General features: G+C 30.3%; 54 protein-coding genes, 1 tRNA gene, 1 rRNA gene, 1 pseudogene and 1 other annotated feature. Of the genes and pseudogenes, 34 read left to right on the top strand and 23 right to left on the bottom strand.

Annotated features, from left to right (window positions below):
* The 7 genes from ACWOA3_RS07555 to dnaA form a co-directional block, all read right to left on the bottom strand.
* A 16S ribosomal RNA gene (locus tag ACWOA3_RS07555) occupies positions 1-64 on the bottom strand; the annotation flags it as partial.
* Between the two features lie 110 nt (positions 65-174).
* Positions 175-248: transfer RNA gene (locus ACWOA3_RS07550), tRNA-Gly, on the bottom strand.
* A gap of 348 nt (positions 249-596) precedes the next feature.
* Positions 597-1,637 carry a LacI family DNA-binding transcriptional regulator gene (locus ACWOA3_RS07545; RefSeq protein WP_442566798.1) on the bottom strand — a complete coding sequence of 347 codons (1,041 nt, stop codon included), beginning with the start codon at positions 1,635-1,637 and terminating at the stop codon, positions 597-599.
* Between the two features lie 257 nt (positions 1,638-1,894).
* On the bottom strand, positions 1,895-2,848 hold the full coding sequence (locus ACWOA3_RS07540; protein ID WP_003147419.1) for an L-lactate dehydrogenase: 954 nt from the start codon (positions 2,846-2,848) through the stop codon (positions 1,895-1,897).
* A gap of 573 nt (positions 2,849-3,421) precedes the next feature.
* The gene (locus ACWOA3_RS07535) at positions 3,422-4,612 is read right to left on the bottom strand and encodes a CynX/NimT family MFS transporter (RefSeq protein ID WP_003147420.1); all 1,191 of its coding nucleotides are present in this window, start codon (positions 4,610-4,612) and stop codon (positions 3,422-3,424) included.
* Positions 4,613-4,927: 315 nt separating this feature from the next.
* Positions 4,928-6,067: a DNA polymerase III subunit beta gene (dnaN, locus tag ACWOA3_RS07530; protein ID WP_003147421.1), complete on the bottom strand. Its 1,140-nt coding sequence runs from the start codon at positions 6,065-6,067 to the stop codon at positions 4,928-4,930.
* A 157-nt stretch (positions 6,068-6,224) separates the two neighbouring features.
* Complete coding sequence (gene dnaA, locus ACWOA3_RS07525; protein ID WP_442566795.1) at positions 6,225-7,709, bottom strand: chromosomal replication initiator protein DnaA; 1,485 nt, start codon at positions 7,707-7,709, stop codon at positions 6,225-6,227.
* 662 nt (positions 7,710-8,371) lie between these two features.
* Here dnaA and rpmH point away from each other — a divergent pair.
* The 11 genes from rpmH (at position 8,372) to ACWOA3_RS07470 (ending at position 15,161) form a co-directional block, all read left to right on the top strand.
* Positions 8,372-8,506, top strand: coding sequence for a 50S ribosomal protein L34 (gene rpmH, locus ACWOA3_RS07520; protein WP_003144116.1), 135 nt, complete (start codon positions 8,372-8,374; stop codon positions 8,504-8,506).
* 126 nt (positions 8,507-8,632) lie between these two features.
* On the top strand, positions 8,633-8,977 hold the full coding sequence (gene rnpA, locus ACWOA3_RS07515) for a ribonuclease P protein component (RefSeq protein ID WP_003147423.1): 345 nt from the start codon (positions 8,633-8,635) through the stop codon (positions 8,975-8,977).
* 2 nt (positions 8,978-8,979) lie between these two features.
* A complete protein-coding gene (gene jag, locus ACWOA3_RS07510; protein ID WP_456885105.1) occupies positions 8,980-9,849 on the top strand; it encodes an RNA-binding cell elongation regulator Jag/EloR in 870 nt (289 codons plus the stop codon).
* Between the two features lie 8 nt (positions 9,850-9,857).
* On the top strand, positions 9,858-10,247 hold the full coding sequence (locus ACWOA3_RS07505; RefSeq protein WP_442566793.1) for a response regulator: 390 nt from the start codon (positions 9,858-9,860) through the stop codon (positions 10,245-10,247).
* 353 nt (positions 10,248-10,600) lie between these two features.
* Positions 10,601-11,983, top strand: coding sequence for a tRNA uridine-5-carboxymethylaminomethyl(34) synthesis GTPase MnmE (gene mnmE / locus ACWOA3_RS07500; RefSeq protein ID WP_456885102.1), 1,383 nt, complete (start codon positions 10,601-10,603; stop codon positions 11,981-11,983).
* A 39-nt stretch (positions 11,984-12,022) separates the two neighbouring features.
* The gene (locus ACWOA3_RS07495) at positions 12,023-12,787 is read left to right on the top strand and encodes an exodeoxyribonuclease III (RefSeq protein WP_456885098.1); all 765 of its coding nucleotides are present in this window, start codon (positions 12,023-12,025) and stop codon (positions 12,785-12,787) included.
* A 208-nt stretch (positions 12,788-12,995) separates the two neighbouring features.
* On the top strand, positions 12,996-13,196 hold the full coding sequence (locus ACWOA3_RS07490) for a hypothetical protein (protein WP_456885094.1): 201 nt from the start codon (positions 12,996-12,998) through the stop codon (positions 13,194-13,196).
* A 155-nt stretch (positions 13,197-13,351) separates the two neighbouring features.
* Positions 13,352-13,477 carry a hypothetical protein gene (locus ACWOA3_RS07485; RefSeq protein ID WP_456885091.1) on the top strand — a complete coding sequence of 42 codons (126 nt, stop codon included), beginning with the start codon at positions 13,352-13,354 and terminating at the stop codon, positions 13,475-13,477.
* Between the two features lie 131 nt (positions 13,478-13,608).
* Positions 13,609-13,998, top strand: coding sequence for a GNAT family N-acetyltransferase (locus ACWOA3_RS07480; RefSeq protein ID WP_456885111.1), 390 nt, complete (start codon positions 13,609-13,611; stop codon positions 13,996-13,998).
* A gap of 78 nt (positions 13,999-14,076) precedes the next feature.
* On the top strand, positions 14,077-14,529 hold the full coding sequence (locus ACWOA3_RS07475; protein WP_442566599.1) for a DUF3290 family protein: 453 nt from the start codon (positions 14,077-14,079) through the stop codon (positions 14,527-14,529).
* A complete protein-coding gene (locus ACWOA3_RS07470) occupies positions 14,529-15,161 on the top strand; it encodes a DUF421 domain-containing protein (RefSeq protein WP_456885089.1) in 633 nt (210 codons plus the stop codon). Before ACWOA3_RS07475 ends, ACWOA3_RS07470 begins: the two co-directional genes overlap by 1 nt.
* 141 nt (positions 15,162-15,302) lie before the next feature.
* Here the strand turns inward: ACWOA3_RS07470 and ACWOA3_RS07465 are convergent, their stop codons facing one another.
* Positions 15,303-15,584 (bottom strand): GNAT family N-acetyltransferase, encoded by a 282-nt coding sequence (locus tag ACWOA3_RS07465; RefSeq protein ID WP_442566597.1) that lies wholly within the window; start codon positions 15,582-15,584, stop codon positions 15,303-15,305.
* 653 nt (positions 15,585-16,237) lie between these two features.
* Positions 16,238-16,475 (top strand) — a binding site (T-box leader).
* 75 nt (positions 16,476-16,550) lie between these two features.
* On the opposite strand from ACWOA3_RS07465, the gene ACWOA3_RS07460 reads away from it, so the two are divergent.
* Complete coding sequence (locus tag ACWOA3_RS07460; RefSeq protein WP_456885087.1) at positions 16,551-17,828, top strand: O-acetylhomoserine aminocarboxypropyltransferase/cysteine synthase family protein; 1,278 nt, start codon at positions 16,551-16,553, stop codon at positions 17,826-17,828.
* A gap of 371 nt (positions 17,829-18,199) precedes the next feature.
* Here the strand turns inward: ACWOA3_RS07460 and fabZ are convergent, their stop codons facing one another.
* Positions 18,200-18,661, bottom strand: coding sequence for a 3-hydroxyacyl-ACP dehydratase FabZ (gene fabZ, locus ACWOA3_RS07455; protein WP_003147436.1), 462 nt, complete (start codon positions 18,659-18,661; stop codon positions 18,200-18,202).
* A 677-nt stretch (positions 18,662-19,338) separates the two neighbouring features.
* Between fabZ and ACWOA3_RS07450 the strand changes: the two genes are divergently transcribed.
* The 5 genes from ACWOA3_RS07450 (at position 19,339) to ACWOA3_RS07430 (ending at position 25,856) form a co-directional block, all read left to right on the top strand.
* Positions 19,339-20,007, top strand: coding sequence for a response regulator transcription factor (locus ACWOA3_RS07450; protein ID WP_456885084.1), 669 nt, complete (start codon positions 19,339-19,341; stop codon positions 20,005-20,007).
* 80 nt (positions 20,008-20,087) lie between these two features.
* On the top strand, positions 20,088-20,993 hold the full coding sequence (locus tag ACWOA3_RS07445) for a sensor histidine kinase (RefSeq protein ID WP_254263176.1): 906 nt from the start codon (positions 20,088-20,090) through the stop codon (positions 20,991-20,993).
* A 273-nt stretch (positions 20,994-21,266) separates the two neighbouring features.
* Positions 21,267-22,874, top strand: coding sequence for an ATP-binding cassette domain-containing protein (locus ACWOA3_RS07440; protein WP_456885082.1), 1,608 nt, complete (start codon positions 21,267-21,269; stop codon positions 22,872-22,874).
* A gap of 215 nt (positions 22,875-23,089) precedes the next feature.
* A complete protein-coding gene (locus ACWOA3_RS07435; RefSeq protein ID WP_003147441.1) occupies positions 23,090-23,842 on the top strand; it encodes an ABC transporter ATP-binding protein in 753 nt (250 codons plus the stop codon).
* Between the two features lies 1 nt (position 23,843).
* Complete coding sequence (locus tag ACWOA3_RS07430) at positions 23,844-25,856, top strand: FtsX-like permease family protein (protein WP_456885080.1); 2,013 nt, start codon at positions 23,844-23,846, stop codon at positions 25,854-25,856.
* A gap of 67 nt (positions 25,857-25,923) precedes the next feature.
* Here the strand turns inward: ACWOA3_RS07430 and ACWOA3_RS07425 are convergent, their stop codons facing one another.
* Positions 25,924-26,799, bottom strand: a complete 876-nt coding sequence (locus ACWOA3_RS07425) for a helix-turn-helix domain-containing protein (protein WP_456885078.1) — start codon at positions 26,797-26,799, stop codon at positions 25,924-25,926.
* 231 nt (positions 26,800-27,030) lie between these two features.
* Between ACWOA3_RS07425 and ACWOA3_RS07420 the strand changes: the two genes are divergently transcribed.
* The 3 genes from ACWOA3_RS07420 (at position 27,031) to ACWOA3_RS07410 (ending at position 32,711) form a co-directional block, all read left to right on the top strand.
* Positions 27,031-28,602 (top strand): ATP-binding cassette domain-containing protein, encoded by a 1,572-nt coding sequence (locus tag ACWOA3_RS07420; protein ID WP_456885076.1) that lies wholly within the window; start codon positions 27,031-27,033, stop codon positions 28,600-28,602.
* A 777-nt stretch (positions 28,603-29,379) separates the two neighbouring features.
* Complete coding sequence (locus ACWOA3_RS07415) at positions 29,380-31,101, top strand: ABC transporter ATP-binding protein/permease (RefSeq protein ID WP_456885074.1); 1,722 nt, start codon at positions 29,380-29,382, stop codon at positions 31,099-31,101.
* Positions 31,101-32,711, top strand: coding sequence for an ABC transporter ATP-binding protein (locus ACWOA3_RS07410; RefSeq protein WP_456885073.1), 1,611 nt, complete (start codon positions 31,101-31,103; stop codon positions 32,709-32,711). The genes ACWOA3_RS07415 and ACWOA3_RS07410 overlap by 1 nt, the downstream gene beginning before the upstream one ends.
* A 43-nt stretch (positions 32,712-32,754) precedes the next feature.
* Here the strand turns inward: ACWOA3_RS07410 and ACWOA3_RS07405 are convergent, their stop codons facing one another.
* Genes ACWOA3_RS07405 through ACWOA3_RS07395 form a run of 3 tightly spaced genes read right to left on the bottom strand, consistent with a single transcriptional unit; the run spans position 32,755 to position 35,213 of the window.
* Positions 32,755-33,393, bottom strand: a complete 639-nt coding sequence (locus ACWOA3_RS07405) for a TetR family transcriptional regulator (protein WP_442566591.1) — start codon at positions 33,391-33,393, stop codon at positions 32,755-32,757.
* Between the two features lie 19 nt (positions 33,394-33,412).
* On the bottom strand, positions 33,413-34,495 hold the full coding sequence (locus ACWOA3_RS07400; RefSeq protein ID WP_456885070.1) for an ABC transporter permease: 1,083 nt from the start codon (positions 34,493-34,495) through the stop codon (positions 33,413-33,415).
* A 1-nt stretch (position 34,496) separates the two neighbouring features.
* Positions 34,497-35,213, bottom strand: a complete 717-nt coding sequence (locus ACWOA3_RS07395) for an ABC transporter ATP-binding protein (protein ID WP_456885068.1) — start codon at positions 35,211-35,213, stop codon at positions 34,497-34,499.
* A 530-nt stretch (positions 35,214-35,743) separates the two neighbouring features.
* On the opposite strand from ACWOA3_RS07395, the pseudogene ACWOA3_RS07390 reads away from it, so the two are divergent.
* From ACWOA3_RS07390 to ACWOA3_RS07375, 4 genes and pseudogenes are all read left to right on the top strand, one after another.
* A pseudogene (locus ACWOA3_RS07390) lies at positions 35,744-36,178 on the top strand (MepB family protein).
* A 149-nt stretch (positions 36,179-36,327) separates the two neighbouring features.
* Entirely contained in the window at positions 36,328-36,618 is a 291-nt protein-coding gene (locus tag ACWOA3_RS07385; RefSeq protein ID WP_456885066.1) for a PspC domain-containing protein, read from the top strand.
* A 113-nt stretch (positions 36,619-36,731) separates the two neighbouring features.
* A complete protein-coding gene (locus ACWOA3_RS07380) occupies positions 36,732-36,974 on the top strand; it encodes a type II toxin-antitoxin system Phd/YefM family antitoxin (RefSeq protein ID WP_456885064.1) in 243 nt (80 codons plus the stop codon).
* A complete protein-coding gene (locus ACWOA3_RS07375; protein ID WP_456885063.1) occupies positions 36,971-37,348 on the top strand; it encodes a type II toxin-antitoxin system death-on-curing family toxin in 378 nt (125 codons plus the stop codon). The genes ACWOA3_RS07380 and ACWOA3_RS07375 overlap by 4 nt, the downstream gene beginning before the upstream one ends.
* A 45-nt stretch (positions 37,349-37,393) precedes the next feature.
* On the opposite strand, the gene ACWOA3_RS07370 is transcribed toward ACWOA3_RS07375, so the two are convergent.
* The 4 genes from ACWOA3_RS07370 to ACWOA3_RS07355 form a co-directional block, all read right to left on the bottom strand.
* Complete coding sequence (locus tag ACWOA3_RS07370) at positions 37,394-38,092, bottom strand: N-acetylmannosamine-6-phosphate 2-epimerase (RefSeq protein WP_456885061.1); 699 nt, start codon at positions 38,090-38,092, stop codon at positions 37,394-37,396.
* A gap of 19 nt (positions 38,093-38,111) precedes the next feature.
* Positions 38,112-38,816: a GntR family transcriptional regulator gene (locus ACWOA3_RS07365; protein ID WP_456885059.1), complete on the bottom strand. Its 705-nt coding sequence runs from the start codon at positions 38,814-38,816 to the stop codon at positions 38,112-38,114.
* Between the two features lie 288 nt (positions 38,817-39,104).
* Entirely contained in the window at positions 39,105-39,287 is a 183-nt protein-coding gene (locus ACWOA3_RS07360; RefSeq protein WP_456885057.1) for a hypothetical protein, read from the bottom strand.
* Between the two features lie 118 nt (positions 39,288-39,405).
* Positions 39,406-40,269, bottom strand: a complete 864-nt coding sequence (locus tag ACWOA3_RS07355; protein ID WP_456885055.1) for an ROK family protein — start codon at positions 40,267-40,269, stop codon at positions 39,406-39,408.
* A 197-nt stretch (positions 40,270-40,466) separates the two neighbouring features.
* Here ACWOA3_RS07355 and manA point away from each other — a divergent pair, with 197 nt between their 5' ends.
* The 4 genes from manA to ACWOA3_RS07335 all read left to right on the top strand — a co-directional run bounded on the left by manA (position 40,467) and on the right by ACWOA3_RS07335 (position 45,433).
* Entirely contained in the window at positions 40,467-41,414 is a 948-nt protein-coding gene (gene manA, locus ACWOA3_RS07350) for a mannose-6-phosphate isomerase, class I (protein WP_456885053.1), read from the top strand.
* Between the two features lie 465 nt (positions 41,415-41,879).
* Entirely contained in the window at positions 41,880-42,758 is an 879-nt protein-coding gene (locus ACWOA3_RS07345) for an N-acetylneuraminate lyase (RefSeq protein WP_003147455.1), read from the top strand.
* A gap of 127 nt (positions 42,759-42,885) precedes the next feature.
* On the top strand, positions 42,886-44,439 hold the full coding sequence (locus ACWOA3_RS07340; protein WP_456885051.1) for a sodium:solute symporter: 1,554 nt from the start codon (positions 42,886-42,888) through the stop codon (positions 44,437-44,439).
* Positions 44,440-44,620: 181 nt separating this feature from the next.
* Positions 44,621-45,433, top strand: a complete 813-nt coding sequence (locus ACWOA3_RS07335; protein WP_456885049.1) for an acetylxylan esterase — start codon at positions 44,621-44,623, stop codon at positions 45,431-45,433.
* 114 nt (positions 45,434-45,547) lie between these two features.
* On the opposite strand, the gene ACWOA3_RS07330 is transcribed toward ACWOA3_RS07335, so the two are convergent.
* Together ACWOA3_RS07330 and ACWOA3_RS07325 are read right to left on the bottom strand one after the other, a co-directional pair.
* Positions 45,548-46,126, bottom strand: a complete 579-nt coding sequence (locus ACWOA3_RS07330) for a TlpA family protein disulfide reductase (RefSeq protein WP_456885048.1) — start codon at positions 46,124-46,126, stop codon at positions 45,548-45,550.
* A 29-nt stretch (positions 46,127-46,155) separates the two neighbouring features.
* Positions 46,156-46,884 carry a cytochrome c biogenesis CcdA family protein gene (locus ACWOA3_RS07325; protein ID WP_456885046.1) on the bottom strand — a complete coding sequence of 243 codons (729 nt, stop codon included), beginning with the start codon at positions 46,882-46,884 and terminating at the stop codon, positions 46,156-46,158.
* A gap of 345 nt (positions 46,885-47,229) precedes the next feature.
* Between ACWOA3_RS07325 and ACWOA3_RS07320 the strand changes: the two genes are divergently transcribed.
* Positions 47,230-48,306, top strand: a complete 1,077-nt coding sequence (locus ACWOA3_RS07320) for a LysM peptidoglycan-binding domain-containing protein (protein ID WP_456885044.1) — start codon at positions 47,230-47,232, stop codon at positions 48,304-48,306.
* A 152-nt stretch (positions 48,307-48,458) separates the two neighbouring features.
* Here the strand turns inward: ACWOA3_RS07320 and ACWOA3_RS07315 are convergent, their stop codons facing one another.
* From ACWOA3_RS07315 to ACWOA3_RS07300, 4 genes are read right to left on the bottom strand one after another with little or no spacing between them, the layout of a single operon-like run.
* Positions 48,459-49,133, bottom strand: a complete 675-nt coding sequence (locus tag ACWOA3_RS07315; RefSeq protein ID WP_003147461.1) for a CHAP domain-containing protein — start codon at positions 49,131-49,133, stop codon at positions 48,459-48,461.
* 23 nt (positions 49,134-49,156) lie between these two features.
* Positions 49,157-49,318, bottom strand: a complete 162-nt coding sequence (locus ACWOA3_RS07310; RefSeq protein WP_456885042.1) for a YvrJ family protein — start codon at positions 49,316-49,318, stop codon at positions 49,157-49,159.
* 40 nt (positions 49,319-49,358) lie between these two features.
* Positions 49,359-49,571, bottom strand: a complete 213-nt coding sequence (locus ACWOA3_RS07305) for a DUF2922 domain-containing protein (protein WP_456885041.1) — start codon at positions 49,569-49,571, stop codon at positions 49,359-49,361.
* A 20-nt stretch (positions 49,572-49,591) separates the two neighbouring features.
* Positions 49,592-49,786 (bottom strand): DUF1659 domain-containing protein, encoded by a 195-nt coding sequence (locus tag ACWOA3_RS07300; protein ID WP_271965472.1) that lies wholly within the window; start codon positions 49,784-49,786, stop codon positions 49,592-49,594.
* Between the two features lie 217 nt (positions 49,787-50,003).
* Between ACWOA3_RS07300 and ACWOA3_RS07295 the strand changes: the two genes are divergently transcribed.
* From ACWOA3_RS07295 to ACWOA3_RS07275, 5 genes are all read left to right on the top strand, one after another.
* Positions 50,004-50,585: a hypothetical protein gene (locus tag ACWOA3_RS07295; protein ID WP_456885039.1), complete on the top strand. Its 582-nt coding sequence runs from the start codon at positions 50,004-50,006 to the stop codon at positions 50,583-50,585.
* Positions 50,586-50,731: 146 nt separating this feature from the next.
* Complete coding sequence (locus ACWOA3_RS07290; RefSeq protein ID WP_456885037.1) at positions 50,732-51,331, top strand: sarcalumenin; 600 nt, start codon at positions 50,732-50,734, stop codon at positions 51,329-51,331.
* 94 nt (positions 51,332-51,425) lie between these two features.
* Positions 51,426-52,556: a tRNA(Met) cytidine acetate ligase gene (locus ACWOA3_RS07285; RefSeq protein ID WP_456885035.1), complete on the top strand. Its 1,131-nt coding sequence runs from the start codon at positions 51,426-51,428 to the stop codon at positions 52,554-52,556.
* Between the two features lie 591 nt (positions 52,557-53,147).
* On the top strand, positions 53,148-54,710 hold the full coding sequence (locus ACWOA3_RS07280) for a sialic acid-binding adhesin (protein ID WP_456885033.1): 1,563 nt from the start codon (positions 53,148-53,150) through the stop codon (positions 54,708-54,710).
* A gap of 173 nt (positions 54,711-54,883) precedes the next feature.
* Positions 54,884-56,516 (top strand): DUF1542 domain-containing protein (locus tag ACWOA3_RS07275; protein ID WP_456885031.1); only part of this gene is annotated, 1,633 nt, incomplete at its 3' end.

Here is a 56,516-nt window from a genome sequence, read left to right as displayed (position 1 = left end):
CGACTTGCATGTATTAGGCACGCCGCCAGCGTTCGTCCTGAGCCAGGATCAAACTCTCCAAATAAATTTGTTAGCTTGATTAGCTCATTAAAAAGTTTTATAGTTTCTTTTTAAAACTGTCCTTTTTGGAATTAACGTTGACTTAATTCGTTTAGTTTTCAATGTTCAAAATAATGGAGCGGGTGATGAGAATCGAACTCACAACATCAGTTTGGAAGACTGAGGTTTTACCACTAAACTACACCCGCATTATTTAATTTCTTTTTAAATGTTTGTTCAACACTTAAATTATTTTATCATTTTTAGAAGTTTTTGTCAAGAACTTTTTTTTATTTTTTTAAAAAGTTTTTTTTAGAACTTCTTATCTTTTTAAGACTTATTAATAATATCATTTCTTTTGTTTTTTGTCAAGATTTTTTTGAAATTTCTTAACATTTAATATTTTGAAATGTTTTATTGTTCGGCTTCTCTATCAGAAGACTTTTATTATTCTATCACCAGTTTTATATTATGTCAATAGAAAATGAAAAAAAAGTTTAGAAAATTTCATTTTTTCTATTTCTAAACTTTTTCTTCTATAGAATATGTTTTTTTATTTATTTTGTAGTTTGTCTATGAACTATTCTATAAGGTAGATTCATTTCATTTTCTTGTACATTAAATTCTTCTAATTCTACCTCATCTATTTCTTCACCTTTACGTTTTGCTTTTTCAATATCAATTATTTTTGTTAGTACACGCATTGATACTGCACCGATATCAAATATTGGTTGGAATACTGAAGAAATTTTCGGTCTTGTCATGTTTATTAGTTTTGTATTCTCTAATGAAAGGATTTGTAAATCACCTGGAATACTTACACCTAAATCTAGTGCTTGTTGCATTATAGCTAGCGCTACTTCATCAAACATAGTAATTACTACTTCTGAATCGATATTACTTAATGCTTTATATAGTTTATTACTTTCTTTATATGTTCTATATCCATCAATTATGTTTTGTGGTTTAAACTCTACTTTTTCTGAAGCAAGGGCATCTTTGTATCCTTTTATCAGTCTTTGAGTTTTTTGGCTTTCGTATTTATCTATTACTAATGAAATTTTTTTAGATCCTTTTGCTAAAAATTCTTTCGTTACATCGTATGCTGCTTTTTCATAATCAATGTTTACTGCATAGAAATCAGAATCTGTTCCTAGGTTACCTGCTAAAACTACTGGTATTTGAATATCTTGTAAGTAATTTTTTGAACTATCTGATAGTGAATGACCTAAGTAAATAATTCCATCTACTTGTTTACTTACAAATGAAGCGAAGATATTTTTTTCAATTTCTTTATCATCACATGAGTTTGCTAAAATAATGTTATATTTATACATATTAGCTACTGATTCTATACCACTAACTATTTCTGCAGAAGATAAATCTGCAATATCTGGTAATACTATACCAATAGTTGTTGTTTTTTTACTAGCTAGTCCTCTGGCAACAGCGTTAGGTGTATATCTTAATTTTTTGATAACCTCTTGTACACGTAGTCTTGTATCTTCTTTTACATTTGGATTATTATTAACAACCCTTGAAACTGTCGCCATCGATACTTTTGCTTCTTTTGCTACGTCATATATCGTTATTGTCATAGTTTTTCTCCTCTACTTTTTTATTTTAAATTTCTTTGATAACTTTAAAAACCTTTTCATCCGTATATATTGTACCAAATTTTTTTCTATAAGTCTAGTATTTGAAAACATTTTTTTCTATATTTATTTATTTTCAAAAAACGTTTACTTCCCTTTAATATTAATATTCATTTTATTGAAATAATAAAAAAAAGAAGAGTTAAATTCTCCTTAAAAATTTAAGATTAGAATCTAACTCTCCTATAATTTTCTTTAAATTATGCTTCTAAAGATGCGTATGCTTTTTCTAAAGTTTCTTTTAATACTTTAGCAGAGTGTTGCATTTTAGCTGTTTCTTCTTCAGTTAAGTCTAATTCTACTACTTCACGAACACCTTCGCGTCCAACGATAGCTGGAGTTCCGATATATAATCCGTCGATTCCGTAGTGTCCATCACAGTATCCACTTACTGCAAGCTCAACGTTTTCGTCACGTAATATAGCTTTAACGATTGTGAATAATGCAAGTCCGATTGCATAGTAAGTAGCACGTTTACGGTTGATTACTTCGTATGCAGCACGCATAACTTTTTCTTCTACATCAGCGAAATCTTCTTTAGTGTATTTAGAAGTTTCTAAGAATTTATCGAATTGTTTTCCGTAAACATTTACGTTACTCCATGCAGCAAGTTGAGTGTCTCCGTGTTCCCCAATGATATATCCACGAACACTGCTTGGTGCTAATCCTAATTTGTCTCCTAAGATGTAACGGAATCTTGAAGAGTCAAGAGTTGTACCAGATCCAACGATTCTGTTTCTTGGGAATCCAGTGAATTTTTGTAAAGCGTTAGTTAATACGTCTACTGGGTTAGATGCAATAACGATAACTCCATCGAATCCAGAAGCAACGATTTGTTCTGACATGTCTTTAACAACTTTAATGTTTTTGTCAACTAGGTCAAGACGAGTTTCACCTGGTTTTTGTGGAAGACCTCCAGCGATTACGATAACGTCTGCATCAGCACATTGTTCATATCCACCTGAAGTTACTTTAATAGGTGGTACTAAAGCTCCACCGTGGTTAAGGTCCATTGCTTCACCTTCAGCTTTTTCAGCGAAGAAGTCGATTAATCCTAGTTCTTCACAAAGTCCGCTTGAATATAATTGATAAGCAAAGCTCATCCCTACCATTCCTGCTCCTATTAAAACAACTTTTCTATTTTTCGCTTTCATAAGAAAACCTCCATTAATATATATATATAGTTTTAGATATTTTTTAAGTAATTATTTTTACTATTTTATTTTTATGGGATAAAATACTATAACAACTCTTATTAAAGTACGAATATCTCATTTCCCTTAGAATTATATCACACTATTGGAAAAAAAGAAAGTGTTTTTATTGCCTTTATTTATGCTATCTTGTTATTAATCTAAACAAATTTTCATATATTTTTTGAAATTTTTATAGTGTTTTATCTGCGAAAATTAAAGCGTTTTCCTTTTGTTGTCTTTGTTTATGCATACACTTTTAGTACAAGATAATTTTCTAATTTTATTATAATTAGTACATTTTTTAAGGTTAAATTTTTTAAAAAAATTTTATTTATTTTCTTTATTTTTCTACTTGTACTATTTATATTTAATTTTCTGTATTTATGTTACATTTAAGTGTATTAGTTATTTACTATTATTTTTCTACTCTGTAATATCACAGTTTTACGTTTTTCTTCTTATATTCTATATTTCTCTATTCATTTTCATAGATAAAAGAGGCTCAAATCATTTTTGAACCTCTTTCTTAAGTTATTTTTCTATTATATTCCCTTTTGAACTACAGTGTACTAGTGTCACTAATAATACCGCAGCAGTTAAAATTAATACATATAATCCTTTATTCCAATCTGAAATATCTCTAATGTATCCTAATAATGGTGGGAATACTGCAGCTAATAAATATCCTCCTGATTGAGCTAACCCTGAAATATCAGCCGCTTCTCTTTCATTTCTTGATTTAGCAGAGAATAGATACATTACATAAGAGAATGATCCTCCTCCAGCTAAGGCAAAGATAATAATAAAGATTAACATTGTTGCGAAATTTCCACTTGTATATAACATTCCTACTAATGATACTAAGTATCCTATAGTAATAATTACAGGAATAATTAGTTTATTATGTAGTTTATCTGCTAAAATCGGTACGATAAATGTTGATGGAAATTGTGCAAATTGGCTTATTGATAATAATAATCCTGCAGTTTCTGGCGTGAAACCTTTACTAATCATTATTTCTGAAAACCAAGAAACGCTACAATAAAATAGTGCTGATTGCAGCCCCATACTTAGCATAATAGTCCACACTTTCGAATGTTTAAAATATCCATGTACTTTCTCATGACTATCTTTCACTTCACTTACACGGCTATTTTTCGACATTGCTGTGTATACAAAAATATTAATTACAGCTATTACTAACCAAATATTAACAGCAAGACCTGTTGAGAATTTTTCTCCACCGATATTTGTACTTAAGATTGGGTAGCTAATACCAGCCGCAACTGCAGCTCCTACATTCATAACAACTGCATAAAAACCTGTCATAAGTCCTAATTTTTCTGGATAGTATTTTTTTACTAATCCTGGTAATAGTACATTACCTACAGTTATTCCTACTCCAATTATAAATGTCGTAAGAAAGAATACATACGTATTAATGTAAAATCTTAACGCTAATCCGATACTTATTGTAACAACAGCTAATAATAATGTTTTTTCTAATCCAGCTTTGTTTGAAAGTTTTGCTACCATAGGACTAAAAATTGCAAAAGCAATTAATGGGATTGTTGTAATAAATCCTGCCACTGTATTATTTATATCTAATATAGATTTTAATGGACCTAATATTGCCCCAACTGATGTTATAGGTGTTCTTAATATAAGACTTAAAAAGATAACACCAAGTATAATTAATATACTATTCGATTTTTTTGTCATTGTTCCTCCTTAGTTAACATAGAAAAAGGAGTGATTTTACTATTAAGAGTTTGGGATTAATTTAAAATCGATATTTTAAAAATATAATTTTATCGAATTTCCCTGTAAAGTTTATTAGATATCAATAAACTAATATGTTTATGATTTCTCATATAAACTTTTTTGAAATTTAGTACTTTTATGTCAGCACCTTTCCCTTATTATGTAAAATCTCCCCTACACAGTTTATTAGATATCCAAAAAGTTGTTAAAAAACTTGTTGAATATCTAATAAATAACTACATTTTTATGTTTAAATCTAATTTTTATATGTTATTAGTAAGTTCTTACCGGTAAAATTAATTCGATAATCTCTCTGTGGTAATCACTTGGTTGAATAATAAACGCTGTTAATTCTCCAGAGAACTTAACGATAATTTCTTCAGCTGCAACAGCAGATACCGCGTCTTTTAAATATTTACCAGATACAGAAATTTCAAATTTATCATCTTCTAACGTAGAAGAAACTTTTAATTCTTCTACAGCACTTCCTAAATCTTTTGATTGAGAAGAAACTTCTAATAGATTATCAGTAACTACTAATTTAATAATATCATCTTTATCTTCTCTACTCATTAATGCAACCCTATCTACAGCATTAAAGAATTCTCTACTATTAGCTACAAATGTACATTCAAAAACAGTAGGAATAAGTTTATTAGTATTTGGATAATTCCCGCTAATTAGTAATACTGTATAAACTACATTTTGGTAATAAAGAACTATTCTATTATTTTCATAGAAAATTTCTACTTGATCTTTTCCATTTTCTATCATTCTTTGGAAGTAAGTTAGAGCTTTTCTAGGAATAATTAAATTAAACTCTTTATTACTATCTTCATCATTAAGTGTAACTTGTCTTCTACTTAGACGATATGAGTCTGTAGCAGTCGCTGTTAAAATTTTGTTACTTAATGAGAAGTTAACTCCCTCTAAAATTGGTCTTTGATCATTAGGAGCTGTACAGAATACTGTTTCTTTAATAATATCATTAAAGATATTAGCTTCTAATTTAAGACTATTTTCTTTAGAAATAACTGGGAATTCTGGATAATCATTTGCATCATATCCTTTTACGTTAAATTCACTTTTTCCTGATTTAACTAATATGTTATTTTCTATTGTTTCAATTTCTATTAAATCAGTAGGTGCTTTTCTAATAATTTCTATAAAATTACGAGATGGTAATACTACTTGACCTTCTTCTTCAATAGTTATAATTTCTTTGTCATCTTCATAACTATTTATTGAATATTCAACAGATACTAAAGAATCACTTGCTTTTAATATAAGTTGATCTTTTTCTAATTCTATTTTTATACCTTTTAAAATTTCAAAAAGAGAATTAGGTGCTATTACTCTTGATACATGATTTAATCCATCAAGAAAATTTGATTTAGTTATAGTAAATTTCATTTTTTCTCCTTATATATAATATATATTTAATAAAATAATAATAATAAGGCCTGTAAAAACTGTGGAAAACTAAAGATAGCTCAAAAATATTGATTTTTTACTTGTTAATAACTTGTTAACAAAGTTTTGAATATCTATAGTAGAATTTAACAGGCTTCTAGATTTTTCCTAAACGTTCTTTTATCACTTCTATATCTTCAAAAATTTCAGGATTTTCATCTTTGCTAAGTTTTGCAATCTTATTAAATGAATAAAGAATAGAAGTATGATCTTTATTGAAGCAATCTCCTATAGAAGGGAATGATAAAGTAGTAAGTTCCCTACATAGATAGATAGCAATATTTCTAACCTGAACGACTTCCTTTTTACGAGAAGAAGATAATATATCATCAACCTTGATTTTATAGAAATCAGCACATACATTAATGATATTTTCAGGTGAGATATTTTTTCTTGGTGAAGTTTTAGCACTTTTTAGTATTTCCTCGGCAATACTAAGTGAAGGTTGTTCATGTTTAGAAGTTGCTGTGAACTTAATGCGTTTAAGCACACCTTCAAGCTCTCTTATATTAGAAGAGACATTGCTAGAAATATAAGTAAGTGTTTCTTCATCTAGTTTAATATCGAACTGTTCGCATTTAAATTTAATAATAGCCATACGAGTTTCGAAGTCAGGTGGTGTAATATCTGCAGTTATCCCCTGACTGAATCTAGTAACCAATCTATCTTCCAAATCATTAAGTTGAGATGGAGAGCGATCACTTATAAGAACGATCTGTTTTTGATTCATTTGTAGTTCATTAAATGTATGGAAAAATGCGTTTTGTGTTTCTGTTTTCCCTGATAAAAATTGAATATCATCGATTAAAAGAGCATCTACATCACGGTATTTTCTTCTAAAGTCTTCATCCGCATTAGTATAATTGTTCTTGTCTTTCATCGGTTTAATAGAAGCAAGAAACTCATTTAAGAATTTCTCAGAAGATATACACTCTATTTTAAAATCAGGGAAATTAGCTTCCATTTCATTACCAATAGCGTGAAGTAAGTGAGTTTTTCCAAGTCCAACCCCTCCGTATATAAATAGCGGATTGTATATTCCACCAGGAGAAACAGCCACGTTCCAAGCTATATTATGTGTAAAAGCATTCCCTTCTCCTACTACAAAGTTTTCAAATGTATAGTTTTTATTAAGAGTAGGGTTTTTCTTACTTGCTATAATATTCTTATTTGGTTCAGGTTTTTTATAATCTTCTAGAGGGAAAGTTTGTTTTTGATAAAAATGTTGAGCTCCAGAAGGTTTGTCACCTTGAAGGAAATTCTGTCTAATTAAGTTTTCTGCTGCTGGTTTTTCATCTTCAACATGAGGAGTAATTAGCGGAAGACCATTATCAAGGGAAGTATATTCTATATTGAAATCAAATCCAGTATTTTTCTTTAGTATTTCTTTTAATTTTTGATCATAAGCACTTTGAATAAATTGAGAAATAAGAGCTTCTTTACTAGTAATAACGATAGATTTTTTCATAAAATCGACATTATCGATAGAAGCACTAGAAAACCATGTATCAAATACATGAGGATCTACAGTACTTTTTAGTTCGCGAAGAATTATTTCCCATAAGAAATTAGAATTACTCAATGAAATACCTCCTTAAAAAAATATATAAATAATTATAGCATAAACTGTTAATAAAATAAAATGATAGTTATTAACAAGTTGTTAACAGAAGTTTTTAACTATGTGAATAATATACTAGGAAAAAGCTGTGAATATGTTAAAAAGTAAAGAAATAAAAGAAGGAAGAATAAAATATCAATAAGTTTTTCACAAAGAGCAACATTGATATAAATATAGTTTATAAGTTTTTCACACACAATTAACAACTGTGGAAAACTTTTAAATGTGAAATTGTTAATAACGTTATAAATCTGTGAAAAACTAATAAGAAAGTAAAATTGAGATTTTAAAGTTATTTAAGTTATTCACAAAAAATTGTGGATAACTATTTAACAACTGTGGAAAAGTTAGTAGGAAATATACTTAAATATTTTTTTATAGTTTTTAAGTGATTATTAACAACTATATTATTTTTTTTGTACTTTAAGGGGGATTTATATTAATAGGTTAAAAGAAATATTACTCATAAATAGTGCTAAAAAGACTGTCATTTAGAATATTTTTCTTTAAGAAAATATTTTTTTTGAAAAAATGAGGTTTTTGCTTGATAAATTATTTCAGATATGTTAAACTAATTCAGTTATTACATCTATCTAAGTTAAAGAAAACTCGAGGAGGACAAAATGAAACGTACGTATCAACCAAATAAAAGAAAACATTCAAAAGTACACGGATTTAGAGCTAGAATGAGCACTAAAAACGGAAGAAATGTATTAGCAAGACGTAGAGCTAAAGGAAGAAAAGTTCTTTCAGCTTAATGTTTGCACTGAGGGTATCACGAAAGTGGTACCCTTTTTTTTATTAGTCAGTCCTAAAAAATATGAAAGATAGTTGTAAAAAAGTAAATAAACTGTTAAAATATTAGTGTTAAGAAAGGTTTTAAAATGAAAAAAGAATATAGAGTAAAAAGAAGTCAAGATTTCGATAATATTATAAGAAAAAAACAATCTTTTGCGAATAGACAGTTTGTTATTTATTATCAAAAAAATAATTTAGACCACATGCGTTTAGGAATTTCTGTAAGTAAAAAATTAGGAAAAGCCTTCGAACGTAATAAAATAAAAAGATATATACGAGAAACTTTTAAAACAAGAAAAGAATATGTAAAAAACTATGATATAATAGTGATTGCAAGACCTGGTGCTAAAGAATTGCCGTTTTTAGAATTTGGTAGCAGCATCGATCATGTTTTAAAAAGATCAAAACTTATGAAAGCGAAGAGGAGTTAAGAATGGAAAAAGAATATTATTATATTGGAGCTACTGTAGATGAGGCTATTAAAAAGGGGTTAAAAGACCTATCTTTATCAGAAGATGCAGTGAAAATTGAAGTAATCGAAGGTGGTAGTACAGGTATCTTCGGATTATTCAAAAAAGAAGCAAAGGTAAAATTAATTCCATTAGATGAAGAATATAATAAAGATGAAGCTGTTGCTAAAGTTATTGAAGTAGAGAAAAAAGAAGAAAAAGTTGTTGAGGTTGAGGAAACAACTGAAAAAACAGAAGAAGTTTCAGTAGAAAAAGTAGTTGAACAAGAAGCTCGTGTTGAAAAAACAGAAATAGTTGAAGAAGAAACTGTTGTTGAAACTGAAGAAGCAGAAACAGCAGAAGAGCCGATTAAAAAAGCTAAAAGAGAAGATTATATCGTAAAAAATCAAGACCGTATCGTAAGTTACCTACAAAATATCGTTATTGCGATGGGATATCCTGATGCTACTGTTGATTTTAGAGAAGATGGAAACCGTCACTTCACTTTAAATATTAAAACAGAAGAAAATACTAGCCTAATTATCGGGAAACGTGGTATAACTTTAAATAGTTTACAGTTTTTAGTTAATAACTTCGCTAAAAAATTCAGCTCACACTACTTCAGAATTGAAGTAGACTGTGACGATTATAGAGAAAATCGTAAGAAAACATTAGAAGACTTAGCATTAAACTTAGCTAAGAAATCTAAGAAAATTGGAAAACCAGTTGAATTAGAACCTATGACAAGTATTGAAAGAAAAATTATTCACAATGCTTTAACAGGTATTAAAAACGTTGAAACAGAATCACGTGGTGAAGAGCCACATAGATATTTAGTTATTACAGCTAAATAGGAGGTCTAATGAAGACAGTATTAATAGTTGATGATAGTTCTTATTATAGAAGCCGTGGTGCGGAAGTTGTTAGTCGTGCAGGATATGAGTATTATTTTGCAGAAAATGGAGAACAAGCTGTGCGAATGTATAGAAGAATAAAACCAAATTTCGTAACAATGGATATTTGCATGCCGATAATGGATGGCTTAGAAGCAACTAAAGAAATTTGTACGAAATTTCCTGGGGCGAAGGTACTTATCTGCAGTAGTGTTGGACATGTACCTGTGTACAAAAGACAGGCATTCGCTAACGGAGCATGTGGAGTACTACCGAAAGAATATGATTTAGATGATTTAGAATTCGCTATTTCAGAAATTGAAATTATGAATGAAGAGGGAGTGACTCAAAAATCGTGATTTCGTAGAAATCGATTTTGTCGAGTCACCCCCGCACAGTTTATTAGATATCTAAAAAGCTTTTATAAAGCGATTTTAGATATCAATAAACCACTGCGTCTATGAGTTCTCATATACACTTTGTTAAAATTTAAGTCTTTTGGGGGGCAATCCCTTTTCAATAAATAATAAAAATGAGTAGTTTGGAGATTTATCCAGGCTACTTATTTTTTAACGTTGAAATTTGATTTCAAGTAGTTAATAGTTAGCAGTATATAGTTCGGTCGTATATAGAGAAAATTTCAAAGGAATAGTGTATAATAAATAAGATATGAATTTTTTATTAATATAAAAATTTTAAAGGAGTTTGAACAATGAGTGAAACAATTTGTGCTATATCGACAGCTCTAGGAGAAGGAGCTATAGGTATTGTTAGACTTAGTGGTGACGAAGCATTTAGCATTGCCGAAAAAATAGTAAGACTACCAAAAGGAAAAACTGTAGAAAGTCTAGCTAGTCACACTATAAATTATGGAAATGTAGTTGATCCAACTACGAATGAAAAAATCGAGGAAATTATGCTTGTAAAAATGGTAGGTCCTCGTACGTACACTACAGAAGACGTTATAGAAATTAACTGTCACGGTGGTATTGTAACGATTCAAAAAGTACTGGCACTTTGCTTAGAACACGGTGCTAGAATGGCTGAGCCAGGAGAATTTACAAAACGTGCCTTCTTAAATGGTCGTATCGATTTAACGCAAGCAGAAGCTGTAATCGACTTTATTAAGAGTAAAACAGATGAGGCTAGTCAAATAGCTAATAATCAAATGCAAGGACGCTTATCAACGCTTATTAAACGCTTGCGAGCTGAAATTTTAGATATCTTAACAGTTGTTGAGGTAAATATTGATTATCCTGAATACGATGACCTAGAAATAGAAACGACAAAAACTATTCTTGAAAAATCAACAAGTATTAGAAATAGTTTAGAAAGTCTATTAGAGACATCAAAACAAGGGAAAATAATTAAAGAAGGAATAAATACAGCGATTATTGGACGACCAAACGTTGGTAAGAGTTCGCTTTTAAATAACCTGCTGCAAGAAAATAAAGCTATCGTAACTGATATTGCAGGAACAACTCGTGACGTTCTAGAAGAGTATGTGAATATTAAAGGAGTACCTATTAAATTAATCGATACAGCAGGTATTCGTGAAACAGACGATATCGTAGAACAAATAGGTGTTAAACGCAGTAAAGAAGCTCTAGAAAAAGCGGATTTAGTACTATTCTTATTAAATAGTAGCGAAGAATTAACAGAAGACGATAAAGAGTTATTAAAACTAACAGAAGGCAAAACAACTATTGTAATATTAAATAAACTAGATTTAGAGACAAAAATTGATATTGAAGAAGTTGAAAAATTAGCATATAACCATCCTATTATAAAAACATCTATGACAACATATAAAGGAATAGATGAACTAGAGAAAAATATAAGAGACCTATTCTTCGGTGGAGCTGCTCGTCCAAAAGATGCGACATATTTATCAAACACACGTCAAATCAATCTTATTCAACGTGCATTAGCTAGTTTAAACGATGCTATCGGTGCGGCTGAATTAGGATTAGAAGTAGACATGGTGTTAATAGACTATACGAATACATTCAATTTATTAGGAGAAGTTATCGGAGAAAACTCTGGTGATGAACTGATAAATGAATTATTCAGTAGATTCTGTTTAGGAAAATAAAATGTTTCACATGAAACATGAAACAACAAGGAGAACGAAATGAAATGTATAAGTTTTAATGTCAATGGTCTTAGAGCGATTGTTGGTAAAAATTTTGAAGAAGATTTTAAGAAATTAGATGCTGATTTCTTTTGTTTACAAGAAACGAAGATGCAAGCAGGTCAATTAGATTTGCAATTTGATGGGTATTACAGCTATTTCAATTATGCTGAACGTAAAGGATACTCAGGAACTGCAATATATACTAAACACGAACCGATAAATGTAACATATGGTATAGGAATCGAAGAACATGATACAGAAGGTCGTGTAATTACATTAGAATATGATAAATTCTTCTTTATTACAGTGTATACGCCGAACTCAGGTAGTGAGCTTAAGAGATTAGAATACCGTATGAGTTGGGAAGAAGATTTTAAAAATTATTTATTAGAATTAAACAAAAATAAAGGTGTAGTTGTTTGTGGAGATTTAAATGTTGCTCACACAGAAATAGATTTAAAAAATCCAAAATCAAACACAAAAAATGCAGGATTCACACCAGAAGAAAGAGAAAAATTCACGAAGTTATTAGATGCAGGTTTTATAGATACATTTAGATATTATAATCCAGATTTAACAGGTTCATACTCTTGGTGGAGTTATCGCTTTAATGCACGTAAAAACAATGCAGGATGGAGAATTGATTACTTCTTAGTAAGTCGTGACTTAGAAAAGTACTTAGAAAGTGCGGCTATTCACAATGAAATATTTGGTAGTGATCATTGTCCTGTTGAGCTTGTATTAAAAGACAATTTGTTGTAAAATAAAATATGCGTTATGGTAAACCATGACGTGTATTTTTAATGAACCAGACTCAAGTTTAATATTGTAAGCTGGTACTTTATAAATATTAAAGAATATAAACAACAATTTAAAAAATATCATATAAAATGAACGGAGGCGACTTAATTAGAATAAACTATAATATTAGGTTGCATCCGTTATTAATTTTTTAGAAAAGAGGTAATTTATGGGACCAAAATTCTATATAGAAGATGTAAATGATTGTGATTCACAATATTCTATTGATTATATAAAATTCGATGAACTAGGGAAAATAGATATTGTTAGAGAAACATACGGACGAAATTATTTAGTAGAAAGAGATATACAGTTACCAATTTTTGAATCAGAATCTGAATATATCGATTATTTGATGGAAAAGATATAATAGATCCATATTTAGCAGATGTATTACATAGATTAGTTGGACATACACCTGAAAACATAGTAATTGATGAAGTATCTTTAAATAATGCATTATTTATAGGGGATGCCAGAGGCGCAGATAGACCTGGGGGATTTAAAGATGCCTTCGAACTACTTATGGAAGCTACGCTGATATGGGAATTTTCCGCTATAGAGGCGATGGAAAAAACTATGCAGGTAATAAGAACACTACTACACGATAAAGAGCATAGATACCAAGAAAAACTAATTAGAATAAAATAGGTGAAACTATGTTAAGAACAACGAAAAAAGATGAATTAGAAGTTGTAATGAAGATAATAGAAGATGGTAGGGAGTTTTTAAAAGAACAAGGTGTGAATTAGTGGCAACATGGTGCACCTAGTCGAGATACGATTATTAATGATATCAACGAAGGAATATCATACATATACGATAAATCGGGTGAGATAGTTGCTACAGCTATGCTCACTACTTTTGATGAAGATTATGAAAACTCCCATACTTTTTGGTCAGAAAATTCTAGTTATTTAGCTATTCATCGTTTAGCTACGGCAAAAAAATTTCGGCATCAAGGAATTGCTCGAGAATTTATGCAAGCTATTTATCTTTTTGCTAAGTCTCAAAACATAAAATTTTTAAGAATAGATACGCATATAGATAATAAAATAATGAGAAAATTTTTAAGTAGATTTGGATTCAAAGAAAAAGATGTTATAAAATTAACTATGAAAAATATTTTAGATGATAAAGAAAGAGTTGCTTACGAATTAGAAGTAAGATAAAGAGCAATGTTTCATGTGAAACCAAAGAAGAAAATATAACCGAGTTTCACATGAAACAATATACAAGGAGGAAAAACGATGAAATTTTATTCTTACGAATACTTACAGAGTAAAATAGAACAAAATAATTTAGTAGGAATTGTAATAGTAGGATTACTACTTTTAGTATTGTTGTTCAGTTTAGTTAAATATTATAAGAATAAACAAGACACAAAATATAGAGAGTTATCAATAATACTTGTATTAGGAACAATATTAGCAGTAACCATAGGTATAGGAAATTATCAAGATAAAGCTATTTCTTCAAATAAATATAGGAGTTCGGTACAATTTATTGAAAAAATAGCGAAGCATTTAAATATAGAAAAAACACGTATCTATATTAATAGTGAAGCATCAATAGAGAATTCATTTGTAAAAATTGATGATACATATTATAGAGTAATAAGTAGTGGTAAAAAAGATGATTATCTATTAGAAAAAATTGATTTAGTAAATCCAGTAGTAGAAAAAGTGGAGGTGAAAAAATAATGCAACTTTCATATATAGATTTAGCAATTAAATTAACGTTAGGATTACTATCATTAGTGATCGTAATTAATGTTTCTGGTAAAGGTAATTTAGCACCATCTTCAGCAAGTGATCAAGTGCAAAACTACGTACTTGGGGGGATTATTGGTGGTGTAATCTATAATCCAGCAATCTCAATCCTACAGTATATAAATATCTTATTAATATGGGTTATTTTAGTACTTATTCAAAAATGGTTGAAAACAAACAATATGTTCTTCAAAAAAATAGTAGATGGAGAACCGATTACTGTGGTGAAAAATGGAAAAATAGATGTAGAAGCTACAAGAAAGAGTGGTTTGACTGCTCATGATTTAGCGTTCAAACTAAGAAGTCAGGGAGTATATAGTATTAAAAAAGTTAAAAGAGCCGTGTTAGAACAAAATGGACAATTAATCATAGTATTAGAAGGCGATGAGAATCCTAAGTATCCAATAATTACAGATGGCAACATTCAAATTAACACATTAGAATCAATGGATAAAACAGAAGACTGGCTGAAAGAAACTTTATTAGAAATGGGATATGAAGATACCTCTAAAATATTCCTAGCAGAATACGACAAAGGGCAATTACACATTGTAGAATACTAAAATAATAATATTATTAAACAATATTACGTAAATATCTCTAGAATGTAAAACAAAAACAAAATATAAAAATAATAATATCAGTTAATGTTATAAAAAATAAAAGCAGGAAATTGAAAAAATCAATTTCCTGCTTTTAAAAAACTATTTTTCAGCGTTAATAAAATCGAAAGAAGAATCTTCTTGGAATTTTTTAACGACATAAGAGCAAGTTGCGATAATTTTTTTGTTTTGTTCGTGCATATCTTTAACAAGAGCGTCTAATAGCTTCCCTGCTACACCTTGACCACGAAGTGATGAATCGACAAAAGTGTGATCTGCAACAACTACATTAGGATTGCTAGTAGTAGAATAAGTAATTTCAGCAATTATCCTACCATTCTCATCATATTTAACGAAACCATTATTTGTTTTAGTGAATTCCATATAAACCTCCTAGGATAATCATATAGTAATATGAGTGTTATTACTGTTATTATATCATAAAAAAGAGGAAAAGACGTGTAAATGAATCAACAGAGAAGTAGAGGATGTAAAAAAAGGGAGAAGAGGTTTATGAAGAAGGGACAAAATGTATGTAGTTGGAAAGAAGCTTATTAAATAGTATTTTAGAGAAAAGGAGGTGCAATTTATGATTAAAGGAATAAAAGGAAATGAAAGAAAGTGTTTGAGTAGGAACAATATATTTCAATATCCAGTTAAAATAATATTTATCTGCTATCTTCTCCTTTTTTTCGATCTTTGCGCAGGTATATATTCACTTTATTTTATATTCACCCTTTTTTTCTAGTTTTATTTTGTTTTTTTTTGATATTTATTTCCCCTCCCTTTTTCTCTTTGTTTTTTAATAGATTTTTTCCCTTATTTTTAAAGTTCACACGAAAAAATAAAAAATAATCATTTCTTAAATTAAAATAAATACTTTCACTAGATTTTTATTTTTAAAATGATAAATAAATTAAAATATTTTTATAAGATTTTTTGTTTAACATCTTATAGAAGAAAAAAAACGTTTTAATTTTTAAAAAAAAGTTATTGACAAATATATAAAACGGGTGTACAATGAGTTTAAAATTTAATATAAAACGTTGAAAAGATAAGTAGATTAATACGTAGCTACAACAGAGAGTTGCTGGATGGTGTGAAGTAACAAGGTGAAGATTAGTTGAAAATGGTCTTAGAGTTTTGTTTATCTAATAGGTAAACACGTGAGCTGCACGATATAGCACACAGTATAAACATGTACTGAATAAGGTACTAATCGCAAGGTTAGTATAAACTAGAGTGGTAACGCGAATTAAGATACTCGCCTCTATTGCATAAGCAATAGGGGTGTTTTTTTATTATCTAAAACACAGAACTTATCAAAACGTAGAAAAGAGGAAATATATTATGACAAGAAAATTTAGCTTTGAAACATTACAATTACACGCAGGACAAACAGTTGGGGATACAAAAGCAAGAGCTGTACCGATTTATCAAACAACATCATTCGTTTTCGATGATACGCAAGATGCTGCAGATTCATTTGCATTAAGAAAAGCTGGAAATATTTATACACGTATTACCAACCCTACTACGGCTGTTTTTGAAGAAAGAATCAATGCTTTAGAAGGTGGAGTTGGTGCATTAGCAGTAGCTTCAGGAATGGCTGCAATTACATATGTATTTTTAACATTAGCTCATGCTGGAGATCATATTGTATCTTCTAAAAATGTGTATGGAGGAACTTACAACCTATTAAAACTTACATTACCTCGTTATGGAGTAGATGCAACTTTTGTTGATCCAGACAACTTTGAAGAAATTGAACAAGCTATTACAGATAAAACTAAAGCATTATTTGTAGAAACTTTAGGAAATCCATTAGTAAACGTAGCAGATTTAGAAAAATGGGCTGAAATTGCTCACAAACACAAAATTCCATTAGTAGTAGATAACACATTTGCTAGTCCATACTTAATCAATGCATTTAGCCATGGCGTAGATATTATCGTTCACTCTGCGACTAAATTCATTGGTGGACACGGAACATCAATTGGTGGTGTTATCGTAGACAGTGGTAAATTCGACTGGGAAGGTAGTGGTAAATTCCCTCAATTAGTAGATGAAGATCCAAGTTACCACAACTTGAGTTATACAAGAGACGTAGGTGCTGCGGCGTTTATCACAAATGTAAGAACACAATTATTACGTGACACAGGAGCAGCATTATCACCATTCAACGCGTTCCTATTATTACAAGGATTAGAAACATTATCTCTAAGAGTGGAACGCCATGTAGAAAATACTAAGAAAGTATTAGACTTCTTAGCTAAACACCCTAAAGTAGAATCAATCAACTACCCTGGATTAGAAGGAAACAAATACTATGAATTAGCTAAAAAATACCTACCTAAAGGTAGTGGTTCAATCTTCTCATTCGATGTAGTTGGTGGAGAAGAAGCAGCCCGTAAAGTAATTGATAGTTTAGAAATATTCTCTAACTTAGCGAATGTAGCTGATGCGAAAAGTTTAGCAATCCACCCTGCTTCAACTACACACGGTCAATTAAGTCCAGAAGAATTACAATACACAGGAATTACTCCTGCGCAAATTAGATTATCAATCGGTCTAGAAAACGCAGATGACTTAATCGAAGATTTACGTTTAGCATTAGAAAATATTTAATATAGAAGAAACAAAAATGTTTTACGTGAAACATTTATAAGATTACTAAATACCGATTAACCTTAAAAAAATATATATTTATAGAATATGTGCGGGGTTAAGACTTGACTTCTGATAATTTAATAACCGTTTATTTTTGTATTGTATATTTATAATAAACACGTCTTAACCCTCGCGAGTTTTCTCTTTTTGGAAGGTGATTAACAAAAGATAAATAATGATATAAACAGTATCGACATTTATCTTTAGAGTTAATCACCTTCTTTTATATTCAGTTATAAAAAAGAGGGTATATAAAAAAAGTCTTTTTAGGGAAATATCCTAAAAAGACCTGTATAAAGGATAATAATTACGTTAATAGGGTGAAAAAACTAACTTTTAGCTATTAACATATCACCTGAGGCAACTTCTTTACCATTTTCATCTTGAATCACAGCATTTACTCTTATAAGACTACGTAAACTAGACTGTAATTCACATATAATCTTTAATTGATCCCCAGCTGTTACTAGTCTTTTAAATTTAAAGTTTTTAACGCTAGCTAAATAACCAACATTATTTGTGACAGTTTCAAAATCAGTCTGTTCATTCACTTCTTCTACTCCTAAAGAGTCTAGAATACACAGTAAACCTGCAGATTGTGCTGCCATTTCAATCATTAAAACACCTGGTACAACAGGTTTTTTAGGGAAATGACCCTGGAAGTAAGGTTCGTTTATCGTTATATTTTTACGACATTCAATTGAGCCGGGTTTATAACTAATTACTTTATCTACCAATAAGAAAGGGTAGCCGTGAGGTAATAACTTCATTATAGTTTCAATATTAATCATGACAATAAAACTCCTTTTTGTGAAAAATTATTTCAATTCTTATTAAAAAATACCTTAAAACATTAAATATCTTTACTATATATAATAGAATTTTATTCCTCAATTGTCAAATTAAATAGAAAAATCGTTTGATTAAATAAACTATAATTTCTTAAGTTATTAAAACTAGTTAAAATATTTTTTTAGTGAATATATGCTGAAAGTAGAGTGAATTTAGAATAAAATACCTTATTTTCGTATACTCCCCTTCCCTTTTTTTTTTTTTTTTCACATACCCTTCTCTTCCACCATTTTTTTTAGGTGATTCCCCTCTTTTTTTACATAGATTTATTCCCTTTTCTTTAAAAATCACAATAAACTTTATATATTCATTTCTTTAATACGTATTTTACTACTAAATAATGAATAACATCCCTCCTCTTTTTTACTTCTAGACTCTCTCCCCTCCCCTATCAGTATTTTATTATTTAAATTTTATTTATAAAAACAGTTAACTATAAGAAATATCGATTATAAAATATTAAGGTCAATTAATTTTAATTTTATTATAAAAATTATAAATAACTTTAATATTTAAGGAAAATACTCCTCTTTTATATAAATTTAAGAATTAATTTCTGTTTGTTTACATTTTATGGTATAATTTTATTAAAGTTTTACAATAAGGAGGAGATAACGTGTATAAAGTAATGATAGTAGAAGATGATGAGATAATTTCTAACTCAATAGCTGGCTATCTTAATAAATGGCAGTACACTACACATGAAGTAAGTAACTTTCAAAATGTTATTACTGAATTTGTAGAAGAAAAGCCAGACATAGTGTTAATGGATATAAATCTCCCCTATTTTGATGGATATTATTTTTGTGAAGAAATAAGAAAAATATCTAAAGTACCTATTATATTTATTTCATCAGCTAGCGATGATATGAATATAGTTATGGCTATGAATATTGGTGCAGATGATTTTATAGAAAAACCTTTTAAACTAGTAGTATTAAAAGCTAAAATAGAAGCTCTATTAAGACGTGTTTATAATTTTAATAGTAGTAATTCGCTAATTGTTTATAAGGAAGTTATTTTTGATATAAATAAAGATGAAATTAAATACAAAGATAATATTGCAACATTAACAAAAAATGAAAGTAAAATTTTGACGATATTATTAGAAAATAGAGAAAAGATTGTTTCTAGAGAAGATATAATAGCCGCTTTATGGCAAAGTGATAACTTCATCGATGAAAACACCCTATCGGTTAACATAAATAGGCTGAGAGCTAAGTTAAAAAGTATAGGAATAGATGAATTTATTACGACTAAAAAAGGTAAAGGATACATCGTCTAATGGAAATATTAAAAAGTTATTTAAAGAAAAACATAAAAGTATATATTTTATTTATAGTTTTTATTCTAATATTTTTCATTATGTTTTATTTGTATAATTTACCACTTGAGGCGCTAATTTATACAGGAAGTTTTTGTTTTTTAGCAGCGCTTATAGCTAGCTTTTCTGATTTTGTTAATTATAAAGAAAGCTATAAGAAATTAAATTTCTTGGAGCAAAATATACTAAATGACCTAGAAGCTCTGCCGAAAAGTTTGGATATTAGAATAGACTATTATCATAAAATTATAGAGAAATTATATGAAGAGTTGGAGAAATTAACTCAGGAAAATCGACAAAAAAATACAGATATGGTCGATTACTACAGTATGTGGGTTCATCAGATAAAAACGCCGATTGCTGCGATGAATTTTCTATTGGATAATGAAGAAGTAGATCAAAAAATCTTACAGCAAGAACTGTTTAAAATAGAACGATATGTTGAGATGGTTTTAACGTACATAAGATTAGATAGCACGTCGTCGGATTATGTTATAACGAAGATTAATCTCGATGAAGTTGTGAAGGATACTGTAAAAAAATATGCAGCGTTATTCATTAACAAAAAGATAAAATTAAACTATGTTTCACATGAAACAATGGTGATTAGTGATAAAAAATGGTTGAGTTTTGCCTTTGAACAAATATTAGGTAATAGTGTGAAATATTCTAGCACGAATGGCGAGATAACTATTGAAACATTTGAAAACAAACTTGTTATAGAAGATAAAGGAATAGGTATTAAAGAAGAGGACTTACCTCGAATTTTCGAAAAAGGTTTTACAGGTTTTAATGGAAGATATGAAAAAAAATCGAGTGGTCTAGGTTTATATTTATGTAAAAAAACTCTAGATAAACTTGGGCATCACATTGAAATTTCTTCAACAGTTGGAAAAGGAACTAGAGTAGAAATTACATTCCCAAAAGAAGATACATTGAGGGATTAGATAAAGAACAAGGCAATAAAGAATCCTCTTAAGAGTTAGATTATGAACTTAACTTTTAAGGGGCTTTTTTATTTTAAGCTTTACTAGGTATAAATTATTAAACACCGAAAGTAAGTTAGATATAAACTAGCTAAAACTTAAAAAGCCACTTGATATATATATTATAATGTATATAAAATTATTTTCTAACTAATGAAATAAATTATCTGAAAACTACCTTGTTTAAGTTTATTATATTTGATAGAATAATAGTAAGGTATAAGGAGGGAAAGGATGAAGCAGTATTTAAAGAAAAGATATTTAGAAAATAGTTTGTTACTTTTACTAATTATTTTTGGAGGAGCATGTAAGGTTGTTGCTGCGTATTTTATAGGGGATGGATTTAATGAATTAATTAAGTCGAATACCGATGGCTTTTTCTATAATATAGCCTATGCCGGTATAGTGTTTTTATTATATTTGGTTTCTCTTTATATAAAAATTCCGTATGAAAACTATGTAGTGCAAAAGATGATAACGGATATTCGATGTGATGTCGTCGATGCAATTTCTAAAAATAACTATGCTAATTTCAATAAGAAAAATAGCGGTGACTACATATCGTGGCTTAGTAATGACTTGATGATTGTTGAGGAAAAAGGATTTGGTAATTTTTATCAAAGTATTACAGCGATAATAGAGACTCTTTTAGCTATAGTTGGACTGTTTGCATTCCACTGGTCGATTATTGTCTTCTCGATAATAATGAGTGTTCTTACATTAGTTTTACCAGCTCTTGCGCAAAAATCTATCCAGAATAAAGCTCAGAGATATTCAGGTTCGTTAGAAAAATTAATAAGTAAAAATACAAATTACTTACAGGGATTTGATAGTTTACTGTCTTTCAATAAATTAGGAATTTTGAAAAAAATTGTAGCAAGTTCTTCTAATGGGGTATTAAAAGAATCTGTGTCGCTAAGAAAAAGTGTCGGCTTAGCTGGTGTCCTAGGTGGTTTAGGAAATTTAGTAGGGCAAGTTGGTGTAGTATTACTAACAGGAATACTAGCGTTGAAAAATATTGTTGGTTTTGGATCTATTTTAACGGTAGAATCACTAACATCTACGATTTTTAATTCAGTAGGAAATATTATGAATATTACGGTAGAGTTGAATATCGTAGTGCCAATCTTTGAAAAATTTGAGAAATTTAAAGAAGAGGCTAAGGAGATTAATGACAAAGATACTAGCAAAAAATTATTAAATGAAGAAATTGAAACTATAGAATTAAAAGATGTTTCTTATAAATATGAAGAGAAAAGTATATTAAAAAATATTTCGTATTCATTTAATAAACATGGGAAGTACGCTATTGTCGGTGAAAGTGGTAGCGGAAAATCTACATTATTAAAATTATTGACTGGAAGAATAGAAAATTACGAGGGTTCAATTAAATTTAATGGAGAAGAACTAGAGGATCTTAATAAGTATAGCCTGTATGATAAGATGCTATATATTCCGCAAGAACCTTACATTTTCACAGAAAGTCTAAGATTTAATATTACGCTAGGTGATGAATATACTGATGAAAAAATCAAAGCTACCTTAGAAAGTGTAGGACTAGGAGAATTTTTAGCAAATCTTGAGGATGGTTTAGATACTGAACTTGTAGAAGGCGGTAAGAATTTATCAGGTGGTCAAAAACAAAGAATAGCTTTAGCTCGTGGAATTATTAGAGAGAAGAAAGTAGTGCTGTTAGATGAGATAACTTCTAATTTAGATAAGGATAATGCAGAGAAAATAGAAGAACTTCTATTAACTAATCCAGAGTTAACGGTAATTCTAATAACACACAGACTAGATAATAACTCTGAACAAAGATTTACAGATGTATTGAGATTATAATTTCCTAGGAAATAAAGTTGCTAGGCATTCTTGAAATGAAATAAAAAGTAATAAATATCCCAATCTTACAAAAGTGTAAGGTTGGGACCTTTTTTGTAAGGAAAATCGATAGAATCTGTAAGAAAAGTAAGGTAGAATATAAATATAAACAACGAGGAAGTTGTAGAAAAGTTCGAACTAGGAAAATTAGATAAAAGAATTCAGGAGTGATAAAAATGTTATTAGAAGTCAACAATGTAAGAAAAGTTTATACGACAAGATTAAGTACTCAAAGTACAGAAGCGTTAAAAAATGTAAATTTCGCAGTAGATAATGGTGAATATGTAGCGATCATGGGTGAGAGTGGAAGTGGTAAAACTACTTTACTAAATATTATCGCAACATTCGATAAAGCAACGTCAGGAAATGTGAATTTAAATAATTTAGATTTAAGCAAGCTGAAAGATAAAGATTTAGCGAATTTCCGCCGTGACAATCTAGGATTCGTCTTCCAAGATTTCAACCTACTTGATAATTTTTCTATAAAAGATAATATCTTACTACCATTAGTACTGGCTAATAAAAAATATAAAGATATGGAAAAAAGATTAGAGAAAGTAACTAAACCTTTAGGAATTGATAAATTAATCAATAAGTTTCCATATGAAGTATCTGGTGGTCAACGTCAAAGGGTTGCGGTAGCTCGTGCGATTATTACAAATCCAGCACTTATCTTAGCGGATGAACCGACAGGAGCACTTGATTCAAAATCAACAGATCAACTGTTAGAAGTATTTGAAAAACTAAATAATGCGGGACAAACAATTATTATGGTTACGCACTCTGTGAAAACAGCAGCTCGTGCAAAACGTGTATTATTTATTAAGGACGGAGTAGTTTTCCACGAACTTAGAAAAGGAAATGCGACTACTAGTGAGATGTTCCAAAAAATTAATGATACGTTAACTTTAATGCAGGCAGGTGAGTAAGATGAGCTTCTTTTATAGCAAATTTGCTTTAAACAACCTTGTAAAAAATAAAAAATTTATAATACCTTATGTGTTATCAGCAATTTTTACAATAATGTCATTTTACATACTATCATCTCTAGCCTTTGGGGATAATTTAGACAAACTTCCAAATGGTATCGATGCGACCAAACAGGTATTAAGTTTCGGGATTATTGTAATTGCGCTGTTCTCTGTAATTTTCCTATTTTATACTTACAGTTTTCTAGTGAAACGTAGGGTAAAAGAATTCGGATTGTATTCTGTTTTAGGTATGACAAAAAAACAAATAGCTAAAATCTTAGTGTTAGAAACAATTTTTATCGCTGTAACTACAATAGTATTAGGAATTGGATTAGGAATAATTTTTGATAAACTTATGTTGTTAGTATTATTGAAATTATTCTCAGCGGGAGTTAGCTTTGGTTTCAGTATAACACCGATAGCTATAGTTTTCTCAGTATTATTATTTGGAGGAATATACTTCTTATTATTACTTTATACTGTTATAAAAATAGCTAGACTTAGAATTGTAGCCTTATTAAAAGATGAAAATAAAGGTGAAAAAGAACCAAAATCTAGATGGATTCTAGCGATAATCGGTTTAGCATTAATCGGTTATGGATATTACACAGCCCAAACTGTACAAAATCCTATAAAAGCAATATTAGTATTCTTTTATGCTGTAATTGCGGTAATTATTGGTACATATTTAGTGTTCATGGCAGTTAGTATAACAGTACTAAAAATTATGAAAAATAATAAAAATTTCTACTATAAACCTAAAAACTTCATCAGCGTTTCTGGTTTATTATACAGAATGAAAAGAAATGCAGTAGGATTAGCGAATATCTGTATATTATCTACTATGGTTCTTGTAACTATGGGATCAACATCGGCTTTATATGCAGGTATGGAAAAATCTTATAATGAGAGATTCCCAAGACAATTAATGATCGCAGGTTATCATTCTACTAGTGATAAACTAAAAAAAATCGAAAATAATGTAAAAGTAGCAGCTAAAGAAGCGGGAACTGAAGTACAAGATTTAGTATCATATAATTCATTACCTATGGTAGGAAGATTAGTTGAAGATAAATTTAATTTTGAATCATATGTAGGTGTAGACTTAAGTAATGTTAAAATGATAGTTGTTTTACAATTAAAAGATTATAATAAGTTCGCTAATAAAAATAAAACATTAGAAAGTAATGAGATTTTATTACATATCGATAAAAAAGGAAATTACAACTATAATAGTATTTCTCTAAATGGCAGTGAATATAAAATTAAAGAAAAATTATCAGAGTTTCCAGGAACAATAGGTTCAGATACCGCAAATATTATGGATACATATTATGCTGTTGTTAAAGATGAGAAAGAAGCAACTAAATTAGCTACAAAACTAACAGAGTTAAGTAGTAAAGAGTTAGAAAAAAGAGGGATTGGTTTACAATCAGGTACTCCTACACTTCAAAACTACGTTGCATTCAATATTAAAGATACAGATAGAGAAGCTAAGGTAATCGAAAGTTTCAAAAAATTAGAAAAAGGAGAGAGTGTAACAATAGAAGGTAAAGAAGAAAATAAAATTACATTCAGAGGAGTGTTCGCATCATTCTTATTCATCGGAGTGTTCATAAGTTTAATATTTGTAACATCTCAAGTGGTAATTATGTACTACAAACAAATCTCAGAAGGATATGAAGATAAAGGAAACTTTGAAATTATGAGAAAAGTAGGTATTACAGATAAACAGATTAAACAATCAATCAGATCACAAGTACTGTTAATCTTCTTCTCACCGCTAATTATAGCGACACTACACACGATAGTAGCATATCCATTTATTGAGAAAATCTTAAGATTATTCTTAATAACAGATAGTAGCATATTTTTACAAGCACTCGCTGTGACAATTGTAGTCTTCGCAATCTTCTACCTAATAGTTTATGCAATAACATCAAAAATTTACTATAGAATTATAAAAGAATAGACGAAAAAAACTCCAGAGGAAAAATCTGGAGTTTTTTGTTTTAAGACATATCACCAAAATAAGAGAATTATTGTTGAGGTTCTTTACTATTTTTCTCTTTTAGATATGAAAGATAAGATAATGTTAAAGATCTCATAGTTTCATTATTTTCTAATGAGAATATACTAATAGCTTTGTTACAAGAGTTAATAGCATCTTCAATAAGTTTTTGCTCTTCAAATAATCGTGCTTGTAAATAATAATTATCTCCTAGAAGATAAAAAGATTTATTTTCTAGAGCTTTAGTAATAGCGATAGAGTTCCAATACGTTGCATCGTTAAATTTAGTTAAGATTCCATAGATACGCGCAATAGAATAATAGAATGGTTGTTCAGAACTTGTATTTTGAATAATTTTTATATATGGTAAAACTTTTTTATACCAAAGAATAGCATCTTCAAATAATTCTTTTTCTGAATAAAAATTCCCCAAAGTATTACATATATCACAATATAAAATACAACCAACTTCTACTTTTGCTATCAATGTCTTTAGATTTTTAATCGCAAGCTCCAGCTGATTATTTATATGATATGTTGTGATAGCTTGAAACCATTCAAAATATAAAATATTTTCTGAATCAAGAGTGTTTTTATCAATGGAAGATAAAACAAAATCTAGTGTCTTATAATCTCGTTTATAAAGTAATTCCATAAGTTCATTAACTTTGAAGTTAGAAGGTTGATATTCTTTAGTATCGATATCAAATAATGCTTCTATTTCACTAGTTGGAATATTTAATTTTTTTATGATTTTGAAAAATATATCTATAGAAGGAGTGACTTCTCCTTTTTCTAACCTACTGATAATAGTTTGAGTACAAATACCTTCAGCTAATTTTTTTTGAGACATATTTAGTGATTTTCGTTTGGTTTTTATTAAGTCAGCTAATTTAAGTTTCAAAGTTTATCCGCTCCTAAGAATTAATCAAATATTACTATAATAATACTATAAATCTACTTGTAAATCAATAAACTAGAAATATATAAGTATAATCAAAACACAATAGTGTTAAAAATATATAAATATAGTGTTGACTATCTTTGTTATCTCTGATAAAATTTATATAATAAATATACTTTTAGAGTCAGAATGAAAAAAAGACTTTAAACTATAGTGTTAGGGGTGAAGATCATGTTTAAGTTATTATTTAAACAAAAATATAGCATACTAGTATTTATTATTACGGTATTATGCGCAGCAGTACAGGTTGCGACGTCTTATGGATTTAGTTTGATTATCCAAGCGACGGTAGATAAAAATTTAAGATTTATGGTGTCGGCGACTATTGCAGTTATGTTGATATATGTTGTTTTGAATACGTTGGGTTATTTCAGAGCGATATACGTTGAAAAATTGATTCAAAATTTTTCTACAAGGCTTAGAAAAACAGCAATTGCGGATTTCAAGAAAAAGTTAGTCTATAACGAGAAACATAATAATGGAGCAGAATGTATAGCTTTAAATACTACTGATATCCAGCAGTTTGAGCAATATGCGGCTAATTGTTTATTTGCGATTTACAGTATATCTTTAGTTGTTATCTCAACAATTGTATTACTTAAGGTGAATATTACGTTATTTATTATCTCACTTGTATTGTCTTTATTAATGATGGTTCTACCTAAGTATTTCAACAAAGCGATAAAAACAACGACAAAAGATATTTCAAAAGCTACAGAAGATTTCAATAAGGATTTAGAGAATGCGCTGGCTAGTTCAGAAATGCTAAACAATTTTTCTGCGTTGAATTTATTAGATAGAATTGTAAATGTAGGTTCAAAAAATATAAAAAATGCTAAAGTTAACAGAAAAAAATCTATTATGACTTTACAAGGATTGAATGTGACATTAAATGCAGGTAACCAAATCGCATTGATTTTCATAGCGGGATATTTCGCATATAAAGGATATATTGAATTTGCGATGATATTTGCGATATCAGGTTATACAGGGGAATTCTTTGGAGGATTGACAAAAGTAATCGAACTATATCCGAATTTCGCTTCTGCAAATGAGTTGTTGAATAAGTACCCAGAAATTAAAGAAGAGAAAAGTTTACCGAGAGTCGAAAAATTAGATAAGGAAATTGTAGTTTCTAATGTTAAATATAACTACCCAGATAAAATGGTAGAATTTCCTAATTTAACTTTTGAGAAAAACAAGAAGTATTTAATAAAAGGAAAAAGTGGTAGTGGTAAATCAACATTGATAAATATTTTAAATGGTGATTTGAAAAACTATGAAGGAAGTGTAGAATGGGATAATAGAGAATTAAAACAATTTGATATTAAATCGGCAATTTCTACGATGAATCAAAAAGTGCAATTATTAAATTTATCGATCAAGGATAATATTATTTTAAACAAAGAATATAACGACAAGTTGTTTAGAGAAGTTCTGGAAAATTGTAAGTTAGTTGATGTTATTGATAATTTAGAAGAAAAAGAAAATACAATACTAGACAATAAAAACTTAGCTTTATCAGGTGGACAGCTGCAGAGATTAGGATTAGCGAGAAGTTTATATCATAAAAAAGATGTATTTATAATTGATGAAGGTACAGCTAATTTAGATAGTAAGTTGGCAGATGATATTGAGGAAATAATATTAAAAGATAAAGAATCTACAGTTATTATGATAACTCATAGAAATAGTGAAAAAATCGAAAACTTAGCAGATAAAGTAATAACATTAGGTAGCTAGATGAAAAAGAGGGTAAGATTTTAAAAAATCTTAAACCTTCTTTTTTATTGTGTAGACATGGACTTTTGTTCTTACAAAATAAAAAAATATAAGAACAAAAGTCCAATTGAAAGAAAAGGTGCGACAAGAGTGATATTTTAAAATATTTTCAGGAGCAAAAGAAAAACGCTAAGGGCGGCAACCCAAAGCGTAAGTAATCTTTAATATTTCCTAAAAGGGTGGACGATATCCCAACCGTTCGCCCTTCCTTTGAAGATATTATATCATAGAAGTATAGAAAAAGAAAAAAATAAATGTGAGAAAACTATTACAAGAAGAGTTACAAGAAGAATTTAGTGTGTAAATATAAAGATAGCAATTCAGAAAAATAATAAAGCTGAGTTGTTGTCTTTTTCTAATGGACACAGAATGATAAAAGTGTCAAGAAAGTGTCCGTTCGAGAAAGACAACTCAGAAAAAGACTTCCCAGCGTTTGTCCTCTTACAAAGAACAATAAGGTGAAAATTATAAGTAGCTAGGAATGAGACTAAAACCTCGTTTCCCGAACATTCTTTGTATTTTTGAACATTTTCGTAACAATAAACTTAAAAGCTATCTTTTAATTTAGCTATATAGTATAATAGTAATTGATAATAAATATCAATAAAGGTAGCTAGAGCCTTTTTCATAAAAAGAGTGAATGTTGGATTTTTATAAAAAATAACCTAAGTCCAATATTATATTTTTACTCATTTTATGTAAAATAAATCTAAATTTGAAATTAAATAAGGAGATATTATGAAGATAGATGGTAGAGCGATGGCTCTCTTTAATATCAAAAAAGAAGTATATCTCGTAGCGATTCTTAAACTTGTTGCCTTTTGGTGCTCGCTGTTTTTCATCTACAATTTCGTAGATTTTCTATTTTATTCACTAGGTGAGGAGAGTAGAAGCGGTGCTGTATTAGGATTTATTTTAAAAACGGTAGTAGGTTTAGTAGTTTATTACGCAGCTACAACAGGGGATAATTACTTCAGTCACAAAATTTCTAAACAGGTTAGAAATACATTAAGGAAAGAGATTTACAACAAAGTAGAAAAACTTTCACTAAATTACACAGAAGCAGTAAATACTGGTAGTCTTCTTGTGATGAACTCTTCATCGATCGTGAATATTGAATTTTATTTCAATAAATTTGTACCGCAGATGTTTGCGACATTATTTATAGTGCTAAGCTCATTTGTTATTTATGGGAAGATTCATATTCTACTGTTTATAGCGATGTTGTTATTATATCCGCTTATTCCTGTGTCTATTATGATTATTATTAAGAAATCGAAAAAGGCTAATAAAAAGAACTTCAGCGACTTCTTAAGTTTATCTGAAGTATTCTACGATAGATTATCAGGTTTCACAACGGCAAAAATTTATGGTAAAGAAGATAATGTAGCGAGTGATGTTGATACTCGTAGTGCGAAGTATAGAAAATCGACGATGGCATTACTTCGTCACCAACTTAATTCTATTAATGTGATGGATGCTATTACTTATGTTTCTATTTTTATCTTATCAATTATCGCTATCTTTGCGGTGAAAGATCAGAAGCTTATAATTTTTGTCATTGTTGCTACATTAGAATGTTTTAAACCGCTACGTGCTTTAGGAGGATTGTTCCACATTTCGATGAAAGGGAATGTTGAGTTAGATAATATTTACAAACTTCTTGATCATCTGGAGCAGGAAAAAGATGAAACTATAGAAGTAGAAGCTGGGAAAAATATTGTTCTGAACAATGTAAGTTTCTCTTATGGTGAGGAGACGACTTTAGAAAATATCAATATGCTATTTAAACCTGGTACGAAAACAGCATTAGTAGGAGAAAGTGGAAGTGGTAAGTCTACTATTATCAAACTAATCTTAGGTTTAAATTCTAATTATAGCGGAAGTATAAAATACGACAACTTCAATATTGATAGTATTCCTACTAGAGAGATGGCTAAAATTACGACACTTATTACTAATGATAGTTACTTAGTTAAAGGTACTGTAAGAGAGCATTTAAGTGTTCGCAAAAATATAACTGAAGAAGAAATGTATAATGCTTTAGAAAAAGTTAATCTTAAAGATTTTGTTGAAGAACACGGAGGTCTAGATTATGAGCTTGCGATAGGAGCTGCGAACCTTTCTGGTGGTCAAAAACAAAGGCTACTTGCAGCAAAAGCAATACTAAAAGATTCTTACTTGTATATACTTGATGAAGCTGTATCGAATATTGATGATTACAGTAAAGAAATCGTGCTTAATGCCTTCGATTCAATTAAAGAAGGAAAAATTATTATTGTTATTTCTCACGATTTAGAGACTGTGACAAATTCAGATAATATTTATGTTCTAAAAGATAAGAAAATTATCGAAGAAGGAACACATGCTGAGCTGATTGAAGAAAATTCTCTATATAGAAAATTATTCACAGATCAACAACAACTGAAATCAAAATTTTTAGCTAAGGAGGTAGAGTAATGACATCATTAAGAGAATTAAAACAACTTTTAGCTATCGCTCAAGAGTTTAAACGTCCATTACTTAGAGCGACTTTATTTGGAAGCTTAGGTCACTTAATACTTGTCGTATTTACCTACTTCATCTCGTTGTTCTTTTTAACAAAAATAACAACAATAGCAGCAATTTTATTTATCATAATTTTCGCTTTAGCTGTGTTAAAAGGATTATTTAGCTATACTGAGCAACTTTTAAACCATTATGTTGCGTTCAAAGTATTACATGCTTTACGTGTTAAAGTTTTAGAGAAATTCAAACGTATATCTGTCGATAGTTTTACAAAAAACACTTCAGGTGATTATATGACGATGATTACGACTGATATCGAATTATTAGAAGTTTTCTACGCGCACACGATAACACCATTTATGATCTATATCGTGCAAAGTTTAGTAGTTAGTATCTTCTTACTATTCTTTAGCGTGAAACTAGCGTTAGTAGCTTTAATAATCTATATCGTAATCGGACTTGTGTATCCACTAAGTTTTAGAAATGTCGGACAAGACGTTGGTGAAAATTATCGTCGTAAACTAACTCAAGTAAATAACAATTCATCAGAAGAAGCTTATGGAATTTTTGAAACATTACAATATGGAAAAATCGATGAGGCTAAACGTAATATCGATATGGAAACTGAGGAACTGACAAGAAGTTCGTATTTAAAAAACAAATTCTTAGTAGATTTAAATACTCTAAATGTTGTAACTTACAATATCGGGGTGTTGGCATTTATCTACGTTGCAGCTTCACTTGATAGTCAGTTCATAACTGTATCATTAGTTGCGATGTTTATCGTATCGTTTATTCCTATTTTATACATGGGGAATCTTGCTTCAACATTAAGTCAAACGATGGCTAGTGGGAAGAGATTTTTAGAACTTATGAATACGCCGGAAGAAGCGGAAAATAGAGGTGTAGTTGTTGATTTTAACGAACTTAAAGTTGAGAACTTAACATATCGTTACGCTGATAATACTGTAGTGGATAATTTAAGCTTTGATGTGAAAAAAGGCGAAGTTATAGGATTAAGTGGACCAAGTGGTTGTGGTAAATCTACAATAGCGAAACTTATTATGAAATTCATCTCAGATGAAAATATGGAAGGTAATATTACTATCGATGGTGTCGATCTAAGAGAGATAGATAATCGTTACTTTAGAGAAAATAGTTCGATAATACTACAAGATAGTTACTTATTCAATGCAAAAATTAAAGATAATATCACATTCTTCGAGAAAGATTTGGATAAAGAAGAGTTGGATGCATCATTAAGAAAAACTAATTTAAGAGGTTTTGTGGATAACTTGAAACGTCGTGAAAATGAAATCGTTGGTGAGAGAAGTTCGAATATAAGTTCAGGGCAAAAACAACGTTTATCAGTAGCGCGTTCATTCTACAATGACAGTAAACTTCTAATTCTAGATGAAGCAACAGCGAACATCGATATCTTCAGTGAAATCGAAGTGCTAAAAGCTTTAGAAGAAAGTAAAAAAGATAAGATAACAATAATAATTTCACACAATAAATCAACATTATCAATCTGTGATAAGGTGATTAGATTAGGTGAGTAAAAAGTGAGAGGAACTTGGAAAATACCAAGCTCCTCTTTTTTTATTATCGTGTTAAGTTTTTATAAATTTGTTGTTTAATAAATTGTAAATCATGCTCCTCAGTAGGACAAGGAACGTCTTCAAAAAGAATAAATCTTTGGACTGAGTAGGTACTGATAGGTCCTGCGAATGAACGAATAATTTCGGATGTTGATAAGTTCTCGTTAATTTCAGGATTAGTTTCTCTATATTTTTTTAATATAGCTTTGAAGTTTATTTTTTCAAATGTTATTTTTATAGAATCAATAAGTTGTGTTTTAAAATTTTCATTTGTTAATATTTCTGAGTATACTATTTTTATAGTATCCTTATTTTCTTTTAGGAAAACCATGCGATCTTCGACAACGTAACTGATTAATTCTTCAAGGGAGTTGGTATTTTGAGTTCTTTTTAGAAAATTTAAAAACAATTTAGGAATAACAGGGACTATTATTGAATATAATAAATCTTCTTTAGTTTTAAAGTATTTGAATACTGTTGCCTGACTAACGCCTGCTTCTTTAGCGATTTGAAGCGTAGATGTCCCATGGTATCCTTGTTTTGCGAATAATTTAATAGCAGCTTCTATTGTTTTTTTCTTACCGGGTGGGAAGGTTTCGTCATGAGAAATGCTAAAGTAAGATTGTAAGATATTTTCAGTCATAAGGGTCTCCTATTGTTTTTTAAACTTTTCTATATCGTTTTAAGCCTAGAATATTAAGTATTATTAGAAGGATGCAAAGTGCAAGTAGAACAACGATATCAGTTTTAATCGCAAGAAGATTTTTACCTTCTAAAATTATTTTGCTTAAACCGTCACTAGCATACGTAACAGGTAGGATTTTACTAATATAAACGGCGATTTTCCCCATACTTTCAACAGATACTATTCCTGAAAAGAACATTTGTGGAATGATTATTACTGGAACGAACTGCATAATTTGGAATTCTGATTTTGCAATTGTAGAGATTAGTAAACCTAATGTTAAGGCAACCATTGCTAGTAATACATTAACTATTATAACATAAAATGGATTTCCAGCAACTTCAATATTTAATAAATATATAGATGATAAAGTGACGATAATAGTTTGAATTACAGCTAATGAGCTATAAGATAGCACATATCCTAGGACAACTTCGCTTCTTTTTACAGGAGTAGCTAAAAGTCTATCTAGAGTTCCGCTAGTACGTTCTTTTAGTAGAGCCATACCAGATATTAGAAACACGAAGAAGAATAGGATATAGCCGATTAAAGTAGGTGCAACTTTATTGAAAAATGTTGAATCTGCATTACCGTAGTTATAATATTCTTTAACTTCAGGTTCTTGTTTATTTTCACTTAACTTAGGATTTACTTTTTTAACAACTTCCACCAAGCTTTTTGCTTCTGATGCTTTTATAGAACTTTTTAAAACTTGTTGGGCTTGCATAGTTTTAGTAGAATCTATATTAGCGTGAGTTACCGTATAAGTATTGTTATCGTAAAAAATTACCGTATCTATCTCGTTATTTTTTAATTTCTCTTCAGCAGCTTCTTTTGATTGATATTCTTCTAGATGAACGTTGTCAATATTTTTCATTACGGAAACCACACTTTGAGGAGTGTTTACAGAAGCAACAGTAATTTCAGAATTTGTGTTTGCTGAAAAGACAATGCTAATTAACCACATTATAAATATCGGTGCAACGAACATCATTGCTAAAGTTCTTTTATCTCTAAAAAATTCCTTAAATACTCTTTTTGAAATAGTTAAAATTCTCATGTTACTTTTCCTCCACTTTTAAGAATACTTCTTCGATAGTAGTAACATTATTTTTTTCTTTTAGATTTTTTGGTGTGTCGAAGTCTATAATATCTCCACGAAGAAGAAGTCCGACTTTATCTGTAAGTTCTGCTTCGTCCATTACATGAGTCGTTACTAGAATGCTAACACCGTTATCCCTTTGTCTGAACAATTCTATCCAAATGTTACGGCGAAGGCTAGGGTCTATACCGACTGTAGGTTCATCGAGTATAAGTAACTCAGGGCTACCGATTAGCGCAATAGCGAGTGAAAGTCTTCTCTTCATCCCGCCAGAATAATTCGACACTGATTTTTTTAAGTGGTCGGTTAGGTCAACTATTTTTGCTACATAAGCTATTTCTTCTTTTAGTTGTTTTGAAGGAACACCTTTCATTTTTCCGAAAAATTCTAAATTTTCATAGCCAGTAAGTATTTCATAAAGAGCATCGCTTTGTGCCATATATCCAATATTAGAAAGAATTTCTCTTTTTGGCATTTTGTTATCTAGAACAAGGGCTTCACCTTTATCTGCTTTTTCCATACCGAGCATTGTTTTTATTAATGTTGATTTTCCCGATCCAGAAGGACCGATAAGACCTACAATTTCACCTTTTTCTAGGTTGAAATCAATGTTGTCAAGGACTGTTTGATCGCCGAAGCTTTTTGATAATGAAGTAATTTGTATTAATGTTTTCATAAGAATCACCTTTCTTTTTAAAGTGAGTGTACACTCACTTTAAAATTAAAAAATATATAGCTAAGATTATTTGAAAGATATTAGTTAACCTAATGCTTTTGGAACTATGATTATTAAAGAACAGTTTTATGATAGCTGCTAAGAAAAATCCCATTAGAAATAAGATTTTAAATCTTCGGTAAGTAAACACTCACCTTATAATCAATATTATAGTGAGTGAACACTCACTTGTCAAGAAGAAAATTTGAAAAATTCTAAAAAGGGGATGAAAACAATTAGATAAATTTTTTGCTGTTAATGTGATTTTTGAGATATTTTCTTAGTAATATAAACTTAGTTTAAAGTCGCCTAAGTACAACAAGTAATATATAGTATATAAATATGATATAATATTTATAAAATCAGAATAATAAAATATGAATCAAGTTTTTAGAAGATAAAAAGATAATAAATCATACGAGGGGGTATTATACCTGGGGTATGTAGTAATTCAAGTGAAAAAAATTTTGTTAAGGGGGACATACGTCATAATGAAAATACTTGAGGTTCTAAATGAGTTTTATGGTGATTTTGAATTTATAAAAGAAAAGTGGAATGAAAAATACGAAGGTATCCTTATCAAAATAAAGGAAGAACAAGGTTATAAAAGATGTCGCTTGGCAAAAAGAACACCTAAAAAAGAAGGATATTTTACAGCTTTTTGGCAAAAAGATCAAAATAATAAGAACATTCCTTATACAAATGAAGATTTGGGGAATGAGCTCGTTATTGTAGTGATCGATAACGACAAGAGAGGACTTTTTATTATTCCCAATGAGGATGCTGTTTGTAGAAAAATTCTCTCGACAAAAGATAGTAAAGGAAAAATGTCTATGTGATTTTATCCGCCTTGGAGCGTAAATTTGAATACAACAGCTCTAGAAACACAAAAATGGCAATTGAAATTTTTTAGAAAACTTAAATAATAAGAATGATTTCTTTTTTAATTTTAATAATATAAACTTAGTTTAAAGTCGCCTAAGTACAATGGTTAATATATATCATAGAAATGTGATATAATATTTATAAAGTCAGAATAATAAAATATCAACAATAAAGTCAGGAGGAATTTATTATGATAGATGGATTAAATAAAATTTGGAATAAATTTCTTAATTTTTTAGAAGATAAAAAAATTTATAAATCATACGAAGGAGCTTTAGTCTCTGGGGTATGCAGTGGTTTAAGTAAAAGATTTGGAATAAGTGCTAGTTTTTTACGAGTACTATTCTTATTAGCGAGTATTTCCTCATTCGGTAGCCCGATATTGATATATATACTGTTATCGATAATAATGCCGGTAAAACCAATGAAAGAAAATTATAGAAAATCAAGCTACATCGATGGACGTGCTTGGGAAAAGTAATATAAAGAAAAGTTCTAATTGATCAACTGTCAATTAGAACTTTTTAATCGTACAAAATAGGTTGAATTAATCCTATTTTTTTATTATAATAATATGAAAAGGAGGTGTTACGTATGAATATAGACACAAATAATTTAGTTTCAATAACAGAAGCAAATCAGAATTTCTCCAAGATAGCAAGAATGGTAGATGAAAATGGATCAGTTGTTATATTGAAAAATAATGCACCACGATATGTTTTAGTAGAATTTAATGAATTTGAAAAAACTCAACAAGCCTCGGATGAAGATGTATTAGCACTTTCTAAAAATTTAATGAAAAAAAATAAAAAGGCTTATGAGGTATTGGCAAAATGATAAAATTATCAACTAATCAAATACTTTTACTTCATAAAGATTTGATTTCTGAGTTTGGAGGATTAGATGGAGTAAAAGATTTAGGGATGTTAGAATCTGCAATCAATGCACCATTTCAGACATTTAATTATCAGGATATGTATCCAACAATTCAACAAAAAGCAGCGAGATTATGCTATGGATTGGTAAAAAATCATCCATTTATTGATGGAAATAAACGGATAGGGGTCCATGCCATGTTAGTCTTTTTGGCTCTAAACAGAATAGAATTGGAATATTCACAAGAAGAATTATATTCTATTATTCTTAATGTCGCTTCTAGTCAAGCAACTATTGAAGATTTATCAACTTGGATAATAGATCATCAATTATAGCTAAAAAAATCAACTCTGAAAATGTTTCTTCAGAGTTGGTTTTTCTTATTTCACTGCATCGATAAATCTAGCTGCTATTTCTTTTGGACGGGTAATAGCTCCACCTACAACTACGCTGAATGCTCCTGCATTATATGCTGCTTTAGCATTCTCAGGGTAGTGGATGCGTCCTTCAGCTATGATTGGAACAGAAATAGTTTCAGATAATTTTTTGATAAGATCTAAGTCTGCTTCATTTGGTCTATCTTTTGTATTTTCTGTGTAACCACTTAAGGTAGTTCCTACGAAATCAATACCTATTTTTTCTGCATTTACACCTTCTTCGAAAGTAGCGATATCTGCCATTAAAATAATGTCAGGATATTTAGCTTTGATTTCTGCAACAAAATCATTAATTGTTGTACCATCAAAACGAGGGCGTAAAGTACAGTCTAAGGCAATGATTTCACAACCTGTTTCTACAAGGGCGTCTACTTCTTTCATAGTTGCTGTGATGAATTGAGACATTCCTTCGTAACTTTGTTTGATAATTCCGATAACAGGTAAGTCTACTGTTTCCTTAATTTGAACTATATCAGTAACACCTTGTGCACGGATACCAACGGCTCCAGCTTCTTTAGCAGCTAGTGCCATAAGTTTCATGATTCCACCTTCTTCAACATAAAGTGGTTCTCCAGGTAATGCTTGACAAGAAACGATGATTCCACCTTTTATTTGGTTTAAGATTTTTTCTTTTTTATCCATAGTTAACTCCAATCAGAGCTTAATCTTTAATGGTTAAGCTGTAGTATTTATAATTTATATATATTTTTACATATTCGAAAATTTTACCATCACCGAAGTAAGTGTACCTATCGAATTCAAAACATGGTTCACCGTCTTTTGCGATAAATTTGGCAATTTCTTCAGGAGTATCAACTATAACGTTCATAATTTTTTTAGATTTTTCTTGGTGAATATCTATACGATATTTTTTTCTAATCATAGTAGCCAGCTCTTTGAAACTATCTATATCATTAATATTAACATCAGGTAAATATTTTATTGGAATATAGTTAGTTTGGTGAGCCCATGCGATATTACCGATATATTTTATACGAGCTACTTTTAGAAGTTTTTGATTTTTTAATTTTAATTTAGAACAAAGTTCTTTATCTTGAATAATCTCAGCTTCAACAACTTCAGAGTGTTCAGATACTGATTCTTTAAAGTGTTTGTGGAAGTTGTTATTTTCTGTAACTAAAACTTTTTTGTTAACTAATGTTTTATTAACAAAACTTCCTTTACCTTGAACTCTAAAAATATACCCGGCAGACTCTAGTTCATTTAGTACACGTACGGCAGTAGTACTACTAACATTATATATTTCTTTTATTTCTTTTTCTGTATAGAGTTGTTCACCTTCTTTAAAAATACCAGTTTGTATTTTTAAAATGATGTCATTTATAATCTTTTCGTATTTTTTCAAGTTGACTCCTCCTTGATTAATTAATATAAAAATAGACTTATTAAAATTTAATGTGTTAACTTAAACTTATATTATCACTTATCCTGAACTTTGTAAAGAAAAATTTTAATAATATTAGAAAAAAATTAAACGGTTGCATAAGTTGGAGTATTAGAACTAGAGAGATATAGATGAAAGAAAAAAAGCCCCTCCTTACTTTTTAGGTAAAGAGGGGGAATTTGAGTAAACTATCATATTTTTTTAAGGATATTATCATAATCTATATAGGTGTATTCTTCGTATTTATTTCTACTCATATTTTTTTGAAATTGAAATAAGCTTATTCTTTAATTCGATAACATCGTTGGATGTCGGTGTCCATCCTTCAATGATGTTTGTACTAAGGGCATACCAGACACTTTTAAAATCTTTAATATTATCGAATTTAATCCCCATGATAGTTAAGTCATTTTCATTTAGGTCTAAATTCATAACAGTACCTCCTTAACAATGTTTTTCATTTTTATTATATATTATAAGATGATAGAATACAATAAAAAATAAAGCCCCTCCTTACTTTTTAGGTAAAGAGGGGATTGGTTTTAATATTTTATTTTTCTACAAATGGGCTGATTGCTCCGTATAGAGCTGCATCGTTTCCTAGTTCGGCCGCTAGGAATTTAGTTTGGTTATTTTCGATTGGGTGTAGTTCACGTACTTTAGCTTCAAGTTTGTTTAATAAGTAATCACCTTGAGCAGATACAGCCCCACCGATTACGATGTATTTTGGATCTAAGATACATAGTAAGTTAACGATACCACGAGCAAGCTCAAATAGCCATTCGTCTAGTACTTTTAATGCAGTTGTATCCTCACGTTTACAAAGATCGAAGAATTCGATGACGCTTAGCCCTTCGTACATCTCAGCTTTAATTTTTTTATCTAATGCGATAGTAGAAGCACGTTGTTCGTATGTAGTTTTAGTATCGAAGTCATAAACAGATTGTCCGATTTCTCCAACACCGAAGTTAGATCCGAAAGGAAGGCTGTTTAAGTAGTAAGCACCACCGATTCCAGTTCCTAAAGCCATACAGAATACTTCATCTAGCCCTTTAGCTCCACCAAGCCATTGTTCACCAAGTAGAGCACAGTTAACGTCGTTGTCAGCATATACTGGAATACCTAGTCTATCTCCAAAATCACGTTTGAAGTTAGTTCCAAGGTAGTTTTTAATAGTTGGAGCGGCACGGATTACTTCCATGTGTACATTATCGATAACTCCTGCTGCAGAAATTCCTGCTGCAGAGAAGTTGTAAGTTTCACGGATTTTGCTTGCTATTCTAAACATCTCATCAGTAATTTTTACAGTTACGTTGTCAGGTGTTTTACAAGTTTCGTAGTGAATGATTTTGTAGTTGTCATCAAACACAGCAAATTTTATACTTGTCCCACCAATATCAATTCCTAAATACATATTATACCTACTTTCTAAATAAAGACATATCAATCTTTGATTTTTGTTAATTTTTTTAAATTTCTTTACAACGATATATTACCATAAAAACGATTTTTTGAAAATAAGTTATTGAAAAAAATATAAGGTATCTGCTATATAAAGTAACCTACTTAGTGTATAATAAAAGCGTAGGTATATAATAAAAGGAGAAGAAAATGGATAAAATTATATTTTTAGAGCCTGTATTTTGTGAAAGAATATGGGGAGGACGCAATTTAGAAAGTTTTAATTTTTCTATTCCACAAGGAAATATTGGAGAAGCATGGGTAATTGCAGCTCATGATAATGGAAGTTCAAAAATAACAAATGGACAGTTGGCAGGATTGACACTAAAAGAGGCTTACGAGAAACAACCTACGTTATTTACAGAAAAAACTTATGATAAGTTTCCGTTATTGATTAAAATCTTAGATGCTAGTGATAATTTGTCAGTTCAAGTGCATCCTGAAGACGACTATGCGCGAGTAAATGAGAATGGAGAGCTAGGTAAGACTGAGTGTTGGTATGTATTAGATGCTAAAGAAGGTGCGAAATTAGTATATGGACATACTGCTAAAACAAAAGAAGAGTTTAATAGTAAAATAGACGCTGAGCAATGGAATGAGCTGTTTATTGAGAAAAATGTAAAAGCAGGAGATTTCTTCTATATTCCAGCGGGGACACTTCATGCGATTGGAGAAGGAATTTTAATTTATGAAGTTCAACAGAACTCTGATACAACATATAGAGTTTACGATTATGATCGTGTTGATAAAGATGGAAATGCTCGCGAACTACATATAGAAAAAACAAAAGATGTTACAAAAGTTCCTTTTGAAAAAGCTACAACAAGTCCTAAAGAGGAGAAGTTGGATGGAGCTACTATAACATACTTAGCAGATGAGAAGTATTTTTCTGTTTATAAAGTAGATGTTAAAGGTCAGGTTTCGCTAGATAAAACTGCGACAGGAAATTTATTTACTGTTCTTGATGGTAAAGGTAGAGTGGTAATTGATGGAACTAGTTATGATGTAAAAAAAGGAGATAGCTTTATTCTAACAACAGCTTGCTCATCGTATACATTAGAAGGAAATATGTTCCTAATCGGAAGCTATGATAGATAGAATGTTCTAAAGAATGTGAGTCTTAAATTAAAGTGACTGACCCAAAAGTCCTAAAAAAAATTTATATAAGAGTGCATAGATCTAGGAATTTACTGATATTTAAAGAAAGTTTTAATATCTAATAAACTTAGCGGAAGTGACTCGATAAATCTATTTCTTTGAAATTATGATTTTCGAGTCGCTCCTTTTTTGTATTTAAAAGTTTAATGTATTAAATAGATAATAGAAGGCTAGACAAATACTAGATAAATAATGTATAAAACAACTACACATTAATAATGATTGAATTATACTAGTCACAGCCTAAAAGTTAACAGATAAAAGGGTTTCAAAAAATATTATAATTTTGATTTTTTCTATTGACAAACGATAGAAAACGTTTTACAATATAAGTGTGTTAAAATTTAATGTGTTAAATAAATGCAAAAATTAAAATAATAAAAACAAATAACGGAGGTTATAACAATGAAAGATTTAAAAGGACTTTATTCAGCTTTACTTATTCCATTTGACGAAAATGGTGAGGTTAAAGAAGAGGGACTAAGACAGGTTATTGAACACAACATCAATGTAAGTAAAATTGATGGTCTATATGTTAACGGAAGTAGTGGGGAGAACTTCTTATTAAACACAGCTCAAAAGAAACAAATTTTTAAATTTGTAAAAGAAGTAGTTGGGGACAGAGTTAAGCTTATCGCTCAAGTTGGATCTTTAGATTTAAATGAAGCTGTAGAACTAGCTAAATACGCTACAGAATTAGGATACGACTCATTATCAGCAGTTACTCCATTCTACTACCCACTATCATTCAACGAAATCAAACACTACTACAAAACAATCATCGATGCAACTGACAATAGCATGATTCTTTACTACATTCCATTCTTAACAGGGGTTAAAATTAGTTTAGATCAATTCGCTGAATTACTAGAAGATGAAAAAGTTATCGGTGTTAAATACACTGCAGCAGACTTCTATCAATTAGAAAGATTCAGAAAACGTTTCCCTAACAAACTTATCTGGTCTGGATTTGATGAAATGTTAGTTCAAGCTGCTATTACTGGAGTAGATGGAGCTATCGGTTCTACATATAATGTTAACGGACAAAGAAGCCAAGAAATCTTCAGACTTGCTAAAGAAGGTAAAGTTGCAGAAGCTTATGAACTTCAACACGAAGCAAACGACGTAATTGAAAAAGTTCTTGAATTAGGATTATACCAAACACTTAAAGAAATTCTTAAAGTTAAAGGAATTGATGCAGGAACTTGTAAAAAACCTATGAAATCATTTGATCCAGCTAAATTAGCTGAAGTTGAAAAATTAGTTAAAGATTATAACCTATAATTTTTAAAAAAATAAGGGGTATATTAGGGATAAGGGACTGACTTGAAAAATCGATTTCTCTGAAATTACGATTTTTTGGGTCGCTCCCAAAAAATAAGAAGTAAATAAAAATTAGGAGGAGAGTACCATGGACAAAATAGGATTTGGTACACTGAATAGTATAGTTTTAGCAGTTTATCTAATAGCTATGCTAGGTATAGGGGTATATTTCACTAAAAAAGCAGGTGAAAGCACGGACGAATTCTTTAAAGCTGGTGGTAATATTCCATCTTGGGCAGTAGGATTCTCGATTTATGCAACAACATTATCAGCCATTACATTTATGGCGACACCGGAAAAAGCATTTAACGGTGACTGGACATATGCAGCAGGGAACTTTTCAATTATCGCGATTATACCGATATTAATTCACTACTATGTTCCATTCTTTAGAAAATTAAATGTAACGACAGCGTATGAATATTTAGAAGAACGTTTTAATCCTAGTGTACGTGTAGTAGGAAGTGTGTTATTCTCACTATTCCATATTGGACGTGTAGCTATCGTTATTTACTTACCAACAGTTGCGATTACATCAGTATCGACACTTAATCCATTCTTAGTGTGTGCAGTAATCGGGTTACTTTGTGTAGTTTACTCATTCTTAGGAGGGGTAGAAGGGGTTATCTGGACAGACGTTATCCAAGGTATTATTTTACTTGGAGGAGCTGTTTTAGTAATCATCTTAGGAGCTTACCACGTAGGCGGATTTGGACACATTACTCATGATGCTTTAGCAAATGGTAAAATTGTAACTGCTGAGAAATTTAATTGGTCATTAACTGCATCTACTATTCCAATCATCTTCATTGGATCAGTATTTAACAGTTTACAACAATATACAGCTTCTCAAGACGTAGTTCAACGTTATAGTACTACTGAATCAGTTAAAGAAACTAATAAATCACTTTGGACTAACGGATTATTAGCATTCATCTCTATTCCAATTTTCTATGGAATGGGAACAGTTCTTTACAGCTTCTACAAAGGTAGCCACGCTGTAACTAAATTACCAGACTTCATGAACGCTGAAGTAGTAGGTAAAGCAGCTAACACAACAGCTTTAGTACCTTACTTCATCTTAACAGCATTACCAGCTGGTATCGCTGGATTAGTTATCGCAGCTATCTTAGCAGCTGCTCAATCAACTATTGCATCAAGTTTAAACTCAATTTCTGCTTGTATCACAGTTGACATTAAACAACGTTTCTTCGGACTAAGTAAAGATGCTAAACAAGACGTTCTATTAGCTCGTGTTATCATTATTGTAGCAGGTGTACTTGGAACAATTGCAGCATTATACTTTGTTAACACTAACCAAAAAGAAACTTGGGATTTATTCCTTAAATATATCGGACTTCTAGGAGTGCCTTTAGCTGGTACATTTGCACTTGGTATCTTTACTAAACGTGCAAACGGAGCTGGAGCATTATTAGGATTATTAGTAGCAGGTGTTGTATGTTGGTATATCCAAGACTACACAACTTATGCTAAACAAAGTCCATTCATCTTCTCAGGATTCTCATTCTTAAGTGCATTAGTATTCGGATATATCTGTAGTTTCTTCTTTAAATCTACAAAAAATATCACTGGACTTACTATTCATACTAAAGATCAAGAATACGTAAAAGAAGCAAAATAATAAGCAAAGACCTTAAATATAATATAACAAACTTACGAAGAACAACCCTCGATGTAAAAGTCGGGGATTGTTCTTTTTATGATAGTTTATTGGAATCTTGAGACAATGAGTTAGGATACTGTCTTTCTAAATCTTGTTGAGGTATAATTGTATTGAAATATGGGGTTAGGAAGGTAAGAGAATGAAATTAGAGAGAGAACGAGAAGTAAATTATAATGTTAGTATTTTAAAAGATTATGCAGAGATGCAATTATTGTTGATTGAATTTGATGCTATAGATAATTCAAAAATCTATACCGAACTTGTTGTGAAAAAAGATAATAATAAAGGGATAATATTAGAAATTCCAGATTATGAGGAAGTGCCTAGTAGCGAGGTAAAGCTTATGAAATATTGTGTTTTAGGTTTTAGTTGTGGCTCGCTTCATGTGAGGGGAGATAGAGGAAGAAGTGAAAATAAGCAACCAGCTTCAATATATTTCCCATTTTTAAATAATAATAGTGAGGATGATTTATATTATAATTATGCTTATCAAGATGGGATAGATTTAGTGAATGTTCTTAAGAGGGAGTTTCCGGATTTGCAAGTGACGATTGTTGCTAAAGGTCAGGGGGCTGCTATTGGTATTGTCACAGCTGCTGTTGGTAAAAAAGTCCAAAATTTATTTATTTCTAATGTGCAAAATACAGATTTCAAATTTATTTTTGATAATAATCTTGATGTAGGAGTTTATGATGGTATTCGAGAATATAATCGTAATTATCCTGAAAAAGAGGACTACTTATTAGAAATGTTAGAAAAGATTGATGTGTTAAATTATGCAGAGGATGTTGAAGCGGAGATTTATTTTGGTTATTCGAGTTTAGATGATGAGCGAAATATTGTTATTTATAAAAAGTTAGCTAGTTTATTTAAACGAAAGAAAGTTACAGTTTTTGAGTATGAAGATTTAAATATTCATGAGAAACTAATTGAAGAGTGGATGATAAACTAGGATATGAACTAATAATGGATCTACATATAAAATAAAATCCGAATCTAATAGTTACACAATCGCAAGGGTTAGGCTTGAGATAGTTTGTAACGTAAATAGATTCGGATATTTTTATTATTTAAGTTTTTCTATTTCTTTAGTTAGTGATTCTTCAGTAACGCCCCCAGCAATTCTAGTTTCAAACGTACCATCACTATTGATTAAAATGTGAGTAGGGAATGAACGAATTGCGTAGTTTATGATGAATCGGTCTTTAACGTCGAAAAGAACAGGATAAGTTGCACCAAGTTCTTTTGCTTTTTTAAGAATTACATCCTTACTTTTATCTTGTGGAGTTTGGTTTTTAAATTCTGCATCATTAGGTGAAGTCATTGATAGAAAGACGATGTCTTTATTATCTTTATATTTTTGATAAACTTTTTCTAATTCTGGAATTTCTCTCATACAAGGTCCACACCAGCTTGCCCACATGTTAATATAGACTTTTTTACCTTTGAAATCACTAAGTTTTACAGTTTTTCCATCTTTATCCATTGCTGTAAAATCAAAAGCTTGAGTAGCTTTAGTTTCACTAGATGAAGATGTAGAAGTTTGTTTATTTGTCTCTTCTTTTTTTTCAGAAGCGCTCGAGCATGCGCTTAAAATAAGAGCACCACTTAGAAGAGTTGCGCTAAGTATTGTCAATTTTTTCATATTAATTTCCTCCAGTTGAAATCACAAGTTTAAGTAAAGTATCTAGTTAAAGTGATAAATGATCCACTTAGGATTAGGATACCTATTAAGATAAGTATGATTCCTGAGATAACTTGTGTATATTTTAGAATGTTTGTATGTTTTTTGAATAGTTCTAATAATTTTGAAGCGAAGAATGCTACAAGGATGAATGGTAAGATAAATCCTAAGCAATAAGCAAGGATTAGAAGAACACTCATTATTCCAGTGTGACTAGATGCATATAAGAAAACACTAGCTAAGATTGGTCCAATACATGGAGTCCAAGAGAAGCTAAAGGTGAATCCCATTAGAAAAGCAAGAATAGGTGTAGTTTTATTTCCTTTTCTCTTAACTTTATTTTTTATTGAAAATTCTTGTTTTAAAAATCCTATCTTGAAGACACCTAGTTGTAATAGCCCCATAAAAATAATTAAGACACCACTAACAATTTGTAAAGTTTTAATATTTTCGTTTAAGAAAATACTGATAAAACTAGTTGTAAAAGCTAGGATGAAGAAAGTTGAACAAATACCAAGTACGAATGAAAGTGTATTTGTAATAGTGTTACGTTTATTAAAAACTAGTTCTCCATGTTCATTCATTTCTTTTTTTCCAGCTAAAATACCGATATAAATAGGTAATATAGGTATTACGCAAGGAGAAAGAAAAGATAGTAGCCCTTCTAAAAAGACAAGGCCCATCTTTAAGACAGAACTAGCTGTATTAAAATCTGTCATAAAACCCCCTAAATATTAAATTTAAAATTACAGATTTACTATATTATAAAAACGTTTCAAATGCAATTAAATTGCTTGATAAAAGAATTAATATTACGATAATAATATAATGTAACAGGGAGTTATCGTTATTGTTACAAAACTGTTACAAGTATTGAAAAACCGATACATTCAACATATAATGGTATTACGTTGAAGTTATAAAGCAATCGAAGTGATTCGAAAGAAAATCTAGACGTTAGAAATTAGACATAAACATTAGAAATTAGAAAATAGAAATTTAAATAGAATTTAGTAAAAAATGAGTCGCTTGACTCGAACTTAATTTTAAGGAGATTAGAATAGATGAGTAAATTACAAAAATTAGTAGCCGCTACGGCAATCGTATCAACAGTAGGTGTTGGTTTATCACAAATCGCTGATGCAGATACATATACAGTAAAAAAAGGTGATACTCTTTGGGATATCGCAATCAACAACGGAACAACTGTTGATCAACTTATGCAAGACAACAACTTAACAAGTTCATTAATTTTCCCTGGGGATAAATTAACTTACAACACAACAGTAGCTCAAGTAGCTCAAGCTAAAGAAGAAGGTTACTACACAGTAGTATTAGGAGATACTTTAGGGAAAATTTCTAACAGATTCGGTGTTTCAGTAGACCAACTTGTTAAATTAAACAAACTTGAAAATCCTAACTTAATTTATGTTGGAACAGTATTAAAAGTAAGTGAAAACGCAGCTGCTAAAACTGAAGTTTCAGTACCAAAAGCAGAAGCAACAGTAGCAAAAGCAACTGTAGTAGAAAACACTGCAGAAAAAACTGTAGCTAAAGTAGACACAGTTCAAACTGTACCTGCAAAACCAGCAGCAGCTACTTCAAAAGTGGAAACTCCAGCAGTAGCGCCAAAAGCAGAAGTTAAAAAAGAAACTCCAGCAGTAGCGCCAAAAGCAGAGGTTAAAAAAGAAACTCCAGCGGTAGCGCCAAAAGCGGAAGTTAAAAAAGAAACTCCAGTAGCAACAGCAGCACCGACAGTAGCAGCAAAACCAGCAGCTCCAGCGGCAGCAGCAACTACTCAAGCGGCTTCTTCAAACAAAGGAGCAGCAATCTACCAAGCGGCATTAGCTCAATTAGGTAGATACCAAGACTGTACAATGCTAGTAACAAATGCTCTTAAAGCAGTAGGAATCAACTTCCACGACTGGCCAGCAGGATATATGAGCTTAGGAACTGTAGTTCCAGCATCACAAGCTCAACCTGGAGACTTAGTTTACTACGCAAATGGTGGATTAGGAGCAGCTCACATCGCAGTTTATGCAGGTAACGGTCAAGCAGTTCACGGTGGATGGTTAGGTAACCAAACAGCGCTTAACTCTGCAAACGTTGGTAGTGGAGCAGTATACATCCGCGTTAAATAATTAAAAGAAATATAATAAAAAGTGATTGGAATTTTCCAGTCGCTTTTTTATTTTATGAGAATTTATCGTTTGAATAGATATGTAAAATAATCGGACTGATGGAAAAAATCAGTCCGATTGAATTATATAGATTTAAATCAATCTATAAATAATTATTCAAATTTTCCCCAGCTACTAGTTCTTCTATTTCCATCATGGGTTCCTGTAGCTAAGTAATGTCGTTCTTTTGAGTAAGAAATGTAGCTGATCCAAACAAAACCTTCCTTGATTACGTAGCTATCATAATATACTCGTTCACCTTCGTAATATGTATTAACAATTTTCCCTAGTTTGCTTGGTTTAACTCTGACATTTATTGACGAAACTCCTACAGTAAAATAACCGTTTTCTGGGATTCTAGACCATTCTTCACTGGAATCGTAACTAGGTCTTATGAACCCAACTAGATAAGTATCATCACGACTCATGATACGAGCGATACCTCCACGTTCTGGGGTACCATCAACATTTTGTTCTACAGAGGTAATAGTACTACCATTTACCTCAATAACTATTCCTACATGTCCGTACTTATCCCAATCTCCCCAGTGCCAGATTGCTATGTCTCCAGGAGCTACTTCTACATCCCCTTTGTAATATCTTTTCCAACCAGGAGGTATAGAGTTAGTTAGATAATCTATAGCGTTGCCGTATATTTGAAAGTTTGCAAAGTTTTTTACGTAGGCCATAGTAAGATCGACGCATTGTGCACCATACATACCATCCATATCAATCCATTTATATACATTATCTTTAGCCCAATTTACCATTGTTTGTTGACTTGTCATAATATTTACTCCCTTTGTTTGTGTTATTTGTTGTCAATATCTAGATTTAATTTTGTTTCGATAATACGAGTAAGTTCATTTAAATTTTTTCCTATGTTTTGTAGAGTGTTGTCTAATTTTAATAAAAAGAATACCGCAACAAAAATAGGGAATCCTACAGTATTAATAAAATTTAATATATCCATAAAAAAAGGTGCGGAATTAACCGCACCTCCCTCCCTTCTATTATTGAAGTTCGCTTGCTTCACGTGTAACGTAAGTAGCTTTTTTAAAACCTGTTAGAGTATGTTTTTCGTTGTTAAATACTTTTGTATCAACAATTTTTTGAGCAACAGCCTCAACAGTAGCTTTACTTAAATTTTCTTTTGGATGTGATAAAGCGATGTGATAAGTTTTTTTATTTTCTGTATTGAAATAAATATTTAATTTTTTCTCCATAATGTGTTTTTCCTCCTAAATTATAGTGCTTCTTTTGTGTTGGTAGTAATAGTATCAATATTTTTATCGATAAGTTTTTTTAATTCTTCTCCAACCTCTTTTAAAATGTTGTCCTCAGTGTTTGGTGCAACCTCAAAGTTATAACTTTTAATAACTTGTTTTTGGTTTTTCTCTTCACCATAGTTTAAATGTAAAACTTTTTTTAATATACTCATTTTGAAATCTCCTTTGTTGTTTGTAATTTGTCTTTGGCCTCTGACATTATACTTACCGAAATAACTAGCTATAATTTGTCAAAAAAATTTTTTTCTATTGTTCAGTTTTAGTAAAAGTTTTAAGTACAATTTAATTTGAATAGAGTATAATAAAAAAGTAGTGGAAATATACTAGAAATAGTATTATAATATATTAGTAACGAAGGAGGGGAATATAATGAAAGATAATAGATTATTGAAAGTATTGTGGGGTATAGTATTAGCTATATTCTTATGTAGTGCGCTATTCATAGGGATAAGTTATTTCACTGGTGGAGATAGTTCGAGTAAGAAAAAGGATAATGATACTACAGATGTATCTTCATCAAAAACTAGAGACAAAGACGAGTCTAAGTCTAAGTCAAAAGAGAAAAGTGATGAGGAGAAATACAGAGAAAATAAAGATTCTAATGACGGAAATAACTCATCATCTTCAAACTCTTCTAAATCAGAAAGCAACAAGTCAAGTGATAATAACGGATCTGTAAGTAATAGACCAACTAACAACAGAAATACTGCTTCAAACAGTAATAATGCTACTACTAAGAAAGAAGAAGTAAATGCTGATAATAAAGAAGATAATAATAGTTCATCTTCTAGTAACACATCATCACAAGGAACATATGGGAGTTCTGCTGATGCTAAAAAATATGCTAATGAAGAAATATCTAGATTAGCAAAAGAAAATAAAAAACACTATAGTTATACTGTAGATAGAAATAACAAAGGTGAATTTGTTGTAAATATTAAAGAAGGTTAGAATTCAAATGCACAGTCTTTAGGAATACATTAGAGACTGTGCTTTTATTATGCATAAAAAAGAGAGAATAAATATCTGTTAATTTTAGCAAAATATTATAATAAGTGGTATAATATAGGGTAAGTATGAAAGAGGATATGAAAATTATGAAAAAAAATAAAATTATGATATATAGCATTTTATCATGTATTATTGCGATTATTATTTTTTTAACAATCAGTTATTTTGGTAAGGAGGAACCTGTTCAGAAAAAGGATTCATCACAAAGTGAAAAGAAACAAGAACAGGTGGAACAGACGAAAGACAATAAACATGATGAAGATAATAATCAATCTACAGAGGTAAAAAAAGAAGAAAACTCTGAAAAGAAAGATGCTGAATCTAATAATGACAAAAAAGAAGTTATACAAAATAAGGAAAAAACAATAATTAGAAATAGTGGTAATGAATCTCAAAAAAATGCTAAGATCCAAGATTATAATGGGAAAAAACTTTCGGATTTAGAAGGTGTTGGAACGACTGGTAAAGTCTTTAATTCTCAAAAGGAAGCTTTAGATTTTGGAAAACAAGAGGTTAAGAAGTTAACTGAAGGAGATAAAAAACCTAGACAATTTTCTATAAGTAAGGTAACAGCGAAAGATGGAAGTCTTGTAGGATGGACTGTAGATATATTTGAAGATAATAGTGTTGAGAAAATAGTGTCTAATCCAACAGAGGACACTGAGGAGAACAAAGATAAAGAATAAGAAAAGCGAGGAGATTACTTAGTATTTAAAAGCATTAAGTAAAAAACTCGCTATCTTTATATTTACACAAAAATAGTAAAAAAGAGGTGGAAAAATGAGAATTGGAATAGTTGCAGAATTTAATCCATTACATAGTGGACATAGATATTTAATAGAATGTGCAAGGAAAATAGCTGATGAAAATAATGGAGAAGTAATTTGTGTAATGAGTGAATTTTTTACCCAAAGAGGTGAAGTTGCGATAGTAGATGGATATATTCGTGCTAAGGAAGCTGTTAGGTGTGGTTGTGATCTAGTCCTTGCGCTACCTTATCTCGGAAGTGTCGCGTATGGTGACGACTTTGCTAAAAAGAGTATAGAGATATTGTCTGGTGCCGGGATAACTCATTTAATCTTTGGGACTGAAAATGAAGATGTAAGAATGTTTGAAGAAATTTACACAAAACAGCAAAATGAAAATGGAGAAGAATATAAGAAATTATTAAAAACAGGTCTTAACTACGCTAAAATCAATAGTGTATTATATGGATTGAAAAATAATAATCCGAATTTTAGTTTAGCGTATAGTTATTATAAAGCTATTAGAGAAGTGAATTTAGATATTAAACTGATTCCTGTAAAAAGAGAAGGTCAAGGGTTAAATAGTGGTGACGTTTCTGAACAAGTGCATCTTAGTGCGACGGCTATAAGGAATAATATAAATGATGAAAAGATAGAAAAATATCTTTCAAGAGAGATGCTTGCTGATTTGAGGAAAGAAAATATAGCATCTGAAGCAGAGTTATTCCCATATTTAAAATATAAAATTTTAACCTTAGGTAAAGTGGGAATCGAGAAAATTTATGATGTTAGCGAAGGATTAGAAAATAGAATTTATGAAGCGGTGCTTAAGGCAGAGAATTATAATGATTTAGTAAATTTAATAGCGACAAAAAGGTATAGTAATAAAAAAATTCAGAGGGTACTACTTCATATTCTAACAAATACTACAAAAGAAAATTACAAAAAATATTTTTCTACTAATAATTTTAGAGTACTAGCTGTAAAAAAGGATAAAGCAGCTATTATTAGAGAAATTAATAGAAATGGTAAAATTAATCTTCATCCACTTTTGAATAGCAAAAATAGTATGAACTTCGAACAAGATATTAAAGTAGCTAGAATATACGAATTTCTGTTCAGTAAGAAAGATATTTTTAGAGAAAATATACAAATAATATATTAATGATAAAGGGCTGACTCACAAAATCAATTTTGCCAAGTCAGTCCCTTTCTTGTTGTAGATAATAAAAGTCTAATTTATGTAAATTCTAAAAAAGTTAACGCTAGTTTACATATATACTTTAACTAAAATTTATGTAACTATATTATAATATTTTATATTGGACTAATTATGATCATTTTAACAAAACTATAATTGAAAAATATTTTTCAAATTATATGATTTATATAAACAAGTATAAAAGAAGTAAAAAAACATTAAATTTTAAAGAGAAAAGGATATTTTTCAAAGGTGATGAAAACTAATTTTTGTCATTATTTTTAAGTATTTTTGATAAAGTATATAAAGTGATAATGTTAATGATAATTTAGTTTGTTTATATCAGAAAATATATTTTGTAATTTAATATATATTGTACTATTTATGAGTGCCTATAATTTGAAAAAAGTTTTGGAACTTGATAAGATATTAGTTATAAAATAATGATTATAAAATAGGATAGTAATGCATATTTTTCTATGTTTTATTATTCATTAGAATAAAGAAAAAAGTTAGTTAAGTCGAAGCGATAAATTTTTAAGGAGGGATGCATCGGTGATAGGAAAAAATAATCAATATTTAAAGAAAACAAAAGAAGGAACGAAAGTAGAAACTTACTCGATCAAAAAATTCAAAATAGGTACTGCATCAGTAGTAATAGGTGCAAGTATCTTTTTTGGTGCTGGAGCAGTGGCACAAGCTAGTGAAGAAGTTTCAAAAAACACAACAACAAATAATTCAAAAAATGAAGGTGCGACATTAGGTGGAGCGATCTCTGAAAAAGTAGTTGGTAATTCAGTTGCCAAGGAAACAACAAAAGAGGAAGTAGCAGCAGGTGTAGCAGCAAAATTAGGAATAAAGGAAACTGAAAAAGTAGCTGAAAAAGATCTTGTAAAAACATTAGATAAAACACAACTATCAAGCTTTATTAGTGAAATCGAAGGAAAGATTTCAAGTGGGGCTTATGTGAACAAAACAGAAGAAAGTGTAGCTAATTTAGTAGCTGACTTAAATACAGCAAAAGTAACTTTGGAAAGTGCAAAAACACAAGAAGAACTAACTAAAACATATCAAAAGCTAGTGGTTTCTGTTAACTCGAAACTAAGAAATAAAACAGTTGAGAAAAAAGAAACTCCAGTAGTTGAGTCTACAACTTCAAAAGAAACTGCAGGTAATAAAGAAGAAAACACGGAGAAGAAAGTCGAGACTAACTCAATTGAAAACACAGGAGCAAAAGATCCTCGTAATGGAAAAGAAATAGCGAAGAATACTGCATTCCGTGCAGCTGTTAACCAAGATCCAAAGGTAGATTTCACATTCTCGATTCCAGATGAGAAGAAAATCTATATCTATAACGAAGAGCACTTTTCATTGGAGATTCCAGTTTATTCTGAAACAGGAAAGATCCGTTATGCAACGATTAAGAAAGGATCAAGACAAAGATTCCCTAATGTTGCAGGTACGGATAATGACTTAGATGTTGAATTTGGATTTACAGCTACGGTAATAAATCGTGAAGAAACAGCTGGTGTTACATCAAATGCGAGTCAAGCAAATCCTGCAAAAATCGTCATTACTGGTCGTCCAAATGACATACTAAAAAATATGCCGCAGTATACAAAACAAGAAAATCAAACATTAAACGTTGGTACTCGTTATGTACAGGTAGTTGATGATCAAGGAAGAGAGAATCTTAAAAAAGGTACGGATATAACAGATCCGGGATATTTCTACTTAGTATTAAAATCACAAGCGAAAAAGTATGCATTAAGATCTCAAGGTACGGATGAAAAGATTTCTGTAAGTAGTTTAACCAACCCAACAGCGGAAGATTTAAAGAAAATCAAAGATAGTATTCAATTAGAATATTCAACAACAAACGAAGATGCAAGGTTTGCTGATAAACGTGGAACTTTAGTAGAACACCCAGAGGATGTTATTCAATCTGTTAATATCGTTGGAAATAATATTGTTGTTACATTTACAGATGGTTCTACAAAGACAAAACCAGTAGGGGAAATTGTACAAAAAAATATTCCGCCAGTTGTTAATCTGCCATATTCAAACGAAGCGAACAGAAATATATATATATATATTCTGGAGAAGAGACAGATTTAACATTCACTGCAACGGATGAATCTAAGGTTAAAGATCTAAAACTTCGTGGTCCTGGTGATATTAACTATAATAATGCAACTAGTTTTGGTTTAGCAGTAGGAAATGTTGTTGATGGTGCAGTTACTAGTGGAGAGGGTTCTGTTTCTGAAGATAAGAAAACTGCTACGATTAAAATGACTGGAACTACTAACTTAAGAGATGGTAAAAAATGGACAAGTGTTATCGTTGCAAAAGACGACAACAACGGAGAAAGTGCACCTTTCAACGGAAGAATTAATGCAACTACTAATCCTGCAGAACGTCAAAAAATAGCGGGATATGTTGAATTTGTAGTAAAAAATCAAACATCGAAATACGATATTAAAGCACCTGAAGGTAAGGTAAGTGTAGTAGATCCTACGAATGTAACTGCAGAAGAATTTGAAAAAATTAAAGAAAAAGTAAAAATAGAATATTCTCAAACTAACGATGATGCAAATCTTACAAGTAAGAGAGGACAAGCTGTAGATAATCAAGCAACAAGAATTTCTACGATCACAAAAGATGCTAACGGAAATCTTGTTGTGACATATAAAGATGGTTCAACTGATACAAAATCTTTATCAGAGTATACAAGTTTAAATAAACAACCAGCTATTGATGCAGTTAATAAAGCTGCTGAAGATAAAATTGCAGAAATTAATAGGAATACAAACGCAACTGCAGAAGAAAAAGCAGCTGCAATCGAAAAAGTTAATGCCGATAAGACGAAAGCTTTAACAGCGATTAATGATAACTCGGTAACGACAAAAGCTGCATTAGATAATGCGAAAACATCAGGAACGACAGCGATTAGCAATGATAATCCTGTGGCAACGAAGAAAGATACAGCAAAAGCAGCTATCGATACAGCTTTAAGAGAGAAAGAAGCAGCAATTGATGCGAATAATGCCTTAACGACAGAAGAGAAGAATGCAGCAAAAGCAGATGCACAGGCAAAAGCGACTGCAGCGAAAACAGCTATCGCTAATGCAACGACAAATGCAGCTGTGGACTCAGCTAAAACATCAGGAACAACGAGTGTAGGGTCAGTAAACCCGACGGGGATAGCGAAACCAGTGGCTAAGAAAGCAATAGATGATGCACTTAAAGCGAAAGAAGCACAATTTGACGATCGTGCGGATTTAACAGACGAAGAAAAAACAGCGGCGAAAGCAGATGCGCAAGCAAGAGCAACTGCAGCGAAACAAGCAATCGACAATGCAACAACAAATGCAACTGTAGACAGAGAAAAAACATCAGGTGTTGCTGATGTTGAAAGTGTAAATCCACAAGCAAGTCAAAAGAAAAGTGATGCGAAAAATGCAGTTGATGAAGCATTAAAAGCAAAAGAAGCAGCTATAGACGCGAACAACGACTTGACTGATGAAGAAAAGACTGCGGCGAAAGCAGATGCGAAAGCAAAAGCTAATGCAGCAAAACAAGCGATCGATAACGCTACGACAAACGATGCAGTTACTCAAGCTAAAAACGATGGAGCAACAAGTGTAGATTCAGTAAACCCAACGGCACAAGCGAAGCCAGCGGCTAAGAAAGCAATAGACGATGCATTAGCTGAGAAGATCAAAGCAATCGAAGCAAATAACGATCTAACTGATGAAGAAAAAGCTAAAGCTAAACAAGATGCACAAGCTAAGGCAGATGCAGCAAAAGAAGCAATCAACAATGCGAGAACAAATGACGCAGTAACGCAAGCTAAGACAGATGGAACAACAGAAGTAAACAATGTAAATCCACAACCAGAAGCGAAGACAGCGGCTAAGAAAG

This window comes from Gemella taiwanensis, assembly GCF_054054385.1.
This window is presented reverse-complemented; position numbering and strand designations above follow the sequence as displayed.

What these genes read in the sequence shown, in the direction of transcription:
- ACWOA3_RS07545 (WP_442566798.1), bottom strand. Translation starts at nt 1,637, where the DNA reads ATGACAATAACGATATATGACGTAGCAAAAGAAGCAAAAGTATCGATG.
- ACWOA3_RS07540 (WP_003147419.1), bottom strand. Translation starts at nt 2,848, where the DNA reads ATGAAAGCGAAAAATAGAAAAGTTGTTTTAATAGGAGCAGGAATGGTA.
- ACWOA3_RS07535 (WP_003147420.1), bottom strand. Translation starts at nt 4,612, where the DNA reads ATGACAAAAAAATCGAATAGTATATTAATTATACTTGGTGTTATCTTT.
- dnaN (WP_003147421.1), bottom strand. Translation starts at nt 6,067, where the DNA reads ATGAAATTTACTATAACTAAATCAAATTTTCTTGATGGATTAAATCAT.
- rpmH (WP_003144116.1), top strand. Translation starts at nt 8,372, where the DNA reads ATGAAACGTACGTATCAACCAAATAAAAGAAAACATTCAAAAGTACAC.
- rnpA (WP_003147423.1), top strand. Translation starts at nt 8,633, where the DNA reads ATGAAAAAAGAATATAGAGTAAAAAGAAGTCAAGATTTCGATAATATT.
- jag (WP_456885105.1), top strand. Translation starts at nt 8,980, where the DNA reads ATGGAAAAAGAATATTATTATATTGGAGCTACTGTAGATGAGGCTATT.
- ACWOA3_RS07505 (WP_442566793.1), top strand. Translation starts at nt 9,858, where the DNA reads ATGAAGACAGTATTAATAGTTGATGATAGTTCTTATTATAGAAGCCGT.
- mnmE (WP_456885102.1), top strand. Translation starts at nt 10,601, where the DNA reads ATGAGTGAAACAATTTGTGCTATATCGACAGCTCTAGGAGAAGGAGCT.
- ACWOA3_RS07495 (WP_456885098.1), top strand. Translation starts at nt 12,023, where the DNA reads ATGAAATGTATAAGTTTTAATGTCAATGGTCTTAGAGCGATTGTTGGT.
- ACWOA3_RS07490 (WP_456885094.1), top strand. Translation starts at nt 12,996, where the DNA reads ATGGGACCAAAATTCTATATAGAAGATGTAAATGATTGTGATTCACAA.
- ACWOA3_RS07485 (WP_456885091.1), top strand. Translation starts at nt 13,352, where the DNA reads ATGGAAGCTACGCTGATATGGGAATTTTCCGCTATAGAGGCGATGGAA.
- ACWOA3_RS07475 (WP_442566599.1), top strand. Translation starts at nt 14,077, where the DNA reads ATGAAATTTTATTCTTACGAATACTTACAGAGTAAAATAGAACAAAAT.
- ACWOA3_RS07470 (WP_456885089.1), top strand. Translation starts at nt 14,529, where the DNA reads ATGCAACTTTCATATATAGATTTAGCAATTAAATTAACGTTAGGATTA.
- ACWOA3_RS07465 (WP_442566597.1), bottom strand. Translation starts at nt 15,584, where the DNA reads ATGGAATTCACTAAAACAAATAATGGTTTCGTTAAATATGATGAGAAT.
- ACWOA3_RS07460 (WP_456885087.1), top strand. Translation starts at nt 16,551, where the DNA reads ATGACAAGAAAATTTAGCTTTGAAACATTACAATTACACGCAGGACAA.
- fabZ (WP_003147436.1), bottom strand. Translation starts at nt 18,661, where the DNA reads ATGATTAATATTGAAACTATAATGAAGTTATTACCTCACGGCTACCCT.
- ACWOA3_RS07445 (WP_254263176.1), top strand. Translation starts at nt 20,088, where the DNA reads ATGTTTTATTTGTATAATTTACCACTTGAGGCGCTAATTTATACAGGA.
- ACWOA3_RS07440 (WP_456885082.1), top strand. Translation starts at nt 21,267, where the DNA reads ATGAAGCAGTATTTAAAGAAAAGATATTTAGAAAATAGTTTGTTACTT.
- ACWOA3_RS07435 (WP_003147441.1), top strand. Translation starts at nt 23,090, where the DNA reads ATGTTATTAGAAGTCAACAATGTAAGAAAAGTTTATACGACAAGATTA.
- ACWOA3_RS07430 (WP_456885080.1), top strand. Translation starts at nt 23,844, where the DNA reads ATGAGCTTCTTTTATAGCAAATTTGCTTTAAACAACCTTGTAAAAAAT.
- ACWOA3_RS07420 (WP_456885076.1), top strand. Translation starts at nt 27,031, where the DNA reads ATGTTTAAGTTATTATTTAAACAAAAATATAGCATACTAGTATTTATT.
- ACWOA3_RS07415 (WP_456885074.1), top strand. Translation starts at nt 29,380, where the DNA reads ATGAAGATAGATGGTAGAGCGATGGCTCTCTTTAATATCAAAAAAGAA.
- ACWOA3_RS07410 (WP_456885073.1), top strand. Translation starts at nt 31,101, where the DNA reads ATGACATCATTAAGAGAATTAAAACAACTTTTAGCTATCGCTCAAGAG.
- ACWOA3_RS07405 (WP_442566591.1), bottom strand. Translation starts at nt 33,393, where the DNA reads ATGACTGAAAATATCTTACAATCTTACTTTAGCATTTCTCATGACGAA.
- ACWOA3_RS07400 (WP_456885070.1), bottom strand. Translation starts at nt 34,495, where the DNA reads ATGAGAATTTTAACTATTTCAAAAAGAGTATTTAAGGAATTTTTTAGA.
- ACWOA3_RS07395 (WP_456885068.1), bottom strand. Translation starts at nt 35,213, where the DNA reads ATGAAAACATTAATACAAATTACTTCATTATCAAAAAGCTTCGGCGAT.
- ACWOA3_RS07385 (WP_456885066.1), top strand. Translation starts at nt 36,328, where the DNA reads ATGATAGATGGATTAAATAAAATTTGGAATAAATTTCTTAATTTTTTA.
- ACWOA3_RS07380 (WP_456885064.1), top strand. Translation starts at nt 36,732, where the DNA reads ATGAATATAGACACAAATAATTTAGTTTCAATAACAGAAGCAAATCAG.
- ACWOA3_RS07375 (WP_456885063.1), top strand. Translation starts at nt 36,971, where the DNA reads ATGATAAAATTATCAACTAATCAAATACTTTTACTTCATAAAGATTTG.
- ACWOA3_RS07370 (WP_456885061.1), bottom strand. Translation starts at nt 38,092, where the DNA reads ATGGATAAAAAAGAAAAAATCTTAAACCAAATAAAAGGTGGAATCATC.
- ACWOA3_RS07360 (WP_456885057.1), bottom strand. Translation starts at nt 39,287, where the DNA reads ATGAATTTAGACCTAAATGAAAATGACTTAACTATCATGGGGATTAAA.
- ACWOA3_RS07355 (WP_456885055.1), bottom strand. Translation starts at nt 40,269, where the DNA reads ATGTATTTAGGAATTGATATTGGTGGGACAAGTATAAAATTTGCTGTG.
- manA (WP_456885053.1), top strand. Translation starts at nt 40,467, where the DNA reads ATGGATAAAATTATATTTTTAGAGCCTGTATTTTGTGAAAGAATATGG.
- ACWOA3_RS07345 (WP_003147455.1), top strand. Translation starts at nt 41,880, where the DNA reads ATGAAAGATTTAAAAGGACTTTATTCAGCTTTACTTATTCCATTTGAC.
- ACWOA3_RS07340 (WP_456885051.1), top strand. Translation starts at nt 42,886, where the DNA reads ATGGACAAAATAGGATTTGGTACACTGAATAGTATAGTTTTAGCAGTT.
- ACWOA3_RS07335 (WP_456885049.1), top strand. Translation starts at nt 44,621, where the DNA reads ATGAAATTAGAGAGAGAACGAGAAGTAAATTATAATGTTAGTATTTTA.
- ACWOA3_RS07330 (WP_456885048.1), bottom strand. Translation starts at nt 46,126, where the DNA reads ATGAAAAAATTGACAATACTTAGCGCAACTCTTCTAAGTGGTGCTCTT.
- ACWOA3_RS07325 (WP_456885046.1), bottom strand. Translation starts at nt 46,884, where the DNA reads ATGACAGATTTTAATACAGCTAGTTCTGTCTTAAAGATGGGCCTTGTC.
- ACWOA3_RS07320 (WP_456885044.1), top strand. Translation starts at nt 47,230, where the DNA reads ATGAGTAAATTACAAAAATTAGTAGCCGCTACGGCAATCGTATCAACA.
- ACWOA3_RS07315 (WP_003147461.1), bottom strand. Translation starts at nt 49,133, where the DNA reads ATGACAAGTCAACAAACAATGGTAAATTGGGCTAAAGATAATGTATAT.
- ACWOA3_RS07310 (WP_456885042.1), bottom strand. Translation starts at nt 49,318, where the DNA reads ATGGATATATTAAATTTTATTAATACTGTAGGATTCCCTATTTTTGTT.
- ACWOA3_RS07305 (WP_456885041.1), bottom strand. Translation starts at nt 49,571, where the DNA reads ATGGAGAAAAAATTAAATATTTATTTCAATACAGAAAATAAAAAAACT.
- ACWOA3_RS07300 (WP_271965472.1), bottom strand. Translation starts at nt 49,786, where the DNA reads ATGAGTATATTAAAAAAAGTTTTACATTTAAACTATGGTGAAGAGAAA.
- ACWOA3_RS07295 (WP_456885039.1), top strand. Translation starts at nt 50,004, where the DNA reads ATGAAAGATAATAGATTATTGAAAGTATTGTGGGGTATAGTATTAGCT.
- ACWOA3_RS07290 (WP_456885037.1), top strand. Translation starts at nt 50,732, where the DNA reads ATGAAAAAAAATAAAATTATGATATATAGCATTTTATCATGTATTATT.
- ACWOA3_RS07285 (WP_456885035.1), top strand. Translation starts at nt 51,426, where the DNA reads ATGAGAATTGGAATAGTTGCAGAATTTAATCCATTACATAGTGGACAT.